Raw genomic sequence first — 57272 nt, 5'->3', positions numbered from 1 at the left:
GTCGGCGGTACCTGACCTTTCCAACTTCTACGTTCCGGTTCAGGGTTCCATCTATGGCGACGACCCGAACCCGGAAGTCACCAAGTTCAACGCAGCCTACAAGGCCAAGACCGGCGGCGACCCATCTTCCATGTATGTCTATCCAGGCTATGTCATGATCGACGTCTGGGCAAAGGCCGTCGAGCGCGCCAAGAGCATCGATGCCGATGCCGTTGTCGCGGAACTCGAAAAAATGAAGAACGAGCCGACCCTCTTCGGTTCGCGCACTTTCACCTCCGAACTGCACCACCAGAACCAGACCAAATACCTGGTCGCCGACACCGAGAAGGGCAAGCCAGCGATCATCGACAGTTGGACGATCTCCGAACCGATCCCGCTTGACGCGCTCTTGAAGTAGTCGTGGCGCCGGCTTGGTCCGGCCGTCCTTCCCAAGCAAAGAACCCGGCCCGCACGATGTGGGCCGGGTTCAACCTATCAGTCCATGACATGCGAACTTTTATGTCCGGGCCTTGCGATAGGAATCCTTGAGCGCAATTCGCGCGCCTGAAAAAACGAAGATGTCGCAGCCATCGACCTCGATCTTGTCTCCCGCGGCCGTTGTTCCCGTGAAGCGCCACGAAGACAGTCCGGTATCTCCGCTGACCACATGGTTGTCATTTGACCAGGCAGCGTCCGAAAAGGTTGAGAAGATAGCGGCATAGGCTGCCCGCACGGCCTCCCGCCCAGTGTGACGGCGACCGTTGGGGTCGGGTCCAGCCGAAGCATGGAAGGCGCAATCCTCCGCCATGCAGGCCATCAAGCCGTCGAGGTCATGGGCGTTCCACGCCGCCATGAACCGGCCTAGAAGCGCGGATCGCTGCAACGAAAGATCGCCTCCGGTCATGCCGGTCTGGTCCGCATCGCCGATCATTCCAGCCCTTCCTTCGCCACCGCGCCGACCAGCCGGTCCAGCGATCTCGACATGCGGGTCATGATTTCGGCGATGTCCTCTCCCGTCACGATCATCGGCGGGCAAAGCGCAAGCTGGTCGCCGATATTGCGGAAGATGAGACCTTCTTCGTGACCGATCACCGACGCTATCGCGCCCGCGCGTCCTACCTTTGCGAAAGGCCGCTTGGTCGCCTTGTCAGCAACCAGCTCGACCGCCCCGATCAGGCCGGTGCCGCGAGCCTCCCCGACAAGGGGATGATCGGCAAACGAGCGAATGCCCGCCTGGAAGAGCGCTTCCATGCGGGCCGCATTGCCCATCAAATCGCGCTCCTCGATGATGGCGAGATTTTCCAGCGCAACGGCTGTCGCGACCGGGTGGCCCGACGCCGTGAAGCCATGGCCGAAATTACCGATCGTCACGGTGTTGTCGGCAATCGCCTGATAGATCGCTTCAGAGAAAATGACGGCGGCAAGCGGCATGTAAGAGGAGGTGATCTGCTTGGAGACCGTCATGATATCAGGCGTGAAGCTGAATTTCTGGCAGCCAAAGGGCGTGCCGAGCCGCCCGAAACCACAGATCACCTCATCTGCTATCAGAATAATATCATTTGCCCGGCAGATTTTCTCCACGCCTTCCCAATACCCGACCGGCGGGGGCAGAACGCCGCCAGCTGCCATAAGCGGCTCCCCTATGAAGGCCGCGATCGTATCAGCCCCTTCTTCCGCGATCACCGCCTCCAGTTCGGCGAGCAGGCGCGCCGTGAAGGCGGCTTCGTCTTCGCCTTCCATGCCGAAACGATAGAAGTGCGGGCAGGTCAGGTGACGAACGGGAATCGCCGGCAGGTCGAAGTCGCGATGGTTGATCGGCAGGCCCGTCAGGCTGCCGGAGGCGACTGTGATGCCGTGATAACCCTTGGTCCGCGCCAGGAATTTCTTCTTCTTGGGTCGGCCGAGCGCATTGTTCATGAACCACACCATCTTGACGATGGTGTCGTTGGCTTCCGAGCCCGACGACGTGAAGAAGACACGCGTCAGGTTTTGCGGCGTCATCTCCACGAGTTTCTCCGCGAGCCGGATGGACGGCTCATGCGCCTTGGAGGAGAAGGTGTGATAGTAGGGCAGCTTCAGCATCTGCTGATAGGCGGCGTCGGCCAACCGCTTTTCCGAAAAGCCGACGGCCACCGACCATAGCCCGGCGAGCCCTTCGATATATTCCTTGCCGCGCTCGTCATACACACGGATGCCGTCGCCGCGGCTGATGATCAGCGGCCCGGTTTTTTCGTGCTGACGCAGGTTGGTGTAGGGATGCATGGTGGCGCCGATGTCGGCGGCGGCGAGAGAGTTGGAAAGCGCGTCCATGGAAGTCCTCAGCGGCTTGGGGAAGTGGTTCGGGGTTGTGAGTTCGAGATAGTTTTCGATCCCATGCGCGGAGCCTTCACGATACGGAAGAATGAATCATGGCAGGCTTTTGGAATGCGTGTCGATGATCCGCCGCATCAGCGCGGCGACGTCGCGCGCATTCGGCGGATCGGAGTGGATGCAGACGGTGTCGAAGTCGACCGGGCGGACCGTACCGTCTACCGCGACGAGTTCGCGTCGGGTAAGCGCCCCCATCATGCGGTGCTCGGCAAGTGTCAGGTCGATAGCCGACTGTACGCGCGGGATGATCAGGCTGCCGCCGGGAGCGTAGGTAAGATCGGGAAAGAACTCGCCCACGAAGGCAACGTCAAGCTCAACTGCCGCCGTCTCGTGACAGGTTCCCGCCATGCCGAAGAGCGGGACGCCGAACGGCTTGACCGCCGCGGCGATTGCCCGGGCGGTGTCCATGTCGCGCGCGGCCATGCCGTAGATAATGCCGTGCGGCTTGACGTGGCTGAGCCGCCCGCCCTCGGCGGCCAGTATCCCTTTCAGAGCACCGATCTGATAGAGAAAGGCGGCTGTCAGTTCCTCTGGCTGAAGTTTCATTTCCCGCCGACCGAACCCCTCCCGATCGGGAAGGGAAGGATGCGCGCCGACCTGCTTGCCGTGCGAGAGCGCTAGCCGCACGGTCTTCAGCATCGTCCACGGATCGGAGGCGTGGAAGCCGCAGGCGATATTGGCGCAATCGATATGAGGCATGATGCCGGCATCGTCGCCGAAACGCCAGTTGCCGTAGCTTTCCCCCATGTCGCAGTTCAGGGTGACCATGGTTTGCTTGCCTCAGCCCAGGGTGTTCGACGCCCAGCCGGGGGCGATGTGCGGGAAATCCGGCGGCGGTTCGCGCTCGTGCAGCAGTCGAAGCACGCGCGGAGGCGTCAGTGGCAGCTGCCGCACCGGCTTGCCGATGGCACGTGCCACTGCGCAGCCGATCGCCGCGCCAACGGCCAGGATTGGCACCTCGCCGGCGCCCTTGGTGCCGAGCGGGCCCATCGACGGTGCGCCCTCGTAGAGGTCGGCGGCGACCGCAATCACGTCCTGTGCCAGCGGCAGGCGATAGGTCTCGAAATCGTCCTGCGCGATGCGTCCGTCGGCGGTGATCGTCACCTCCTCATGCAACGCATAACCCAGCCCCTGCACCACGCCGCCTTGTATCTGGCCCAGGATGGCGCGCGGGTTGAGCGCGCGGCCGACATCCTGCACCACGCGATAGGCGAGCACCTCGACATGACCGGTGTCCGCATCAACCGCCACCTCGGCCTCGTGAACAACGAAGACGGGGATGTCGAGAGCGTCGATGAAATGCCCCATGGCGCAGCCGGACATTGCCGGGGCGTTCCTGGCGGTAAAGGCTCCGCTTCCTGTGATCGGGCCGGTGGTGGCCTGCGCATGGGCGACGATAGCGGGGATCGACATTCCGGAACCAGGACGTCCCGTGATCTCCACACGCCCCTCGCGCAGCACCAAGTCTTCCGGTCGGGTCTGGAGCATCTCGCCGGCGGTCCGCAGCAACTTCTCACGCACTTCCGCGCAGGCGGCCACGCTGGCCGCGCCGATGGATACAGTGGTTCGTCCCCCGCCAACGCCGACATCGAGACCGGCGGCATCCGTATCGGCTTCGCGCACGATCACCTGGTCGGGAGCGAGGCCAAGCTGCCCAGCCACGATCTGTGGCAAGGATTGCACCATCGTGCCCGATCCGATCTCCACACCCGACGTGACCAGCGTTGCGCTGCCGTCGGCGTTCAAATTCACCGTCGCCGCCGAGGGTCCGACGAAAACGAACCATGTGCCGACCGTGGTCGCAATTCCATAGAGCCTGCCGTCGGCCTTGGCTTGCGATGTGCCGGTGCTGGCGCGCAACGTCTCCATGCGATCGAGCATCGGACCCAGCACGTCGGCCTCGAAAACCTGGCCGGTGGCACCGAGATCGCCATCTCCCAGGACATTCTTCTTCCGAAACGCCATCGGGTCGAAGCCCAGCGCCTCGCAGATTTCGTCGGTATGTCGCTCCAACGCGAAGGTGTTGTAGACGCCGTTGCAGGCTCGGAACGCGCCGTTGGGTGGTGTGTTGGTGTATACGGCGCGGCTGACGAGCCGCGTTGCGCCAACCCTGTAATTGCCGCCCAGCGTGTGCGCCGTCATCGTCGTCAAGAAAACCTGCTCGCCTCCATACGCACCGCAGTCCATCAGCACGACCGCCTCGCGCCCGGCGATGTATCCTTCGGCGGTGACAGCGGACCGAATGCGGATTTCCGCATTCTCACGGCAGAGGCAGGTTGCCATCTCTTCCTGCCGGGTATTTTCCAGCACCACGGTGCGCCCGGTCATCCGCGCCAGAAGTGCCGTGATCGGCTCGATGGACGCATCGAATTTCAGGCCGAATCCGCCACCGACAGGCGGTACGGTGACCCGCACACGCCCGGGCGGAAGCTGCATGACCCTTCCGGTGACGTTGCGCACTGTCCAAGGCACCTGTGTCGAGGTCTGGATGTGAGCACGGCCGTCCTCCCAGGAGCCAATGGCAACACGCGGCTCGAAGGGCACATGGCTCTGCCGGCCGACGGTGAAACTGCTTTCGACAATGCGTATATCGGGACGGGCGAAGGCAGCGTCGACGTCGCCGCGACTGGATTTTGCCTCCCATGCGATGTTGCCTGAACGTGCACCGCCTTCCGTGATCACCTCATAGCCGCGCCAGCCCTCGTGGACGAGACGGGCGGCGGGCTGGAGCGCCTCGGCCATGGTAAACACCGGTGCCAGCGGTTCGACCTCCAGCACGATGGCGGCAAGTGCCGCCCGCGCCTGCTTCTCCGTCTCGGCGGCGATGACGGCGATTGGCTCGCCGTGATAGCGGATCGTGTCGATGGCCAGGAGCGGATGGTCGGCAATGCCGATGCCGTAGAGCCCTGGCGCATCGGCGCCGGTCGCCACCGCGCGCACGCCAGGACAGCGAAGTGCCGCCGAAACGTCGAGCTTGCGGATACGCCCCGCGGGAACGGTCGACCGCAGCAGCACGGCATGCAACATGTCGGGGCGAGTCCGGTCGTTGGTGTATTTCGTCCGCCCTCGCAGCTTGTCCTGTGCATCGCGGCGCGGAAGATTCATCACCGTGGCCGCCAGCTCAGACATGGATGCCTCCCACCAACTGGCCTGCCTTTCGCGCCTGGTCGAGGCAGTCGGCCACGGCGTCGACGATCCGCTCATATCCCGTGCAGCGGCATATGTTGCCGACCATCGCGGCCTTGATTTCGGGGCGGCTCGCATGCGGATTGTCACGCACGAACGCCGAAAGGCTCATGACCATTCCCGGGAAACACATGCCGCATTGCACGGCATCGGCCGCCTCGAAATTGGCCTGGAGCGGGTGCAGCACCTGGTTTCCCGAACTCAATCCCTCGATGGTCGTCACCGCGCATCCCTGGACGAGTCCAACCGGCTTCAAGCAGGACGGCACCGCTTCGTCGTCGACATGCACCGTGCACGCGCCGCAAAAGCCTTCGCGGCACACAGCCTTGGTCCCCGTCAGGAACCGTTCCTGTCTCAGGATGTCGACGAGCGGCGTCATCGGATCTCCATCAAAGCGGCAGTCCTCGCCATTCAGCTGGAATGTCACAACCATGCCAGGCCCTCGGTCTTGAGAAGTGCGGCAACAGCGCGCCTGACCAGTGTCGGAAGAACCTGGCGCCGGTACCAACCCTCCGCTTCCTTGCCGTCGCGGCCCTGAAAATCATTGTGTTCCAGTGCAAGCTCGGCGGCGCGCTTCGGATCGAGCGCGGGCGCCGGGCCAGCCGCCATCGCCTGTTCGAGCGCCGTCCAGCGCCGCGCTACCGGCTCCACCGAGCCGACGGCGATGCGACATTTGTCTTTGTCCACCGCGAAGGAGACGATAGCGACCGGATAGTCGCCGGCTTGCCGGAGCGGCAGGCGGATGTGAGCACTTGCGATCAGGTCGCGGCGCAGATGAATTCTCGTCACCATCGCTTCGGTCAGCAGCGCAGGCCTGTCTTTGAGGAAATCCGAAATACCGAGGAGTCTTGAGCCTTCGAACGTCTGCAACTCCACCGTCGCCTCACAGGCGAGAAGCGCAGGGGCGAGATCGGCGGCGGCAAAGCCGAGGGCACAGAGGTTGCCGCCCACGGTGGCGACCCTTCGGATGCCGGGATTGGCCGCACCCTCGGCCGCGGCAACCAGACCTTCGAAGCCCGCTACCGCACGCAGCGCGCGGCCAAGCACCGTGTGGGTAACAGCCGCGCCGATCACGATATGGTCGGGCTCGATTTCTACCTTGGACAAGGCCGGTATTCGGTGGAGTGCGACCACCGCCTCGGGAAGGTCGACCCCGCGCCGCGGGTCACGCATCATCCAGGTGCCGCCGGCAAGCACCGTCGCGCCTTGCCGGCGTGCGGCCAATGCCTCTTCAATCGTGCTGGCCGCGGTGAACAATCGTTCCACGCTTGCTGCCATCTGTCATACCCCTCGGAAGCAGCCAACTTTCGCGACGCTGCAACATAGTTGCTCCAGCTTCAGGCTCCTGTGAAATAGTAATTCTTTGAATATGGTATCGAAAAAACAGATAACTGCGGCATCCCGCGAGCGCCCGCAAGGTTTGCGGCGCGCTCGTTAGCGCTCAGACCCAGTGGGCGACGGTCCGTTTCTCAAAGCTTTCACGGAACTGGACGGTGGTTTTGGGAAGCAGTTCGCCAGTCTCCCAATCGAGGATCACGGCATAGTGCCGAACCGCATCGAGCGCATCGATCTCGCCCGAGCGGTATTTGCGCGCGACCTCCTCGGGATCCATGCGTGCCCTATCCTTCCGTTTCGCTCGGATGTCGGCGCGGCAGGCTTCGGTCGCCGTCTCGTCGATTTCGTATTGGCACAGGTCGCGGTCGAGTTCGCGGATCACCACGCCGTAGTCGGTCCTGGCACGCTCCAGAGAAACGTAGTCGTCGATCACGTCCTCCATCACCTTGCGAGGCTCGCGCTCCAGTGGATCGCCGAAACCACCGCCGCCGGCCGTCGGACGCGCGAACTGGTCGCCTGTGTGGACGGAGTAATCTGAGAACACGGAGCCGAGCCAGATCTCGGTCTCTTCTCCGGCGCGCTTCATGGTCAAGCCGTGGGGCATCGACGGCAGCCCCCCTTCGACGCCCCAGACGACGGCGCGTTCGCGGTCGCAAATATAGGACATGACGGCATTTTCGGCGTCAAGCAACAACGAGGTCTTCTGCACGCCGACACCACCGCGCCATTTGCCGGGACCGGCTGAATCCTGCTTGATCTGGAACTCGATCGTTCGAGTGGGATTCACGCGCTCGTTGCCTTCGTTCGGTTGCGACATCAGGCCCGTTCCGAAGCAGGCGGTGGTGACATCGGCGCCATCCTTGCCGTTGCGCCCGCCCCAGCCGCCAGGCAGCCATTCGTAGAACATGAAGATCGGCTTTTCGGGTTTGCGTGCGTCCCGCCCCCCTGCCAGCAGATATTCGAGGTTGAAGGCGCAGGCGATGGCGCGTTGGGGCATGATCTTCGACCACATCTCGAAGATCGCGTTCATGATCTTTTCGAATGGCATGAGGAACCCGGTCACCGCCACCGGCCATTCCGCGCTGACGATGCTGTTCTTCGGCGCGGTCACCTCGATCATCCGGTAAAACCCGCTGTTGAGTGGAAGGTCCGGGAAGAAGGTCTTCATACCGGCGACCACGGCCGAGAAGGTCGCGCCCGGCGCGGAATTGTACATCGAGGCGATGGTCGAATGGCTTCCCGTAAAATCGTAGTGGATCGTGTCACCCTTGATCGTCATCTTGATGCGGATCGGGATCATTCCCTCGCCAGCGCCGAGATCGCGATCGATGTAGTCGACCGTCTCCCAGGTGCCGTCGGGCAGCTCCGCGAGACGCTTTCTCACGGCGCGTTCGACGTAGTCCTGAACCTCCTCCATACCGCGCATGACCTGGCGTCGCCCGTACTTCTTGACCAGCCGCAACAGTTCTCGCTCGGCCGCCTGCGTCGCCTGCGCCTGGGAATGGATGTCGCCAATGATCGATGCCGGATCGCGTGTGTTGGCCGCGATCATGTTGGCGACGTCGGAGCAGAAGCGGCCGCGCTGGAAAAGGCGCAACGGCGTGATCCGCAGGCCTTCGCGGAACATGTCGCGGGCGGTGACGTCGAAGGAACCCGGCACGGAGCCGCCGAGGTCCGACCAGTGGCCGTTCGACTGGGAGAAGCCGATCAGTTTGTCTTCGTCGAAGATCGGACGGACGAGCCGAACATCGCTGAAATGCGTACCGCCGGCATAAGGATCATTGATTGCGTAGACGTCACCGGGTGCCATATCGCCTTCAAAGACCCGGATCACCTCCTTGCACGTGTTGTGCAGTGTGCCGACATGGACCGCGATATCGTAGTTGCCCTGGGCGACGGAGTTGCCATCGGCGTCGTGCAGGGCGTTTGAAAAGTCCCGGTTGTAGATGACGAAGGAATAGCAGGTGCGAAGCATCTGTTCGGCCATCTGGTCGACGGTGGTGATGAAGGAGTTCTTCAGCACCTCGAACGTTACCGGATCGAGGCCAGGGTTCGTTTCAATCAGCTTTGTCATGTCTCAGCCTTTCGTCACGATGAGAATGTTCAGGAAGCCGTCGACGGTCGCGCTCATTCCCGGCGGAACCACGGTGGTGGAATCGAACTGTTCGACAATGGCAGGCCCTGTGAAAGCAGCACCGGCGCTGAGCTGATCACGTTCATACACGGCTGCATCGTGAGATACGCCGTCGAACCAGACGCCGCGGCGGCCGAGGGGCTCGGGCACATGAGGCACTACTTCGTGCCGCGGTATCTCGGCTTTCGGAACGATGCCGATCGCCTTGACCGCGATGCGGAAGATCGACACCGGCGCCTCTTCGCGGCGGTAGTTGAACTCTCGTTCGTGCTCGTTGTGGAACGCCTCGATCAGCGAGCAGATGCTCTCGATTTGCGCCGGTGCCGACACCGCAAGTGAGCGCCACTGGCCCTGGTACATCATCTCGACCGTGCGCTGCAGCGCCATGTCTTCCTGCGCCACGCCCTCATGGGCCAGGCGTTCGACAGCCTGTTTTTCCATGAGAACAAACGCCGTCTGCATCTCGGCGGGCGAGACAGTCGAAGCATCGGCCATGAAGCTTTCGGAGAAATCGTGCTGCACGTCGACGAGAAGGCAACCGAGCGCGGAGGTGACGCCGGGATTGGGCGGTACGATCACGGTTGGAATCGAAAGCTCCTTGGCCACGGCCGCTCCGTGCAAAGCGCCCGCACCGCCGAATGCGACGAGTGCAAAATCGCGCGGGTCATAGCCTCGGCTGATGGAAAGAAGCCGGACGGCGTTGCCCATGTTGGCGTTGGCGACGGCGATGATCGCCTCGGCCGCTTGATGGAGTTCCATGCCGAAGGGTGCCGCCACCGTCTCCTGCACCGCCTGGGCGGCCAGAGCGGGGTCGAGAGTGATCTTGCCGCCTGCAAGGCTGGTTCCGAGACGGCCGAGCACGACATTGGCATCGGTGTTGGTGGCGGTGCGGTTGCCATTCTTGTAGCAGGCCGGACCTGGAAAGGCGCCGGCGGACTGCGGTCCGTTGCGCAAGCTGCCGCCTTCGTCCTGCCATGCCAGCGACCCGCCGCCCGCACCGATGGTCAGCACTTCGATGGAAGGAAAGCGGATCGGATATCCGAATTCAATGTACCAGTCTTTTGTGATGCGCGACTCCCCGTTCCATGCGAGCGAGACGTCGGTGCTGGTGCCGCCCATGTCGAAGCCGATCGAGTTCGGGAAGCCACAGAGATTTCCGATGAAACGGCTCGCGATCGCGCCGGCAGCGATGCCAGATCCTGCGAGTCGGGCTGAAAAATCCTTGACGCTCGCGGGTGTCATGACGCCGCCACCGCTGTGCAGCAAAAGGAGATCTCGCTTGTATCCGGCCGCGGCAAGCTTTTCTCCAAGACGGGACACGTAATCGACGACGACCGGAGCGCAGACGGCGTTCGCCATTGTGGTGGAAAAACGTTCGTGCTCGAAGATTTCCGGCATGACCTCCGAGGAGATCGAGACCGGCACATCCGGCATTGCCTCCTTCAGGATCTCACGCATGCGGCGCTCGTTGGCGCCGTTGACATAGGAGTTCATGAAGCAGACGGCGATGGACTTGACCTGCCGTTTCTTGAGAATGTCGGCGGCACGGCGCGCAGCCTCTTCGTCCAGCGCTTCCAGGATCGCGCCCTCGGCACTGACTCGTTCCCGGACGGTCAGGCGGTCGCGGCGCGGGATATAGGGCTTGGCGACATCTTTATAGGTGTCCCAGAGATCTTCCTTGTTGGCGCGACGGATCTCGACAACGTCACGGAAACCCTCGGTGCAGACCATTGCGGTGCGTGGCAGGCGGCGGGTGATCAACGCATTGGTGGCGACCGTCGTACCATGAGAAAACATCGTCACCTGCGAAAGATCGATGCGGCCCTGGTCCACGCCATTCATGATGGCTTGCATGGGATCGTCAGGCGTGGAGGCGGTCTTTTCGATGCGGATCGCGCCGCTGTCTTCGTCCATGATGCAGATGTCGGTGAAGGTCCCTCCGACATCGACGGCAACTCTAATTCGGCTCATGACAGTTCCTTCGCAAGGTCTTTGCGGGCAAAGCCCCGCCTTCGCCGCCCCTCGCCGGGGCGACGTTGCAATAAATGGTGGAATGGCCCGGATTCGTCGGGTCTAGTGGCGCGCTCTCGAGGCCGAAGGGCGGCCTGCCCGGTTCGCCGCTTCGCGACGGGTATCGGTCGGTGCGCAGCCGAACCGCGTCCGGTAGTGCTTGCAGAACTGAGACTGGTCAGCGAAACCCCAGCGGTAAGCGATCTCGGCAACGCTGCTGGTGTTGGTCACCGACATCAGCTCCTCGGCGCAAAGTTCAAGCCGGGCGTCGCGGATGAAGCCGTTGATCGACTGGTTGCTGTCCTGAAAAAGAACCTGCAGGTAACGCAGGGAGATGCCGCAGGCATCAGCCACCGCCTGCGGGCCGAGGCCGAAATTCTTCAGGTTGTCACGAATATACTGCTCGGCGCGATGCAAATGTCCGGCCCGGATCGACGAGATGCTGCTGTCCAGCACGCGATCGTCGCTCACGATCGACAGACACAGCATTTCCAGGATGTGCCTGCCCATCATCTCACGAGCGGCTTCAGTGATCTCATCGACATGGCCGATCGTGGTGCGCACCGTGTCGAGGAAGAGCGCGGCGATGCCTTGGGTCGCATCGAAACTGAGCGCACTGAGCCGTTCGGCGGATCCGATCCGCGCCCGAACACTCGATGACGGCACCTTCAGGACCCACAGCGCGTTTGGCTTGCCATGCCAGAATTCGTAAGGCGCATCTCCCCTTTCAACGAGGAAGCCCCCCGGACCGCAATTGACGGTTCTCGACCCTTGCGAGAAATTCACCTCCGACATCTCCGGGATGGTGATGAGCAGGCCGGCGTCACGCTCGTTGAGGAAGTGGCGGCGATGGCGACGATAGCTTACGGCATCGCAGCGCATTTTAGACACGCTGACGAGCCCGAGGGAGAAGGTTTCCAGCGTACCTGAAAATTCGCGACGGTTCCGATACTCGGTGTCGAGCGGAAAATAGGCTTCGGTAACAGCGGCTTGCCAGGCATCACCACCTGCGGGACCGCCGATCGTATCGACGACGTATTTCATTCCCCGACCTTTCTGGTTGGCCCGGTTATCCCGGTGTTTTTCCGAAGATTACAGGAATCTGCCAGCGCGTATTGGTCAAAAACGAATAAACTTATGTGGCCGTTTGGTGGTTGGCTTGCGTTCCCATGCCTGCGCGAGGTTCGAGTTCCCTTGAAGCAGTCACTGTTTCATGAAACGGTGACTGCTCCAACTCTTTGTTTTGACGCAATCCCGGACGAAAAACCGTTCACACTTTTCCTGGAATTGCTCTGGCCTGTTGCTGTCGATCGAGCGGCCGCTAACATTTGCTTGCAAGCGCGCGGCTTCGTGGGCGTGCGCGCAATTTATCGAAGCGGCATCGCCACCGGCCGCATCGGCGTTCCCGTGGCGCCGCGCAGCTTGATGCAGGCACCAAAAAAGGCAAACTCATAGACCTTTTCCGCCGCCAGCTCCTCCAGCTGGGCCATTTCCAAAATAGGGACGCCGGCTTCGGCCAGGAGATAGGTGTGAACGGGGAAGAAATTCTCCGGATGTGCCGAAGGTGTCTGTTCCAGCGTCAGATTGTCGGCACCGATCATGATCACGCCGTGCTTGGCGAGATACTCGGCGCCTTCGCGATTAAGCCCCGGCGTGTTGCTGGCGAACGCCTTGTCGGGCCACAGCAGCATTTGGCCCGTACGAAGCAGGACGACATCACCAGGCTTGATCGACAGGCCCTGCTTCTTCAGGCAGCCCTCGATATCGGCCCTGCCGATCGGATGGCTCGGCGGCAACGTATCGACGCCGTGCAGAGCCGCGACATCCAGCAGAATGCCACGTGCAAAAATCGGCGGATATTTTTCCGGTCCGCATTTTTGCCAGGCGCGGCTGCCGAGATGGTCCCGCGCGGTAAAGCCGTTGAATATCTCACCATTGTAGCCGAAATGGTTGAAGGTATCGATGTGGGTCCCGCAATGGGTGTACATCGATATCGCATCGCCGGAATAACCGACGAGCTTGTTGGCTTCGGGGGTAACGCCCATGGCGTTGGCAACGATCTCACCCTGCGGCGTGTGCGTCATCCAGATCTGATATGGCTGATCGCCGGCACCAAACCAGCCGGGCATGCCGATGAAATGATCCACCGACAGATCGAACACCTTGGATGGATCGGTGCGGCTCATGATGGCCGAGCGGGACTCGGCATCGATGAGGTTCAGCATGCCGATCTCGTCGTCGCTGCCGTAGGGGCTCTTGGTGACCTTATGGAATTCGGCGTTGTAGGCAATAATTCTGCTCTTCATCGCCTCGTCGACGTAACACGCCATGCACATTGCCGTTCTCCTTGTTCTTCAGGTGGAAAACCCGACCAAAGGCTTGCCTATTCATCTGGACGGCAGCGCTATTCGCCGCGAATGACCGCTTCGGCACAAAGTGCCGCCGACAGCAGTTGCTCATCGCGCGCCGGCAGCGCCGACAGCAGGAAGCCGACAGGCATGCCGGCCTCGCCCATGCCGCAAGGTATGGAAACGCCGCACCAGTCCAGGAAATTGCCGAGCAGCGTATTGCGTAGCGTGCGCATATTGGTTTTGACGAATAGCTCGTCATCGGTTTTCAACGGCTCCATCGGCGGGGCCACGTGCGCGACGGTCGGGAAGGCGATCAGCGCTCCGGCATCCACGAGTCCAGCGACCTCCCCGATCAGCCGGGTGCGCGAAGTGATGATTTTCAGATAGTCGACAAGGGTAATCTTCGCGCCGAGCCGCGTGCGGGTCACCACGCGCGGATCCATGTCGGCTGCCTCAGGGCCGGCAAGCCGTTGCTGATGCAGGGCATAGGCTTCCGCCGTCACCAGCGCGCCATGCTTGGCCGTCAGGTCCAGAATCTCATCGAACGCGGGAATGGCAAACCGCACGATTTTGACGCCTGCCTTGGCAAGGCGGGCGGTTGCGGCCTCGAACGCGTCCGACACGCCGGACTGGACATCGTCGAACACCACATTCTGCGGGATCACGATGGTCAGTCCCTGGAGGGTGCCTCGGCCTATCGAGGGTGCCGACAAGCCGCGCATGGCGGCATCGATCCAGACGGCATCCTGTACCGTGCGGCAGAGCGGCCCCAGCGCATCAAGGCTCAGCGCCAGCGGAAAGACGCCACGCATCGAGTAGCGCCCGCGGGTGGCCTTGTATCCGACAATCCCGTTGAAAGCGGCCGGGATGCGCACGGAGCCGCCGGTGTCGGTTCCGATCGAGACCGGAACCAGACCGGCCGCGACAGCAACGCCAGAGCCCGACGAGGAGCCGCCCGGAATGCGCGGCACATCCGTACTTCTGGGGTTTTTCGGTGTGCCGTAATGGGGATTGATACCGAGCCCCGAAAACGCAAACTCGCTCATGTTGACGCGGCCGATGGCAACCATGCCCGCGGCTTTCAAATGCGAAACCACATCGGCATCGTCGAGGGCCGGCGCAGTATGGGCAAGAACCTTGGAGCCCGCCGTCGTCGCCAGACCGGTGATGTCGAACAGGTCCTTCCAGGCAACCGGAATGCCATCGAGAAGGCCAAGTGAACGGCCATCCCTGATCCGGCGTGAGGCAGCACCCGCCTCGCTCATTGCCCGGTCGCGCAACAGGCTGATGAAAACAGCCGGATCGGCATGAGCGGCAATTGCGTCGAACGTCGCCTCGGCCACTTCGACCGGGTCCACCGCACCGGACTGGATCATCACCGAGAGTTGGGCAACAGACAGGGAATTGAGTTTTTGTGTAATGACCATGCTTCCTTTTTTGAGGCGCGCTCAGGCCGCGACAAATTGCATCCAGCGGCGCACGAGATAATTGTGTTCGTCCATGGTGGTGTTCCAGACGGCAATGGAATTGGCACGCTGCCAGTAGGAGCCGCCGCTTCTGACCGCTCCCGCCTTGACCCGAAGCAATCCATCCGGTCCCGGAAGATCGTTCGCCGCCGGCAGCCCCTGGTACCAGTAGTCCCACTCGGCGGGCGTCATGTGTGCCCGGGATCGTTCCGGCGTCGACATGTAGTAGCCCTGGCGCGCGACCACGGCGCCCGGCCATCCTGACAGCCACCAGTTCAGATATTCGTAGGCCGCGTCCAGCATGCGTCCGTTCAGCCGCTTGGACAGGCATAGCCCGCCATGCCACGCGCGGTAGCCTTCCACCGGATTTGCCAGCTCCACGGGAACGCCGCGCAGATCCAGCTTGCTGATGCCGAGCGACCACATGCTTTCGATCACGGCGTCGCCGCAGGTCATCAGGTCTGCGGCATCTTCGGCAGACCTCCAGAACCCCTTGAAAAATCCGGATTTCTTGCGTGCCTCCAGAATATCCATCAGCTTGTCGATCTCCTCGACCGACATGTTGCCGAGATTTTTGAATGTCATCAGGCCCGCCGCCTGGGCTGCCAGCGCCGCGTCGAAAATGCCGATCGCCGGCTCGTTGACCAGCGCCGCGTGTCCGTGAAACTCCTCGTTGAGCAGCGCTGCCCACGAGTTCATTCGCGCGGAGTTTTTCCTTACGACCTCGGGACTGTAGGCGAAGCTGTCGAAATTGTGGGTCGTCGGCAGCATGGAAATCCAGCGCGACGGCTTTTCGTCCAAGGCAAGGTTCGGTTGTACGAAAAGCTTGGTGACCGGCGCATCGCCCTGGCCGATCCGCGCGTTCGGACCGATGCGCCCCGTCTTGGTCAGATCGGTGATTTCATCCCAAAGACCGATGCGGTCGATATCGATCGGCTGCACCGCGCGCCAGTACCAGACGATATCGAGATTGTGAAAACACTGGTCGTAAATATCATAGGTGTCCGGCTCCAGCGCCGCCTTGTGCTGCGCCGTCATGAAATCCTGATTGTCGAATTCGATGTCCATGCCGAGATCGCGCTCGGCGCCGAGCCGCAGTTCCTCCAGCAGGGAAATGGCGGTGCCGAGAATGCGAAGCTTCGGCCGACCCTCTGTGTGAACCGCTGGCGACGAAAGCGCCGATGGCTTGTGATGCTTGGTCATGGCCTCTACGCGGTCTCGGTGATGTTGGCTGCGGGTTGTGGCAGCCCGAGCCGATTGAAGGCTGAAAAGGAGCGTCGGATCAAATCGGCATCCAGTCCGTCAACAATGAAAACGATGCGGGAGCGGCGATCATCGGATGGCCATCCCGTCATGTGAACAGGGGGATGGACGAGATGCTGGACGCCGTGAATGGCGACGGGGTTGTCCTCTCCCTCGATGTTGAGGATGCCCTTGACCCGCAGAACCTTGTCGCCGTGCCTGTTGAGCAGCATGGTCAACCACAGTCCGAAAGCGGTCCAGTCGATACGCGCGTCGATGGTCATGACGAAGGAATGCACCGGCTTTTGATGGGCGCTGCCGGCTTCGCCAATGACGGACACCGGCTCCTCGCAATAAAAGCCGCTCCTTGCAGGCGCGCCCTCACCCGAACCCGATGCCCCGCTCAACAGACGATCGATATCGAAGTGATCGCCATGCGCATCGACAAAGGGAGCATCCGGATTGATCCGGCGCACGCGCTGCATAAGCCGGGCAATCGCCGGCTCGTCGGTCAGGTCGGTCTTGGTCAAAACGATCGCATCGGCGATTGCCGCCTGCCGCACCGATTCGCCATGGGTTTCGAGCTGTGCCAGGCCATTGACTGCATCAAGCGTGGTGATCACATTCGCCGCCTTGAAATGATGGCGCAGCACAGGATCGGATTTGAGGGTGGACAAAACCGGGAACGGATCGGCAAGCCCGGTGCTCTCCATGATCAGCCGCCGGAAGGGCGGCACGATGCCGCGCTCGCGCTTGGACTGCAGGTCGCGCATCGCCTGCGCCAGTTCGCCCCGGATGGTGCAGCACACGCAGCCTGATTGCAGCAGCACCATGGTGTCATCGATCCGCTCCAGCAGATGATGGTCAAGACCGACTTCACCGAACTCGTTGATCAGCACCGCTGTATCGGACAGGGCCGGATCCTGCAGCAGACGGTGCAGCAGCGTAGTCTTGCCGGAACCCAGAAACCCGGTCAGCAGATTGACCGGCGTGAAGGCGGGGAAGGCATCAGGCATCGCCGCCGCCCTCCAGCCTCTCGATCAGAGCATCAGACAGCGGATCGCAGACGCGGCCGGATATCTTTTCCGCCAGCGGCCACAGATGTCCAAGATCCTCGACCATCTCCGTCTTGCCCGTGCGGGTCGACAGAAGGAACGAGCTGCCCTGCCAGTCCGACAGGGTCATGCCGAACTCGGTGAGAATACGGCTGGCGATACGGACGCGCTTCGCCCTCTCCCGGCGGCGGTCGACACGCTCGGTGTTGCGCGTGAACACGCCCGGACGTGCAACCGCATCGGTCCAATGCTCATTGCTTCCGAGAATTCCGCACAGCGAACACATGACAAAGACCTCAGGACGGACAAGGCGCTGGCACTATCGGCCTTATTTCCGACGCGGAAAGCGCTTGGCGAAATCATCGGCGATCTCGTTCATCGTAACGAATTTGACGCCGGGATGACTGCTTATATGGGCATAGAGCCGTTCCAGCATCATCAGGACCTGTGGCCTGCCGGCGACATCGGGATGGATGGTGATCGGGAAGACCGCGTAGTCCATTTCGCGATAGACCCAGTCGAACTGCGCCTTCCACATGTCCTCGATATCGCGCGGATTGACGAAGCCATGACTGTTGGGTGACTTCTTGATGAACATCATCGGCGGCAGATCGTCGAGATACCAGGATGCCGGGATTTCGATCAGGTCCGTTTCATGGCCGCGCTTCAGCGGCACCATCCAGTCGGCGGGCTTTTTGGAATAGTCGATCTTGGTCCAGCTGTCGCCGACACGCACGTAATACGGTGTGAAATCATTGTGCATCAGCGAGTGATCGTACTTGATGCCGCGCTCCAGCAGCAGTTCGTTGGTGACGGTGGAAAACTCCCACCATGGCGCCACATAGCCGGTCGGGCGTTTGCCGGACAGTTTCGTCACCAGTTCGATGCACTTGTCGAGGACCTCGATCTCCTGTTCGCGTGTCATCGCGATCGGGTTTTCGTGGGTGTAGCCGTGGATACCGATTTCATGGCCTGCGTCCGCCACGGCCTGCATCTGTTCCGGGAACGTCTCGATCGAGTGACCGGGAATGAACCATGTGGTCTTGATGCCGAACCGTTCGAACAGTTTTAAAAGGCGCATGCTGCCGACTTCGCCGGCAAACAGGCCGCGTGAAATATCGTCTGGCGAATCCTCGCCGCCATAAGACCCGAGCCAACCGGCCACTGCATCGACATCGATGCCAAAGCTGCACAGAATTTCCTTAGCCACGTCATTTTCTCCTTGAGGTTTTCCGGTCCATTTTATGGGCTCGATGGTCTTTCAGGTCGCCGGGATGACTGTTGCCTGACCCGGGTTCCAGGCAAGCAGGATGTCCGACCCCTCGGGAAAGACGCCAGGCGGATACTTGTCGATATGGGCCTCGAGCGCGATCGCCCGCCCATCCGGCAACTCGACCGAAAGATGGGAAATGTGGCCGACGACATCGAAGCGGCTGACTTTGGCGTCGATGACATTGCCGCCAGACTGCCTGGAGATCGCAGCGCGGGTGACGCTGCTCAATGTATGAACTTCCATGGCTTCGGCCGGAATGACGACATTGACCGCGGCGCCAGGGCTCATGTCGCCATTGGCGCTGCCGGCAAGCGTTCCAAGTGGCGTGTCGACTATGGTGCGCCCGTCTTCAATGCCCCTGACCGCGCCAGTGAAGATCGTGTTGCGGCCGATAAACCGGGCAACAAACGGGGTGTTGGGACGCGTATAGAGCTGATGCGGCGGGCTGATCTGTTCGACCCGGCCCTGGTTCATCACCACGACGCGATCGGAGAGCGCCAGGGCTTCCGACTGCGCATGCGTCACGAACACGAAGGTGATGCCAAGCGTCCTTTGCAGCAGCTTCAACTCGTTCTGGATGGCTTTGCGCAGATTGGCATCGAGCGCGCCCAGCGGCTCGTCCAGAAGAAGAATATCCGGCTCGACCACCAGGCCGCGGGCGAGCGCGATGCGCTGGCGCTGGCCGCCGGAAAGCCTGTCGGTTTTTTTCTCGGCAATATCGTCCAGACCAAGCTTCGAAAGCATGCGATCGACCTTGGCGTCACGCTCGGCCTTCGCCATCCCCTTGACCTCGAGGCCATAGCCGACATTGCGGCGGACCGTCATGTGCGGGAACAAGGCGTAGTTCTGAAAGATCATTGATGTCGGGCGGTCGGCAGGCCGCATGTCGTTGATGCGAACGCCCTTGACCATCATGTCGCCGGAGGAAATGCTCTCGAACCCGGCGATCATTCGCAGAGTCGTTGTCTTGCCGCAGCCCGACGGGCCGAGGAAAGCGATGAACTCGCCCTTGCTGACGGACAGGTTGAAGTCGATCACGGCTGGCGTGCCGCTGTCGTAAACCTTGCCAATCCTGTACAGTTCGAGATCGTAAATCATCGCACTCGCTTCGCAAAAAAGGGGTGGGGCGGGCAAGCAAGGCTGATCGCCCGCCCCGTCAGATATCAGGCGCTCAGGAACTCATCCCACTTCTGCACCAGGTGATCATATTCTTCCGGCCATTGGTGCCAGTAGGCGACGTTGGCCGCGCGCGTTTCGAGTGAACCGCCGTCACGCAGATCGCCTTCCTTGATGCCGCGCTCCGTGGCGCCGACCCAAGGCTTGCCTTCATACCAGAAGGCATATTTTTCCGGCGACATGACCTCTTTGATGTTGGTCGTCGGCGAATAATAGCCCTGCTCGGAAACAATGATGCCCGGAGGACCCGACAGCCAGTAGTCGGCGTAAGCTTCGACGGCAGCCTTGTTCGGCGTGCCCTTCAGCATGGTGTTGCCGATCGACCAGCCGCGATAGCCTTCCTTGGGAATGGCGTATTTGCACGCCTTGCCCTGTGCCTTGACAGCCATGACGGCCGGCTGCCAGGCGTCGCACACGACGATTTCGCCGGAGGCGAGGAAGTTGACGAGTTCGCCGAAATCGCCCCAAAGTGCGCGGAACTGGCCGTCCTTCTTCTTGGAAATCAGGAATTTCGCAGCTTCGTCGATCTCGGCCGCCGATGCATTGCCCGGGTTCTTCACATCCGAGAGGCCAAGCGTGTTCATCGCCATCACGGCTTGGCCGAAAGCGGTCAATGGGTCGGTGTTGAGGCCGGACTTGCCCTTCCACTTGGAATCGAAAATCGCCGTCCAGCTGTTTGCTTCTTCCTCGGAAACGATGTCGGGATTGTAGCCAACGGAATCGAAGTTGAAGACCGAAGGCACCATCCACAACGCCGTCTGTGTGTCGTCGGTCCAGATCTGTCCGACGATCTGCGCCGAGGCAGGCCACTTCGGATCGGGCTTCTTGAAGATGTCACGGATGTTCGACCAGTTCTTCAGCGCCGACGTCGCGATCGGATCGGCATTGTCGGTCATGACGACGGACGGCAGACGCTCGCCAATGGTTTCCCAGACGTCATAGTCCTTGGAGCCGGACAGGATCTTGGTCTGCGCATCCGGGAAGGTTGCCGCCGTGCCCGAGGTCGAGCCGACGCCGCTTGCCTTTTTGAAGTCGGCCAGGATGCGTTCCTGAACGGTCACCGAAAGACCGATGGTGCGCAGCTGCTCGGACGCAAGTGCTGTGCTTTGCGCATAAGCGGCGCTTGAAGACAGGAAATGCGTACCGCCTCCCATCGCAAGCGCCATGGCGCCCGCGGAACGCTTCAACAGTGAACGACGATTGATTTCTGACGAAACTGACATTGCTTTGTCTCCAGTTGTTCTTGTGTTCCCCGGAGCGTCCCCTTGTGGACACCCTGATCCGTTGCTCTGGCGAATAATTCCGAAAGGCCGTTGAGGATTTTCGGAGGACGTCGTGTGCTAGTACCGGCCCACAAGGAGGCCGCCGTCCACGACCAGCGTCTGACCGGTCATGTATCTCGCGCCGTGTGATGCAAGGAACGTGATCACGTCTGCGATTTCCTCGGGTTCGCCGATGCGCCCCATTGGAATGAAGGTGCCGGCGGCTTCGGCGCCCGCCGCGCCCAGCGAATTTTCCTCCGACAGCAACTGGGCGGTGCGGATGTAGCCAGGCGCCATGCCGTTGACGCGGATGCCGTCACGGGCGAGTTCCACGGCAAGGGCGCGCACCAGGCCGACGACGCCGGCCTTGGCGGCGGAATAGTGCACATGCTCGTCCCAGCCGTAGGACGTCCCCATGATCGAGGAGAGCGCGACGATGGCGCCGGATCTTCGTGCCTTCATTGCGGGGACCGCAGCACGCGCAACGCGGAAGATACCCTTCAGATCGATATCGAACGTCAGGTCCCACTTGTCGTCGTCAAGCGTTTCGAGCGGCGCCCTGTGGGCGATACCGGCATTGGCAACGACTACGTCGATCCGGCCCAGACGCGCCTCCACATTGGCGACCAGCGCATCGACGGCGGACGTCGAACGCACGTCCAGCGCATGGAATTCAGCCGAACCACCAGCCATCCGGATGGCCTCGACCGTGTCGTTGCCCTCGCGCTCCAGCACATCGGTGACGACGACATGGTCGCCAAGTGCCGCGAAGGCCTTGGCTGTCGCATGCCCGATGCCGATGCCAGCGCCGGTGATGAGAACAACACGGGAAGAGAGCAGCGTGTCAGTCATGATCGTCATGTCCTCGCTCACAGCATCACGTCGCCGGAATTCGGACCGAGCGTCTGTCCGACAAACAGGCTGGCCTGCGGCGACGCAAGAAAGGCAACGGTTGCCGCCACCTCCTCAGGCTCGCCGAAACGGCCAAGCGGCAGCTCGGATGCCTTGCGGGTGCGCCATTCCTGCGACAGTTCCCGAACAAGCGGTGTGTTGATGGGCCCAGGCGCAACCGCATTGACGCGCACGCCGCGGCTCGACACCTCACGGGCCAGCGACTTGGTCATGCCAATGATCGCGGATTTGGCGGCCGCGTAATGCGAAAGCTCGATACCCCCGACCTGGCCAAGCTGCGACGCGACATTGATGACGGCGCCCTTGCCGGCCTTCAGCATCGCCGGCAGAACCATCTTCGTCATCAGGAAGGTTCCGCGGACATGCACCGCAAACATCCGGTCGAAATCCGCTATTTCGAGATTTTCAAACAGCGACTGATGCACGATGCCGGCATTGTTGATCAGCAGGTCGGTGTCGCCGAAGGCCGCCACGGCCGCCGCATGGATGGCCCTTGCGTCCACTTCGGATGAGACGTCGCCGGCGGCAGCGACAGCCTTTGCGCCAGAGACGGCAATCTCCGAAACCACCGCTTGGGCGCGCCCGAGATCGAGGTCGTTGACCAGTACGGCGTAGCCATCGGCGGCGAGCCGGATGGCTATTGCCCTGCCAATCCCGGAACCGGCGCCGGTTACGATTGTGCTCGCTGTCTCGCCGGGCATCATGCCTCCTCCTGGATGGCGACCCGGCGGGCACGGCGGATCGACAGCATCATCAGCGCCGCATAGGTCCCGAGCAGTGCGAAGGAGAACAGCGTCGTCAGCACACCGAACGCAAAGACGTTCGGATGGACCTCCACCGAGAACGTTCCGTAGATTGCGAGTGGCAACGTCAGGTCACGGCCCGACGCAAACAGGGTGCGCGAAAACTCGTCGTAGGACAGCGTAAAGGCGAACAGCATGGCCGAGAGGACGCCCGGAAAGATCAGCGGAAACGTCACTTTGCGGAACGTTTTCACCGGCGACACGCCAAGCGACCAGGAGGCCTCCTCGACGTTCTGGTCGAAGCGGTTGAGGATTGCCAGCATCACCAGGAACGCGAAGGGATAGGTGTAGACGACGTGTAGCACGAAGGTCGTCCCCCACCAGTGCCGGTCGATACCCAGTGCATTGGCGATCAGCGCCATGCCGAGCCCGACCAGCACACCGGGCACCATCATGCCGAGCACGATCAGGTAGAAAGCAAAACCGGAGCCGGTGAATTTCTTGCGGAATGCCTGTGCCGAGGTGACCCCGAGAACGGTCGAGACGATCATCGTCATCACCGCCAGGACGAGCGAGCGTACGAGCGCCTCCTCGATCGGCAACGGCGCGATGCGCGTCGGCGGCGTCATGCCAAACAGATGCTTGTACCAATAGACCGACCATTCGATGATCGGAAATTGCGGACCGCCTTCCGGTCCTGTCTGGAAGGACAGGATCGCGAGAACCACCATCGGACCGTAAAGGAACACGAGGAACAGTGTCGTGTAGATGCCAAGAACCAGCTTCGTGCCGCTTGCCTGCATGATCAGAGCTCCTTCCTGAGATCGACCACACGCAGCAGCGCAGCCACGACGATGCCCATCAGGATGGTCAGGATCACACCCGCGACCGCCGCGAAGGCCCATTTCAGCGACCCGACCTGCGTCACGATGATGTTGCCCAGGAGATTGACCTTGCGGCCGGACAAGGCCGCGGACGTCGCGAATTCGCCAAGCACCATCACGGACACGAAGATCGCGCCGACCACGACGCCTGGCATCGACAACGGCAGGATGATGGTGCGGAAAATCCGCCAGAAGCCGGCACCGAGGTCCTGCGCGGCTTCAATGACGCTTTGGTCGATGCGGCCCATCATGAAGGCGATCGGCCCGACCATGAACACGCAATAGATCTGCGTCATGCCGATAATGACCGACAGCTCGGAAAACAGCAGCACCTCGATCGGCTTGTTGATGAGCCCGACACCCTGAAGAATGAGGTTGATTGCGCCCTCCTTGCCGAGCATCGGACGCCAGGCAAGAACGCGGATCAGAAACGACGTCCAGAACGGAATGACACAGAGCACCAAGAGCACCGTCTGCACGGTCTTGTTGCGCACGAACAGCCCGACGAAGAGGGCAGCCGGATAACCGACGATCAGGGTTGCCGCCAGGACGATGAGCCAGATGCGAATTGTCGTCCAAAGCGCGCTGAGATAGGTGTCGCTGGAGAAAAACATCACCCAGCTCTTGATCGTCAGCGTCGGCGTGATCGCAAATGTGGTCTGCGTCCAGAACGAGACGTAAACCATCATCAGAATTGGCACGACGAGAAAAAGAACCATCCAGATCACGCCAGGCGCAAGCAGCCACAACGTCCTGTCGGGCATTTTCCTTGCGGGCCGGTCGGCGGACGCCGGTTCAGCCGTGGCGGCAGTCATCGCCATCGTTCACAATCTCCATTCCGCAGGCAGACACAGGACCCAAGCGCGTTTCATGCATAGACAAGTGCATTCTGGCGTTTCCAGACGAGGGCGTAGCGGCCGTGCGGCACACAGGTCTGTGGCGCGGCCTGGCTGAGATGGGACTCGACCTCGATCACGCGCCCGTCATCGAGCGAGAAAAACGAATTGATGGCCGCGCCCGAATACTCGTCGGCGATGAACGTGCCCTCGATGCGGACTTCCTCCGCTGTAACAGGGGCCGCGAGCGGCCTGACGGAGATCCGATCGTAACGGATGGCATAGGCTGGTTGACCGCGCACATCGGCCTTCTGCCCCTGCAACGGAAACCTTCCCACCGGACTGATGAAATCGTCCTTCGAGAGCTGTCCCTCGAAAAGATTGTAGCAATTGAGAAATCGTGCCACGGTCGCGGACCGCGGCCGGTTGTAGACGGTGTCGGCGTCGTCAGCCTGCGCGATGCGTCCGCGATCCAGCACGAGTACGGTGTCACCCATTGCCAGTGCCTCGGTTTCGCTGCCGGTCACATGCAGAAACGTTACGCCGCAGCGCTCGCGAATCGCCCGCAGCTCGGCGCGCATGCGCGTGCGCAAATTGGCATCGAGCGCGCCAAGCGGCTCGTCCAGCAGGACCAGCGACGGCTCGGTTATCAATGTTCGGGCCAGCGCCACGCGCTGACGCTGGCCGCCTGAAATCTGCGCGACGCCTCGGTCTTCAAGACCGGTCAGACCGACCAGAGCGACGATATCCTTGACCCTGGCGCGAACGACGGCCGAATCCGTGATTGGATTCAATTCCCGGTTCTCCAGACCGAAAGCTATGTTACCCGCGACGGACAGGTGCGGGAACAGAGCGAAATTCTGGAACACGAAGCCGATGTTGCGGCGATGCGGCGGAACCGCTTCGACGCGTTCGCCCTTGAAAAGGATGCTGCCGCTATCGGGAGCCTCGAAGCCGGCAATCACGCGTAACAGGATTGTCTTGCCCGATCCACTCGGACCGAGAAGCGAGATGTAGGCATTGTCCGGCAGCGAGATATCGATGCCGTCGAGCGCCCGCAGCGCGCCGTACGCCTTTGTCACCTGAGAGAGCTGCAAAACTGCCGCCACGATTTCCCTGCCGGTTTCTCGCAAGTAAACTGTCGCTTACGTCACCGCGTGGTGACGCGGAAACGTTTCCGCGAACGGGCAAGCCGATAGCGGTTGCGCGCATGATCTGCGCGCATTGAAGCAATCCGTTTCTTGTGGTTGTGCTCATCCACCTCGTGATGCTTCTTCCGGCATCCGCTTCAAAATTTATGACATAAATGATTTTTGTATTCAATAGGCTTTTTAGCATTTCGCTATTTTGAGCGCATCGCGTCAAATGGCTCACCGGCGCTGGCGCTTGCATCGACATTTCACAAACGGCTTTCCCTTATCGAAATGATCAATAGGCTTGTAACGGAGCAACAATTTATGCCCAGGCAATGCGAAAACGCTGCCTGTTTGGTGCAAACAGAGCCTAAATTTACGGCACGAACCTCACTCTCAAGCGCAGATTCGCTGACTGCCATGGGTTCAAAGCAAGCGCCATGCCAACTATACGCGCGCCGAAAATTTTGGCGTTGCCGCTCTGGCTTTTCAGATTTTGTATGCAAAAGTCATTATTTGTCGATGTGAAACGTTCGCAAAATAGCGTACACACAGGCATCCAATTTCCTGTTCTCATCAGGGTCAAAGACGGAGAACGCCTCTCGCCATGACACGCAGCAATGCAGGCCAGAACACGCAGCGGCGCTACGAAATTGCAGAAGATGTGCTGCGCAACAATATTAAGGACGGGTTGCTTCCTCGCGGGCTGGTTCTTCTTGAAGGACCGATCGCGGAAATCCTTCAGATCTCTCGGGCTCCCGTTCAGCGCGCACTTCTACGCCTCGAAGCCGAAGGCCTTGTCCATCGCTTCAAGGGCAGAGGTTTTCTTGTCGGCCCGCAAGGTCGCGATGTCGTGCCCAACCGCACCGACATAAAGTCGCTCGGCCTTGTCGTTCTGCAGCATGCCGATGAAGCGCTTCAGAGCCGCTCGTCCTGGGAGCGCATCTACAACACGGTCGAAGCCGACGTCGCCGGCTGCGTCGTTTTCGGCAAGTATCGGATCATCGAGATAGAAATCGCCAATCACTTCAATGTCAGCCGTACGGTGGTGCGAGACGTCCTCAGCCGCCTGCAGGAACGTGGCCTCGTGCGCAAGAACCAGAGTTCCCATTGGATGGCCGGCCCCCTCACCGCCCAGACGATCAAGGATCACTTTGCGCTCCGCCGCATGCTGGAGCCGTCGTCGCTGCTGGCGGGTGCGCCGCTCATCGACCGCGACAGACTGACAAAGCTCTTCAGCCAGCTTGTGACCCTTGAGGAACTGGATACCACCGATCACCTGAAGAACATCGAGGAGCTTCAAACGCGGCTGATCGAAACCTGCATACTGACCACGGAGAACGAGCAATTGCGCGAGCTCATTCGCAACAACCTGCTTCCCGTCGGCGCGTCCGAGCGGCTGCTGCGCAAGCTCGGGCTTCCCGGTGATCCGACGGTCATCACCGAACTGCGCCTGATTGTGGAGCTTCTCATCCGCGGTGCGGTGACAGCAGCCGCCGCGATGCTGGAAACGCATCTCGACGCGGCGATGAAACGCATGATTGCCCAGATGAAAATCGTCGCGATCATTCCAGGCCCGAGTGTGACCGCCGGTTATCTGACGCGGGTCGAGTAGCCGGACTTTAACTATCTTCATGTTCACGGCGCTGAACAGCGTACCGATCACCTCATATCCTTGGTGCTCGTCTGTTCGACGGTTGGCGCGAATGCGATCCAACCGCGGCGCGGTCTCAAAAGCCAACCAGATCGCCGCCCTTCAATCCCAGTATAGCGCGGGCCTCCGCCGGGGTGGCGATCTCGTGGCCAAGTTCGGTCAGGATGGCGCGGATCTTGCGTACCTGTTCGGCGTTCGAGCCCGCAAGCTTGCCGCGGCCGATATAAAGCGAGTCTTCCAGCCCGACCCGCACCGAACCGCCGAGCATGGCGGCCTGGGTGGCGAATGGCATCTGGAAGCGGCCGGCGGCCAGCACCGACCAGCGATAGTCCGAACCGAACAGCTTGTCGGCCTTGTGCTTCATGAAGGTGAGATTGTCCATGTCGGGGCCGATGCCGCCGAGAATGCCGAAGATCATCTGGACGAAGAAAGGCGGCTTCACCAGGCCGCGATCGACGAAATGCGCCAGACTGTAGAGATGGCCGACATCGTAGCATTCATGCTCGAACCTGGTGCCGTGGCCGTCTCCGAGCAATTTCAGGATGCGCTCGATGTCGCGAAACGTGTTGCGAAAGATGAAGTCGTCAGTGCCGCGCAGATACGGTTCCTCCCACTCATACTTCCACGACGAATAGCGGTCGGCGAGCGGGTAGATGCCGAAATTCATCGAGCCCATGTTGAGCGAGCACATTTCCGGCTTGGCCAAGAGGGGAGCGGCCAGCCGCTGCTCGACGCTCATGTTGAGGCCGCCGCCGGTGGTGACGTTGATGACCGCGTCGGTCGCCTGCTTGATGCGCGGCAGGAACTGCATGAACACCGCCGGGTCCGGCGTTGGACGGCCGTCCTTCGGATCGCGTGCGTGCAGATGCAGGATCGAGGCACCTGCCTCGGCCGCTTCGATCGACTGGCGGGCAATGTCGTCCGGCGTGAAAGGCAGCGCATCCGACATGGTCGGCGTGTGGATGCCGCCGGTGACGGCACAGGTGATGATGACTTTCTTCGACAGGTCGGCCACGGGCTGGTCCTTTCCTTGCACGGGAAGCGATGATTGTTCTACTGGTCCTGAAAGGCCACGCGCCGGCGTGTGGGCACCAGCGAGAGGCCGGTCTTCTCGGCGAGGATGCCCCATAGCCCTTTCGGGGCTTTCAGCATGACGAGGATGGCGACCGCGCCGAGGATCAACAGGTAGGTGGTTCCGAGATCGGACAGGGTCTCGCGCAGCAGGAAGAACAGGATCGTGCCGACGATCGGGCCTTCGATGGTGCCGATGCCGCCAATGACAGCGATGAAGATGACATAGGCCGTCCAGTCGTTGACACTGAAGGCGGCATCCGGCGAAATGCGTAGCTTCTGCAGGAAGATGAAGGCGCCCGTCATCGAGGTCAGTCCGGCGACTGCGACATAGACGAAAAGCTTACTGCGCCAGATGTCGATGCCGAGGCTTTCAGAGGCGATCTCGCTGTCGCGAAGCGCCGTCAGCGCCAACCCCATGCGCGAGCGCAGCAGCAGGATGATGAAGGCCAACGCCGCGAGGGCGAGCGCCAGTGCCGTCCAGTAGACCAGCATTTCGCGCACGTCGCGGTTGGCCGCGATGCCGGTGACGACGCTCGCGGTGAGGCTGGTTCCAGAGCCGCCGCCGAGCACCGAGAGCTGGGCGAAACCGAGACGGAAGACTTCGGCCAGGGCCCAGGTGCCGATGGCAAAATAGGCGCCCTGCAGGCGAAACAGCAGCGGTGCGAGTGGAATGGCGATCAGTGCGCCCAGCACACCGGCAAGCAGGATCGCCAGCAACGGATGGACGCCAAGGAACATGGCGAGCGCAAACAGCGCATAGCCGCCGAAGCCGACATAGGCCTGCTGGCCGACAGAGACCAGGCCGGTATAGCCGGCAAGCAGGTTCCACAGGCTGGCCAGCGCGATGAAGGAATAGATCTCGCCAAGCAGCCGGATGTTGGCGCGACCCGCCCACCAGGGTGCCGCGACAAGGCCGACAAGAAGGACAAGGGCTGCAATCGCGGTCATCCGGCTGGTCGCGGTGGAGCGCTCGATCGAGAAACTGGCGCGCATCAGTCCATCCTCGGGAACAGGCCTTTCGGCCGCAGCGCAAGCACCAGGAAGAAGACGAGATGGCCGGCAAGGATCTGCCAGCCCGGCGAGATCTGCGCACCGATCCCCTGCGCGACGCCAAGCACGATGCCGCCGGCGAGCGTGCCCCACAGATTGCCGAGCCCGCCGATGATGACAGCCTCGAAACCAAACAGCAGCCGCGTCGGGCCGGATGACGGGTCGAAATTGGTGCGGATGGCGAGGAAGATGCCGGCGATCGCCACCACCCCGGCCGACAGCGCCATCGCCATGCCGAAGATATGGCGGCGGTCGATCATCATCAGTTGCACGATCTCGGCGTCATCGGAGGTCGCGCGGAAGGCTCGGCCGAGACTGGTCCGGTAGAAAATCCATTCGAGACCGAAAATGAGCAGCACCGACACCGCGAACATGAAGAGCGGCAGGATGCCCAGGCTCAGGCCCGGCAGCACCTGGATGCTGGCCGTTTCCAGCGAACCGGCGGCCAACCGCCGACTGTCGGCCGTAAAAGTCGCCAGCAAGCCGTTCTGCAGGATGACCGAGATGCCGAAGGTGACGAGCAGCGGCGACAAGAGATCCTTGCCGATCGTCGGGTTGAGCAGCAGGCGCTGCAGGCCGTAGCCGATCGCCGCCATCAGCGGCACGACGATAATGGCCGACGCCAGTGGGTGCAGGCCGGTCGCGTGCACCACGACCAGGGCGATATAGGCAGCGAGCACGATCAGATCGCCATGGGCAATGTTGACCAGCCGCATGACGCCGAAGATCAGCGACAGGCCGGCGGCGAACAGTGCATAGAGCCCGCCGAGCAGAACGCCCTGGACGATGGCGTTGACCCAGTCCATCAGCGATGCATCCCGAAATAGGCGGCGGTGATCGCCGCGCGGTCATGCTCCGCGGGCAGGCCCGCAAGCGATACCTTGCCCTCTTGCAGGCAGACGAATGTCTTGGCGACGCCAAGCGCACGCGAGACGTCCTGCTCGACCAGGATGATCGAGACGCCGGTGGCGGCAATTGGGGGCAAGGCGGCGTAGATATCCTTGATGACCACCGGTGCCAGCCCAAGCGAGATTTCGTCGAACAGGATGATGTCGGGATTGGCCATCAAGGCACGGCCGATGGCGACCATCTGCTGCTGGCCGCCCGACAGCGCCGTACCGGGTCTGCGCCGCCGCTCGCCAAGGATCGGAAACAGCTGGTAGACCGCGTCGAGCGTCCAGCGGCCGGGTTTGGCGCGCTCGCCGCCGATCACCAGATTCTCCTCGACGCTGAGCGAGCGGAACAAGCGGCGCCCTTCCGGCACCAGGGCGATGCCGCGCCGCGCGATACGGTCAGGCCGTTCGCCGCCGATCGGCTCGCCGCGCAGCAGCACCATGTCCGGGCTGCAGGGCACCAGCCCGGTGATCGCCTTGAGCAGAGTCGATTTTCCGGCTCCGTTGGCGCCGATAAGTGCCAGCACCTCACCGGCCCCAAGCTCGAGGTCAACACCGAACAAGGCCTGGAAATCGCCATAGAAGGCCCTGAGCCCACATATGGCGAGCAATGCTTCAGCCATGCACGGCCTCCGCGTCCAGACCCATGTAGATTTCGGCGACCTGCGGGCTGGCCATGACGGTGCGCGGGTCACCGTCGGCGATCTTCCGGCCGAAGTCGATCACCGCGATGCGGTCGACCACGGCAAGCAGGGCGTTGACGACATGCTCGATCCAGATGATCGAGACGCCAGCGGCGCGCACCTGCCGGATCGCCTCGACAAGGTCCAGGCATTCCGGTTCGGTCAGCCCACCGGCAATCTCGTCGAGCAGAAGCAGCTTGGGATCGCTTGCCAGGGCGCGGGCCATTTCCAGGCGCTTGCGTTCCAACAACGTCAACTGGCCGGCCAGCACATTCGCCTTGCGCCGGAGACCGGTAAGTTCGAGCACCTCTACCGCCCTCGCCTCGCTGTCGCGCTCCGATGCCTTGCGGCCGAAGGCAGCACCCACCAGGATGTTCTCGTAGGTCGTCATCCCGGCAAAGGGATGCGGAATCTGAAAGGAACGGGCAATGCCGCGGTGGCAGCGCCGGCGTGCCGGCATGCGGGTGACATCGGTGCCGTCGAAGTCGATCGTGCCGGCGTCGGCCAGCACGGTGCCGGCGATCAGGTTGAACAGGGTGGTCTTGCCCGCGCCGTTGGGGCCGATGATGCCCAGGGCTTCGCCCTTGGCAACCGACAGCGTGACATTGTCCGTAACCTGCAGGGCTCCGTAGCGCTTGCTGACGCCGTTGACAGCCAGGATGGGCAAAGCGAGTTTCCTTCAAATGAGTGCGGCAGCGACCGAGCCGGAGCACGGCCGCTGCCCGAAGCTTACAGAAGGACGAGTTCGCCGCCGACCGCAATTTCCGGCGCCTGGGCGTTGGTGGTGATCACCAGTTCCAGCTTGTCATCCCTGCGCTGCCATTGGCCCGCGACGAGCGGTGTCTTGGAGACGTTCTTCACCGGCCCCTTCGACCAGTCGATCGTGCCGACGATGGTCTTCAGGCTGGTGGCGCGGATCGCCTCGACGATCGCGGCCGCGTCCTCCAGATCGGCCGCGCGCTTGACCACGTCCGCCACCACTTCGAACAGCGCATGGCGAAAGCCGATCGGCTGCGTCCACGGCTTGCCTGTCGCGGCGGTGTAGCCATTGGCAAGGGCTTTCGAGGTCATGCCGTCGAGCGATGAGACGAAGGGATGGTTGGGCGACCACCATATCTCGGAGGACAAGCCGTTGCCGCGCTCGCCCCAGCGCCGCCACGGCCGAGGGGAACAGCAGAGCCTTGCCGACGGTGACGATCTTTGGCTTGAGACCTTGCTGGCCAGCCTGCGCCCAGAAGGTGCCGAAGTCCGGCGGGATCATCACGCCGGTGATGATTTCGGCATTGGCGGCCTTGAAGGCCGATATCTGTGCCGAGAAATCGTCGCTCAGCGGTTGGTAGCGGCCCGGATCGGTGAGCGCGAAACCGCCTGCCGCGAGCGGTTTGGGGAAGCCGAGCTCGGCGTCGCCCCAGGCATTGCCATCGGCATCGTTGGGGAACAGCCCGCCGACTTTCTTCTCGACGCCGGGATGGTTCCACAGCGCGGTAAAATTGGCGATGACGTCTTCCAGCCCCCAGAAGAAATGATAGGTCGACTCGAAGCCCTTGTCCGGCTTGCCGCCGCGGCCGAAGAAGTAGGGCTGCCAGGGGCAATCCGTGGTGATGCATGGCTTGCCGTTGATCTCGGCCTGGTCGGAAACCGGATTGGTCGTGTCGGGCGTCGCGGCGCCCAGCAGGATGTCGACCTCGTCCTTGAGGATCAACTGCGAAGCGACCTCGGCGGCGCGGTTCGGGTTCGACTGACTGTCGCGGACGATGATTTCGACCGCCCACGACTTGCCATTGTTCTGCAGTCCGCCGGCGAAGGCCTTGTTGATGCCGCCGACGATGTAATCGTCGGCTTCCGCGAAACCGGCAAGCGGTCCGGTCTTCGGGCTGACATAGCCGACCTTGATGGTCGGCGTGTCGGCATAGGCGCGCGTCATGCTGAGGATTGCCGGTGCGGCAAGCGCCGTCCCGGCCGCAGTCTTCAAAAAGTTGCGGCGCGTGACCTTATGCTCCGCGCCGGCTGCTTTCATCGTCTTCACCATGGTCTCCTCCCGAGCCTGTTGGCGTTGATGCGAAATTTCTCAGATAGGAAAATACCGTGCCCCGCAGCCCGCCGGCCTGTTCGTCGGTCCAGTTGCGAAACCCTTCGCCCGACTTCATGCCGAGCCTGCCCGACGCGACGAGATCGCTAAGGTAAGGCGACGGCTCAGGCGAGCGGTTCAAATGCTGGAGAACCACATTGTGGATGTCGAGCGTCAGATCGGTGCCGACGAGATCGGCATTCTCGAGCGGACCGAGCACCGCGAGCCGCCGGCCGAAACTGGCCTTGACGACCGTGTCGACGGTCTCTGCATCGGCGATGCCCTCCGCAACGATGGCGATTGCCTCGCGCCACAGCGCGTGCTGAAGCCGGTTGCCGACAAAGCCTGGAACATCCTTCCTCACATGCACCGGTGTTTTGCCTACCGACGACAAGAGGGCGATCATCGCGGCGATCGCCTCGGGTGATGTATCGGGGGATCCCACCACTTCGACCAGCGGCACCAGGAAGGGCGGATTCCACCAATGTGTACCGAGAATACGCGCGCGTGTTTCCAGCCCTTCGGCGATCTGGCCGATCGGAATGACCGATGTGTTAGAGGCAAGCAGCGCCGATTTCGGCGCCAGCCGAACCAACTCGGCAAAGATCGAGCGTTTCAGCTCAAGCTTTTCCGGCGCCGCCTCGATGACGATATCGGCAACGGCGACGGCCTCGGCGAGATCGGCGTGGCCGGACACGTTGCGTTCCGAGCCGATCCCGAAACCCAGGTCAGCGAGGTTTTTCGCGATGCGCGACTGCAGCGTATCAAGAGCCATCGCTTGCGCGTCGAAGACGCGTACGCGATGGCCGGCCCTTGCAAAGACCTGAGCGATGCCATGGCCCATGAGGCCGGCGCCGACGATCGCGATGGTTTGCTTGGCTCGGGTCATGCCTCAGCCTGCCGTATAGCCGCCATCGGCGTAAAGGGTGTGGCCGGTGTAGAAATCCGACGCCTTCGAGACCAGAAACAGCAGAGGCCCGGCCAGGTCCTGGGGCTCGCCGAGGCGGCCCTTGGGCACGCGCGCCAGAAACCCTTTGCGGACAGTTTGGGCGTTTTCCGTATCCTCGAACATCCACGCTGTCAGCGGCGAGCGGAAGACGGTCGGCGCGATGGCGTTGACTGTGATGCCGGTCGCCCCCCACTCGCAGCCGAGCGCCCTGGTGATGCCGTCGACGGCGGCCTTCGACGCGCAATAGGCGGTGTATCCGGCGGGATGGCCGAGCAGGCCGCGCGCCGAGGACATCAGCACCATCTTGCCGCCCTCGCCTTGCGCCAGCATCTGCTTGCCGGCGGCGCGCGCCATCAGCCAGGATTGCGTGACGTTGGCATCCATCACGTCCAGGAACCGGGCCGGCGCCATCTCGGTGATTTTCGCGACGTCGTTCTTGCCTGACGCAACGACGAGAATGTCGACTCGGCCGAAACGTTCGACCGTCTTCGATATGATCGCCTCGCAGGCGGCCTCATCGGACGGGCGAGCATTGATCGCTTCGACCTCGGCGCCGAGTTCACGACACGCTGCCGCCGTGTCCTCCAGGGCCTTTGCGCTGCCCGCAACAATGGCGAGTTTTGCTCCCGCTCCGGCAAGGACCTGCGAGGCCAGTGCGCCGAAGGCGCCGGATGCGCCCGTGATGATTGCAACCTTGCCGGCAATGTCGAACAGCGACAGTGGTTTCTTTAGAAAGTCGCTCATGGCTTCCCACCTCTGGTCTTCAGGTCGCTCATGGCTTCGCATTCCTGGTCTTCAGGTCGCTCATGGCTTCGCATTCCTGGTCTTCAGGTCGCTCATGGCTTCGCTCCGGGCGGATAGGGAATGACGACCAGCATCGTGCAGACATGGTTCGTGCGATTGACGATCTCGCGCACTTCGCCTGGTGCGATGGTGCAGGAATCATATTTCTGCAGGACCGTCTCGACGCCATTAGCGATCACCGTCATTTGCCCCTCGAGGACGACGTAGACTTTTTCGAACGGCGTCGAGTCCGGCCCTGCTCCACCCCACGGAAGGAATTGCGACAGGCCGACCCACTGGTTCTCCGGGCCGCCTGCCTCGAAGCCCTGGAGACGAAGCCCAACAACGTCGCGATGGTTGGGCGCCAAGTAGGGCTTTGCGTCGGCAAAGCGTTTGGCAAGCATCAGAACGCCTCGCCGGGCTCGATGCGGTATTTCTGGCCTTTGTCGATCATCGCCACCAGGCGGATAATGCAGCCATCGCCGCGGTCCCAGTTGATCGGGAAGAAGGCGAAGGTGCAGCGCTTGCCGGTGACGGCATCGAGATCGCCGCCGACATTCTCGATGCCGAGGATGCCCGCCTTGAATATCTTCTGGTGCACCGGCTCCCATTCGGGGAAGGCATCTTTCCAGTCGATGCCGCCCGACCACTGCTTGTACTCCTCCGCCAGATGCGGCAGCAGCGGACCGTTGCGCTGCGGCCCGATGGCGGTGGCCAGCGGATGGTCATTGGCCTGGGTGTCGTGCCCCACCACCTTGACGCCCTTCTCGATCATCCAGTCGGCGGCCGAGGGCACGAAGCCCGGGCAGTAGGGGAAATAATCGCCGTCTTCGTAGACCTTGTGCCAGCCGGTGTTGATGATCAGCACGTCGCCCTTGCGGATTGCCTTGCCGCAGGCCTTTTCGAGGTCGTCTGCGGTGATCTGTTCCCACTTCTTCTTCGGCAGCGACACGACGATGCCGGAGCCGAAGAAATGCGGCAGCGGCACTTCGTCGATGAAGGGGGTGCCCTGCACGACATGCGCCGGCGCGTCGATATGCGTCGTCACATGCATGGTCGTGGTGATGGTCTGCGACAGCACGCCGGACTTGGCCATGTAGTGCATGCGCTCGATGCGGACGTCGCGGAAATAGGGCCAGTTCGGGCACTGGTAGCCGAAACGATGCGACAGATTGTAGAATTCGATGCCCATCGGATTGTCCAGATTGCTCTGGAATTCGATGCCGCGAACCGTGATCGTCATGACAAAATCCTCCATCCCCCACCGAGGCAGGGCCAGGTCTGCAGATTGAAATATGGAAAGCTCCTCCCGAGTTTCCTGTACTGCAATTTGATACATATGTACCGTATTGCAGTCAAGCTGTATCATGATACGGTTTACAAAACCCACAATGAGGCTGGCGCGCCCAGGGTTTCCGTGGCAAACGCCAGACTGCGGAGAGTTGGAGCAGGACGATGTCGGAAGCCGATACAGCCGAGGCGAGGAACGGCATTCAAGTCATCGCGCGCGCGGCATCGGTGCTGCGGGCGCTGAAGGGTTCGCAGACCGGGATGAGCCTCGGCCAGATCGCCGAACGGGTCGACCTGCCGAGATCGACCGTGCAGCGCATCGTCGGCGCGCTTCAAGCCGAGCGGCTGGTGATCGCTTCGAGCGCCGGCTCAGGCATAAGGCTTGGGCCCGAGTTGCATTCGCTCGCAGAATCCGCCCACTACAACATCGCGGAAACCATCCGGCCGCTGCTTCAGGACCTGTCGCGCGATACCGAGGAGACCGTCGACCTGTCGATCCTGCGTGGCAACATCCTGATCTTCATCGACCAGATCGCTGGCACGCAAAGGTTGCGCGCGGTTTCCTCAGTCGGGGAAACGTTCCCGCTGACGACAACCGCGAACGGCAAGGCCTGCCTGGCGCTGATGGATGACGACGCGTTGGAGCGCTTCGCGCGCGGCGAATGGGCGCGCGCGGGCATCAAGCGCGACATGCGTGGCTTCATCGAAGAAATTGCGCAAGTCCGCCAGCACGGTGTCGCCTTCGACCGCGATGAACATACATCAGGCATTTCGGCGGTCGGTATCGCCTTCAAGGACTGGAAGGGGGACTTCTACGGCGTGTCGATCCCGACGCCGTCGACGCGCTTCAAACAAGGCGAGGCCGGCCTCACGGCGGCTATCCTGAAACTGCGCCACGACATAGAAGCGCTGACCGGGGGATGATTTGTGCGCTGGGGCCGCCCCGAGCCCGCCGTGACCAATTCCGATCATACCGTCACGCCGCCGCGACAAGCCAAGCCGCTTCACACTTTTCCTGGAATTGCTCGGGTGCCCGGTTGCCGGAGCCTTTGCCGACGAGACCTGACCGCCTCCAGCAGCTCGCGCTCGCTGGTGCGAGCATTTCGAAAAATGGACACAACCATCACCGCCAAGATTTCGGCGTCCGGGTCCAAAGGGTCGAGCTTCTCATCCGAGCAGACCTGTTCGAACACGCGTTCGCAAATAGCCAGATCGTGAGGGCTCAGGCAGGTGCGATTGAAACGTCGACGCAGCATCTGTGCGAACCTTTCAGGGCCCGCCCCTTACTTGCGGCGGGCTTTGCTGATGAACCGCTGACGCGATGCAATTCTCAAGCGAAAATATCGTCCACAGTGTATTGGAATCAGTTACCTGTTGCCTGATGATTCCTCTGTTAGAAGTCCCAAAATCACCGCACACTCGCGAGCTCTATACTGCCCAGCAATCATAAGCTGGTAGTAATCTCGCCGTTTGTTTTCCGGGACGTGAAAACCGCGCCGAAATTCCGCCGCCTCTTTCGGAGTTCGAGTGCATCCGAGCTTACTGGCGGTGACTTTCAGACTCGCCAGTGAGCATCCGATCCTTTCCGCAATAACCTTCAACGGCTCGTTGTTACCGTATCCATCAAGAATTATCTTGCGCCGAGCTTCGCTGTTGAGTTTTGTGTTCATTTCGCGGCTTCCTCAACTCCTAGTTCACGATGCCAGATTCTATATGCATCGAATTGAAGAGTGTCGTTAGCTTCGCATCCATAAACTTATCTCGGAATGCATTTCTTACTGCAATCCAGCGGATCGCCGTTTCGGTCGACTCGAGTTCCGCCAGTCTTGCCAGATGGCTGAAATACACCACATGATTGAGAGGGGCATGGGCATACCCGATTCGGATATGGCACCACGCGATGGATACTAAGAGGCAAGACGAGGCCCCAGCGAGGCAGCCGCGGGACCGTGATAGGCGTCGCTGGCCGCGCGAAGGTCAACCCCACGATGAGGCCGCTCCATCGCTCGTGCCAGTGCTCGAACCTCTGGCCTTTTCAACGCTCGAACTGGCGCCACGCGATCAATTCGCCGCTTGGCAACTGCATATGGCGCCGCTTGTCGATGTCAGATTGCCGGATGACAAATCGCCGGACGATGGCTTTCCCGCCTCCCACACAGCTTGGAATCTCGGTGGAATGCTGATCGTTCAGCAGCGCGCGCCGGCACATAGCTACATCCGTTCGGCCGCCAAGCTCCGATCCAGTTCAATCGATCATTGGTATATCGTCTTGCCACGCACTGGCCGGTCGTGGACGGAGGTCGATCGCCGCGTTGCGGAGACCCAGTCAGGCAAATTGGAGATCAGATCGCTTGGCTACCCGTTTCGGGGGAGGGTAACGGACTCGGAAAGTCTCTTCCTCTATCTGCCGCGCGATTTGTTCTCTGATGCGGCATCAACCCTCGACGCAAAGAACAATTCAATTCTGTCCGGCAACTTTGCCGACCTCTTGGCCGACTACGTCAATAGCGTCGAAGCAAGACTGCGCAGTCTCACGGCTGAAGATCTGCCCCGCATCGTACACGCAACCCGCAGCATGATCATTGCCTGCCTCGCGCCTCCGGCGGACCATGCTGCGGCCGCCGAACAATTGGCGAGCGTCGGGCTGATGGAGCGAGCGCGTCGATACGTCCAAAACAATCTGGATGCGGCTCACTTGACGCCGGATTCAATGTGCAGGGCTCTCGGCGTATCACGCTCCCGTCTCTATCAATTGTTCGAACCGAGCGGGGGTGTTCTCCACTACATACAAAGTCGCCGACTTCTGGCAGCCCATGTTGCGCTCAGCGACCCGGCGGACAGTCGGCGAATTGTTGATATTGCTGAGACCTTCGGGTTTAGTTCAGCGGCTAATTTCAGCCGGGCATTCAGCAAGGAATTCGGTTACAGCCCCCGAGAAGGCCGCAGTACCATGATGTTGCCGCGCCCCGCCCACTCTGTTTCGCTTGCTGAACGCGAGAAGACCTCTTCCTTTGAAGGTTGGCTCAAAGCGCTCGGAAGCTGAGTGCAGGACCGGCGATGATCGAGATTGAGCGGGCTCAACACAGGGCCGAGCCACGCCGTGTCATGGGCCAGAATATTTCGTGTCCCGTCCACCACGCCGTCAATCATATAGCCAATTCCCGCCAATTTTCGATTTAGAGACTGCCTCAAAAAGAAGTGGGTGATTTCAATAGGTTGTGATTCCGTCGGATTTGCAAAGATTCGATGGAGCTCACGATGGCCTGGACTGAAATCACCCGTCGGCACTATGCCCGGCGCGCGACCCGTTATGCAAGCGATCTGACGGATCGTGAATGGAGCCTGGTGCAGCCCTTTCTGCCAGCGGCGCGACGTGTCGGGCGTCCCCGCACCACAGATTTGCGAGAGGTGTTGAACGCGCTGCTCTACATCGCCTCGACGGGTTGCCAGTGGCGTATGCTGCCGAAGGATTTCCCGCCCTGTTCAACCGTTCAGCGTTATTTCTACGAATGGAGAGCAACGGGTCTGTGGAGCCGGATCAACCATCATCTCGTGATGGAAGCACGCGAGTTGGAAGGCAAAGAGGCCAGCCCGACGGCAGGCGTCATAGACAGCCAGAGCGTGAAAACCACCGAAAGCGGCGGCATTCGGGGTTATGATGCCGGAAAAAAGATCAAGGGACGCAAACGTCACATCCTTGTCGACACGCTCGGCCTGATGGTCGGTCTCATGGTCCATACCGCTGACATTCAGGACAGGGACGGTGCTCCGGACCTCTTGAAATCCATCCGCCAAAGATGGCCTTGGCTGCTGCATGTCTTTGCCGATGGCGGCTACGCGGGTGACAAGCTGAAAAGGCGACTGCGGAAAATCGGGCACTGGACACTGGAAATCATCAAGCGATCCGACAAGGCAAAGGGCTTCGAGGTTCTACCGCGCAGATGGGTCGTTGAACGGACCTTCGCATGGCTCGGCAGATGCAGAAGGCTGGCGAAGGACTTCGAGAAATCCGTCGCTTCCGCCGAGGCGTGGATCATGATCGCCCACATACGCCTCATCACGCGCCGTCTCTCAAGATATTGCTATCATTGACCTCTTTTCGAGTCCGACTCTTAGTAACCAACTGGACTGTTCATCGTTGTCGCCGCCAACCGCAGCGGAGCATACATTGCAACTACGCCGCGTCGGCACTTGTTAAGACTGCAAGTGGAAAGTTTGCCAAGTCTGGCGGTTATGCTATTTCTACATTTGGGGGACGTGGATTCGCACCGAGGTGGTTCTTGCACCCAGAGGCATCAGGCGTCGGCTCGGAGAGTGAGGGGCCTTCCTCAAGCGATGCTCCGCGTCCGGGCGAAGCGCTTCTTGCTGACCTTTTGGCGAACACGACCGAACTCTTGTCGTTCTATGACCGCGACTTCTGTCTCACACACTACGCAACCAAGCTAAAAGGCGTATACGGAGGCGTGGTGGCGACGGGCGCCGCCATCTGGGCGATCTACCCGAGCTTCCTCGATGCGAGGTGCCGCGACGAATTTCTTCGGGTGTTCCAGGGCGGCTCTCCGGCAAGCATCGACTTGCCGCCATCATCGGGCGAAGCGCCCCGGTCCGTTTTCGTCTTCGGCACCGCAAATGGTGTGGGGATCATCGAATCAAGGAAGCATGGCGGGCGAAGCGCGGCGGAGGAGCAGGAGCATGGAATTCTGCTCCATCTGGCGACGCATGACGTGCTGACTGGACTGCAGAATCGGCGGCGATTCGGCGAGCAGTTGCAGCAGGCCCTGGCGACCCTCGGTGAACCAAAGCCGAAAGCCGCCCTGCTGCAGATCGACCTTGACGATTTCAAATCGGTCAACGATACGCTCGGCCATGGAGCGGGCGATACGCTTCTTCAGCTGGCTGCGGGCCGTATCCGCGACGCGCTGCAGGACGGCGAATCCGCGTACCGGTATGCCGGCGATGAGTTCGCTGTCATCCAATTGGGAAGGGAGCAGCCAGCAGAGGCTGAGCGCCTCGCCGGGTCGCTGGTCGACGCCTTCAAGATCCCCTTCGTCATCAACGGCATCCCCGTCTTCGTCGGCTCGAGCATCGGAATTGCTTTCGGGCCGGAACACGGGACCGATGGCGAGCAGTTGATGAAAGCCGCTGACATTGCTCTTTACGCAGCCAAGACAGATGGACGCGGTTGCGCTCGAACATTCAACCGCTCGATGCTGCTCTTACTCGAGCAACGCGAGAATCTGAGGCGCAGCCTTCGAACCGCGCTGGAGCGGGGCGAGCTTTATCTGGAGTATCAGCCGCTCATTCGCCCTCCCGCGTCGGTGATCGGTTTCGAAGCGCTGTTGCGGTGGCGGCACCCCGAGGTCGGAATCATTCCTCCCGGCGTGTTCATACCGATCGCCGAAGCCGACGGCCTGATGGATCAGATTGGACGATGGGTGCTCGAGGAAGCCTGTCGCCAGGCATTGACCTGGCCTTCCTCGCTGACAGTCGCAGTCAACCTCTCGCCGGCTCAGTTCCTTAGCGGCACGCTGACAGACACGGTCGCTCAGATCATCGATGCAGTTGGAATCCGGGCAGACAGACTTGAACTTGAGATAACGGAGACGGTTCTTCTTGAGAAGACGATCGACAATATCGACACGTTAAATACTCTGAATGTCTTAGGAATACGAATTTCGCTCGACGATTTCGGAACATACTATTCGTCGTTGAGTTACCTCAAGAACTTTCCATTCGACACATTGAAGATAGACCAATACTTCATTGCAGACCTAGACACCGACCTCAAGAGCCAGACGATCGTGCGATCGATCATAAGTCTGGCGCACGGCCTGGGAATAAGCGTCACCGCCGAGGGGGTCGAGACGTCGGTACAGGCACGGTGGCTGATCAAGGAGAACTGCGATTGCCTGCAGGGCAATTTCCTGGGTCGGCCGCTCGGAGCCGAGGCGACCAGCGATTTCATCAGGCGGTCCCCGCTGAGAGTGGTACGCGCGATGGAGGCAAATCGGGCGGTCTAGCGCCTTGCACTCTTTGTTAACGGTGAAATGGAGATTTGTAGAAACGATCGAGGCAGATACCGCACAATTCTTCGAGTCGGTGCGAGACTGACTCATGATGGGCGCGGTGAAATTTTCCATCTCGGAGGTCATGGCTCAACCAGGGCTCATATCGACGAAACAAGGGAATATGCCGATGGGACCTGTTCAACATGACCTGGCTGGCGAGCCGACGTTTGAGCCCATGATCCAGGTCGACATGGAAATCAAGGCTTTCGTCTCCGCTTGGAGACACTGCGACTATGTCTCGACATACATGGCGCGGATGATCAGTCAAAATAGATCAGACTCGGTCCGGCATTCAAATCTCTTTTCCTCTGCCTTTAACGAACTGCTGGAAGTCGCCTTTCGCACGCGCCTTGCCGACGGCGAATTGGCGTGCAGGGTGTCTCGCCATGGCGCCACGGATAGGATCGAGCTGACATTCCCTTGCCTGCCAGGGGAGCGCCAATTCTACCAAGAGGCCCTGTCGCAAGTCGCAGCATTCGAGGCCAAGGAGCGATACCTTAACTCGGTGTCTGGGGATCTTGCGCCCAGCCGGGAGATGGTCCTCCTGGAACTGGCTGTCGACTACAACGCGACACTCTGGGTCGAGGAAGCCGACGGCGATGCAATCAAGCTTGTCGTGGATCTTCCGCTTGAGGGCCAGTAAAATTGGGCCCGTACGACCTTCTCCCGCGCTTCAAGGCGCAATACGACGCGAACAACCAGGAGTTCTCCATATCGGGGGTGGTCCGGCCTCAGGCGATCGATGAGCTTGGCCCCAGCATAGCATTGCTTCGCGATGCGATCGGTCGTGTGCGCGGCGTTCTCTATGTCAATGTCAGACGCCTGACGCAGATGAACAGCGCTGCGTTTCACGCCTTTTCGAGGATCATCATCGATGCCTGCCGCGCTCGCCCTGATCTCAAATTCGTCGTCATCACGTCAAGCGTCGTCGGATGGAGTTCGCGAAAATTCCGTCGCTTGAGCGGAATCGAACCGAACATCACGGTCGAGGAGTATGACAGTCAATTCTATCCGGGGCAGGGCTTCCTCGAGGAAGGCGCGTTCGTTCCGATCCTGCGCACGCAAACAAAGATGACCTGGCGCCACGAGCGCGCAATCTTGCCGCGACACGGCATGAGGCCCGGGATCGTCATGGCCGACATCTGTTGTGGGATCGGAGATTTCGCCGTGCTCGTGCAGAAGGAGTTCCAGCCGTCGCGGATCGTCGCCCTCGACCACTCCATGTCAAGCCTCAGCTATGCTCGACGCGTGATGAAGGAGTTCGATATCCGGGGCATCGAGTATACCTATGGCGATGCATCGGAGATGCTGCTCGAAGAGGCGCAGTTCGACCTGGTCACCTGCCGGCATTCCCTTCAAATCTTCAATCGGCCTGAACTCATCCTCAAAGAGCTCTACCGCATATGCAAGCCGGGCGGGCGGGTCTACATTACCAACGAGAAGAATTCGCATTGCCTCGGCGAGCCTCGCGCCGAAAGCATTCGTTGGACCTACAACGAGGTGGCGAAGCTGTTCAGGCATTTCGAGATGGACGTCGAGCTCGGGCCCAAGAGTCGGCGATACCTGGTCGAAGCCGGGTTCGAAGATATACGTGTAGAGTCCTTCATGGTCACTAACCTTGACGGCGATCCACAGGACTTCGCCGATGTCATTGTGGCCTGGGCGGATGTCTATGCGGGCGAGATGGCGACCCGACGCGGCGACGGACCGGAGTTCATCGCACGGTTCCGGCAGGGCTTCCAGGACCACATTTTCGCTGCACTCCACCCCAAGGGTTACGCGGGTTGGCCGATCTGGGTCGCATCGGGGCAACGGCCACAATGAAAGCCGACAATGAGCCCACACCGCGCTTCGGCCTGCGCTCCTTTCGAGCGAAATTCGTATTGGTCGTTGGCGGCGCCGTCCTGTTCGACCTCCTGCTGAGCGGCGGTCTGGCGCTTTGGAACGTTCAAAAGCTGTCGCGCGATGCCACATCCGAAGTCGGTGAGGGCCTGACGACCGCAAACCAGGAATACATTCGTTCCTATGCGCAATCGACGGCGTTGAGCGTCGACCTGTTGCTCGATCGGGTTCATGGCGACGTCAAGGCGCTGGCCGGCGTGCTGCAGGCCCAGATCGACGATCCGAGTAGGCAGCAACAGGTCGGAGCGACGCTTTCGCATCAGGCGCCCGGCTCCGTGAAGATCGTCTACGACGCGCAGGGCAATTGGGCGCAGAATCTGCCGGGCGCGCCTTCCGTGGTGAGCGTCTGGGGCTACCTGCTGGGTGCCGACCATACCCCGCTACCGGGCGTTCAGAAGGAGATAGAAGACAGTACCGTGATCGATCTCGTCGCGCCGACCCTCATGGCCAGCGGGTCGTCCAAATTGCAGATGTACTATATTGGTCCAAAAGAACGGCCGATCTTCAGGACGGTTCCGTATACGGACCAGGCGCAGACCTTCGACAAGCTCTATCCGGGCCACAACAAGGCGGAGTTCTGGGAATTCTTCTTTCCGGGTATCTATGGTTCATGGCAGCAATGGGCCAAGGATCCTGCCTCCCGTCCGGTTCCTGACGACATTACCCAGACAGCGCCTTACACGGATGCGATCACGGGAAAGCTGATCGTCAGCTTTTTCCATCCGCTGTGGACGCTTGATCGCACCGGTATCGCCGGCACGGCGGGAGCAGACATTACGCTCGATCAGCTGGCGGAAGTCGTCGAAAGGGTGAAGATCGCTCGAACCGGATTCGGCTTTCTCACGATGTCGACTGGCAATGTGGTGGCGATCAATCCGTCTGGCCAGGCGATCATCGGCCTGACTTCATCGAGCGATGCCGGCACGCAGGGCGTCACCGGCTTGGAAAGGTCTCTGCGGGGAAGTACGCAGCCGGCTATCGCGTCGCTGCCTCTCGACCAGAACAATGACGGTGTCATCCAGCACATCATGCTCGACAACAAGGGCGAACACGTTCCCTACATCGTTGTCCTCAAGAGATTGAAGCCGACCAATCTGTGGAGTTCGGGACCGATTAAGTCCGAAACGATGTCGGTCGGGATCGTCGTTCCCGAACGGGAGATCTATGCGTCCCTGTTCGCCGCGCAGGAGAGTATTTCGCGCGCAACCAATCGCATCCTGCTGTTTCAGGTCGGTGCGATCATCGTTTCGCTTCTGATTGTCTTTGCGGCCGTGCTCGGAATTTCGAAGCGGATCACAGCGGGCCTGAGGGCGCTTGCCAGTGCCGCCCAGAAGCTCCAGTCCAAAGATTATTCAGTGCGCGTGAGCATTCCAACGCGCGACGAGGTTGGAGCGGCAGGGATTGCCTTCAACCGGATGGCTGAGGAGATCAGCTTTCACACTGAAAACCTCGAGCAACTCGTCGACGAACGAACCAAGGAGTTGGGGGACGCCAATCAGGAGATTTCCGCACTCAACGAAAAGTTGCGGGACGAGAACGTCCGCCTCGGTGCCGAACTCGCGGTTGCCAGACACATCCAGATGATGGTCCTGCCGAAACCAATCGAACTCGAAGCGATTCCGGGGCTGGAGATCGCAGCGTATATGCGGCCGGCAGACGAGGTCGGCGGCGACTACTACGACGTTCTGCAGAACGGTTCACGGGTCAAGGTCGGCATTGGCGACGTGACCGGTCATGGTCTCGAAAGCGGCGTGCTGATGCTGATGGTCCAATCCGTCGCACGCGCGCTGCAGGAGACCAACGAAGCGGATCCGCACCAGTTTCTGGATCGGTTGAACAGAGCGATCTACAAGAACATTGAGCGGACGAACACCGACAAGCATCTCTCGCTGGCCTTCCTTGACTTTGAGGATGGACGGGTAACGCTATCCGGCCAACATGAGGACGTCCTTGTCGTCCGTGCGGGCGGGGAAGTCGAACGTATCGACACGCTTGATCTGGGTCTGCCGGTTGGTCTGGAGAGTGACATCTCGCCGTTCATTGACACGTATGACATCAAGTTCGGGACCGGCGACGTGATCGTGCTGCACACCGACGGTGTGACCGAGGCGGAAGACCAGGACAGAAGGCTGTTCGGGTTCGAGCGCCTTTGCCAGAGCGCACGAAAACGTCAAGGCGGGAGCGCAGAGGAAATCAAAACCGGAATCGTCGAGGATCTGATGGCCCATATCGGAATCCAGAAGATCCATGACGACATCACCCTCGTGATCATAAGGCACACATAGAAATGACCACGCTGTTCGGCACATCTGAGCTTGCTATCGGGACGATGGAAGGTGTCAGTCGTGTGCGGCTGTTCGACGGACCACTCGACTTGAGTTGGCGTCATTGTGCCACGACCTCGGACTTCTTCGCCGATCTTTTTGCGTTGCGCTTTCAGGCGTCCCGCAATGACTACAGGGAAGTGCACCATAGCATCGGATATCTGGTCAACGAGCTCATCGAAAATGCCGTCAAGTTTCGCGCACAAGGTGAGATCGTGATCGAGGCATCGATGGATTCGGAGCACTTCAAGCTCAAGGTGTTGAATGACGTCGATGGTGATGACGTGTCCGAGTTCCAAAGTCTCCTGGCGAACATCACGGTTGGCGACCCCAAGGACCTGCTGATACAGCGAATCGAAGCGAATGCCGCGAACCCCGACATGGCAGGCTCCGGACTCGGATTGCTGACGTTGATGAGCGACTATGGCGCACGCATGGCTTGGATATTCAGCACCGCCGACGAAAGCGATCGGATTTGCCTGGAGACATATGCCTCCATTCCGATCTCGCAAACTCACAACTAGCTGAGGCGAAGCCAGTCTATGGAAATCAAAACAGACGACTACCGCGTGTGGCTTGAAGGAAGCGATATTTTTTTCGACGGTGTCATGCGGCTTGCCAGTTCCGAAGCCGGCGCGCCTATCATGGCCCTGGCGACCAGTGTTCTTGCCTCAAATCCCTCTTCCATGACGCTCAACTTAAAAGACCTTCACTTTCTCAACTCTTCTGGCATCAACCTGCTGGCGAAATTTACCATCGAGGTGCGCAAGCATCCCGATGTTCGGTTCGTCGTGCGTGGAACGCCCGACATACCCTGGCAATCGAAATCCTTGCCGAATCTGAAGAAGCTGCATCCCGCCCTGGTGCTTTTGATGGACTAAGGTCGCCCGAAATCAGCCTACGGACTGCGTACTACAAGAGTGCCGCACCGAGTGAGATATGTACTCCATGACAAGTATTTGGATGCGAAGGTAACGACAATTCGGCCTGGTGCGCAGATGCTGGCAATGGCTCGGCGGGGGCTCGGCACAGGCGGCAGGCGTCCATGTTGGGGGGATGTCGGGCTGCCTGTGCCGATTGGCCGCCGTTGCGCGATCAAAGGTGGCGTCATTGAGTAAGCGTGCCAAGGCGACCGGCCGCCGGCTGGAGTTCATTCCGCCGCAGATCCCGACTTGCGTCGAGGAGCCGCCCGGAGATGAGGGATGGGTTCACGAGGTCAATCTTGACGGCTACCGAACGCAGATCATCATCGATAAAGGCGGCGTGCGCCTCTACAGCAAGAACGGCCGTGACTGGACCACCAAATATTGGCCCATCGCGCTGGCTGTCGAGCTGCCATGCCGGGCCGCCATTATCGACGGCGATGTCATTGTGCCAGACGAGGAGGGCGCCCACGATTGCCCTTCGCTGGAAGCCGCGATCTGGAACGAACCGAGCCGGCTCGCGTTCGTCGCGTTCGACATCCTCCATCTCGACGGTCGCAATCTAGTCTCCTTGCCCCTCCTGCAGCGCAAGCAGGCGCTACGGCAACTGGTTGAGCACGGCCTCGGCAAGATCCAGTACAGCGAGCATTTCGAGAGCAGTGCGCCAGCGATCTTTCGCGCCATCGAGAAGGTGGGGCTCAAGAGCATCATCTCGAAGCGCGCCGACAGCAGCTACACGAGCGGACCGTCGAACACATGGTTGAAGGCCAAATACTTCGAGGAGGCCGATTTCTGAGCATCGACGACGCTTCTGGCGCAACCGCGGCCTCGGGCAGTCCTCGGGCAGAGGTCGTGCGCGACAAGCAGCCAGTTCAAACCTACCCCGCTTTCTGCTTGAATAGTTTCGACATCCCATTGGAGCACCACCCATCTCAAACGATCCTTTCGCCCCCTTGCGGCAACGCTTCCTTATCCGGTGCGCCGATCAGCTCGGGCAGCTGAAGGCCATCGCATGTGAGGGCGGCCCTTTGCCCCAGGGAGCGGGCGATCCGCTGGTCAGGATAGCGCACTCGCTGGCGGGTGCTGCCGGAACGTTCGGCTTTCCGGGTATCAGCGCACGAGCGTCGGAGCTGGAGACGCTGCTGATCGAGCAGCCGCACGCCGCCCGGGCCGCGCTCGACACGCTTATCGCGGAGATCGAGCGCACTCTGGAATGACGCGGCCGGCCGGCCTCATTTCTTGGCGCCGGTCAGGCCGGATCTAGTCATCTCGCCCCACCCCTGGTTGCCGCGCAAATATTGCCACCAGCCCTTCACGCGCCAGAAATTGTTGAGCTGGCGGTAGCCGAAATTCTCGATCACGGCGACGGCCGTGAGCACGGCGAGGTCCCTGGCGCGCGGAAAACGCTGCAACTCAGCCTCTTCGAGAACCAGGGAACACACGCTGACGCAGACGCCGTAGGTGAAGATGAGCGAGGTGAAAGCCAGCAGATACTCGGTCGACAGGATGCCGATTAGCCAGAATGCCGGGATCAGGATGTAGCCCAGCACCTCCGCAACCGGCCCTAGCACGTCGACAACCAATATGTGGCCGAAGCCCAGGAAGCCGACGCGGCCATAGCGCGGATTGAACAGCATGGAGCGGTAACGGAAGAAGCATTCGAGCGCGCCGCGCTGCCAGCGCGTTCGCTGCCTGGCAAGCACGCTCAGCGTCTCCGGCGCCTCGGTCCAGCACACCGGCTCCGGAATGAACTGGATGCGGTATTTGCGCCCGGCATCTCTCATGTGGCGGTGCAGCTTGATGACGAGATCGAGGTCCTCGCCCATCGAGCCCTTGGTGAAGCCCCCCACCGCCACCACCTCCGTGCGGCGGAACATGCCGAAGGCGCCGGACACCAGCATCAGCGTGTTGATGCGGCTCCAGGCCAGCCGGGCCATGAGAAAGGCCCTTAGATATTCGACGACCTGGAGCAACGGCAGCAAGCGGTTGGACAGGTGGATCTCGCGCACCCTGCCGGCTTCGATCCTCGATCCGTTGGCGATGCGGATCGTGCCGCCGACGGCGATGGTGCGCTCGGGGTCGTCGATGAAGGGCTGGGCGGCGCGCATCAGCGCATCGGGCTCGAGGATGGAATCGCCGTCGATCACGCAGAAAAGCGGCGCGCGGCAGACATTGATGCCGGCATTCTGGGCATCGGCCTTGCCGCCGTTTTCCTTGTCGACCACGAACAGCCGCTCGGTCATCGGCGAGGAATAGAGGCCGCGGATCGGCTCGTGCGCCAGCGCCTCCTCATAAGGCCGGCGGAATTTCACCAGCTTGAAGGCCTCGATCAGGCGCTGCAGCGTTTGATCCTTGGAACCGTCGTTGATGACGATCACCTCGAAATTCGGATACTCGAGCGCCAGCATCGAATGGACGCTCTCGACCACGTTCACTTCCTCATTATAGGCGGGTACGAGGAGCGCGATCGGCGGCGCGACGTCGCCATAGCGGTGCCACAGCAGCGCCGAGCGCGCGACCGGCGGGCGCCTGGAAAGCGCGTAGGCCGCAATAATGAGCTGCAACAGATAGATCGTGGTCTGCGCCAGCCCTGCCCCGATGATGAACCAGGACAGAATGGAGGCGGCCAGAACGATCTCGTGGCTCCAGTCGGACATCATGCGGCCGGCCCCTCGGCAAGGATGAGCGAGGCGGTGCGCTGGCTGCGCGAGACCTCGCTCGCAGCGATGTCACGCAGCAGCCGTTCTCCCGGCTGGCCAAACGAGCGCAGCGCGTTGGCGGCGGCATAGCGCACTGTCCATGCCTCATCGTCCATCAGCGCAGAGAGCGGCGCGGCGAGCCCGGCGAGCCCGAGGCGCCCGGCGGCATCAGCGGCGGCGGCGCGCACGTCCCAGTCGCCGTTGGCCATCGCGCTCGCCAGGATGGCAGGCGCCTCGGCGTGCCCGGTGAGGCCCAGCGCGCGTAGCGCCGCGGCGGCGACCTCGGGCGATTGATCGCCGGTGGCGCGGGCGAAGAAATCGGCGAAATGGAACCCGGCGGCATGAGCCAGCGCGTCGATCGCGGCGGCCCGGATGAAGGGTATCGCGTCGGTGCGCGCGGCATGATCCCTGAGCTCCTCGAAGCGCGCCGGCGGAAAGCGCCTGAACAGCTCGATCAGGCGCCGCGAGCGCTGTCCCGCCACGCCGACCTTGCCCAGCGCGATATCGAGCGGCGGCAGGCTGCCGAGATCGCAAAGCGCGATGGCGGCGGCGATCCTCACCTCGCGCGAACGGTCACGGTCGAGCGCCGAAAGCAGGCTCGCCACCGCGTTTTCCGAACGCAGCGCCGCAAGCATCTCGGCCGCGTGCATGCGCTCGGCGCTGTTGCCGTTTTCCAGCTGCTTGCCGACAAGCGCCGGCAGGCCGCATTCGTCGAAGGCGGCAAGGACGTCGTCATACTCCTCGCCGCGAAGCAGCGAAATGAACTCGAAGCCGGCATTGATCGCCACGCCCGCCGGCACCGCGAGCAACACCACCTTCAAGGCCTCGCGGTCCCGGTTTTCCGTGAAGGCGATCAGTGCCGTGTGAAGCTGGCGCCGCTGATCGATCTGTGCCCTGCCTCGGCGTTCCTGCAGCACCCGCCGCGCGATCAGGAACAGCATGATCACCAGGGAAAGGGCGCTGAGCAAAATGGAAAGATCCCAGATGTACCACATGATCAGAACCGCGCGGTCAGGCCGAGCCCGAATGTGCTTCGGTCGAATGTCGGGCGTTGCTCATGTGCGATACTGGCGCGGAGCGTCAGCGGATCGTTGACGTCCCAGGAGATGCCGCCGAAGACGGTGCGCGTCGGCACCAGCGTGCCGTCGGAGATTTCGGGGGCGTCCGCATAGCCGCCGAAGAGGTTGAAGCGCTGCGTCATCGCAAGGTCGGCCCTAAGCACATAGCCGTCCGCGCGCGTGCCGATATCGTCGGCCGCATGCACCCAGCGGGCGGAAAGCCCCAGCCGGCCGTCGAAGATATAGGCCTGCACCCAGGGCGAGACACTGGTGACGTTTGTGTTGGTGAAATTGTCGTAGCGGGTGTCGATGTTGAGCGACAAGGGGCCGAACGCCTTCGCCGCCGCCATAACCTGCAAGGACGCGCCGGCGCCGATCGAATAGCGCGCCAGGAAATCGGCGTCCGGCGTCACCGCGGCGAGCGCATAGGCGGAGAAGGCAGGCGAGAAGGCCTCGTCGATGCGGCCCTCGATCTGAACGTCGGTGCGGCCGAAGCGGGTTGCCACGCGGGTGCGGCCCGAAATCGTCGTGCGCGGCGACAGCCGATAAGCAAGGCCAGCCGAGCTGTCGGTCCAGTCTCCCAGCCCGTTGGTGAGATCGCTCACCTCGGTGCCGAGGTCGAGCCGCCATTTGCGCGGGGGTGGCACGGCCAGTCTTTTCTCGATGTCGGAAGAGCCGGGCTCGATGGCGAGCGCCTCTCTGTAGGCCTGCCGCGCTGCATCGTCGTCGCCTTGGGCGCGGCGCACATCGCCGATCCCCACCAGCGCCTCGGCATTGCGCGGATCGATCGCAAGCACGCGCTGGAACGACTGCCCGGCCCGCGTGTAGTCGGCCTCGAGCAGGGCGATCTTGGCATCGAGGTCGAGCGCCTCCACATCGTCCGGCGACGAGGCCAACACGTCATCGACCAGCGCGCGGGCGCCCGGCACGTCGCCCTGCCAAATCGCCAGGCGGATCTTGCCGATCCGCGCGTCGAGAAGGCCGGGCTTTATGGCCAGCGCCCGGTCGAAGAAATGCCCGGCTTCGTCGAACCGCTGGCTGGAGCCCACGATAAGGCCAAGGGCGACCAAGATGTCGGTGTTCTTCGGCGCCAGCCCAAGCGCGCGGCGATAGACCTTCTCCGCTTCGGGCAGCTTTCCCGTTGTTCGCAACCGCCGACCTTGCTCCATCAGGCCGGCAACGGGATCGTGCCGCCGGAGGGGTGGTTTCGCCCTCGGCGGCGGGGCCGCCACCGACGCCTTCCTCGCTTCACTGCCGGCGGCCTCTATGGCCTTGCGGATGTTCTCTACAAGCGCGGCGACGTCGGCGTTGCCGGGCTGGGCGCGCGCCACCGATTCGGCGAGCGGCAGCGCGGCACCCAGATTGCCCGAACGGAACTCGATCTCGGCCAGGCCGAAGCTGGCATCTTGATAGGTCGGAGCAAGGGAAAGCGCCTTGGAAAAGGCGTCGCGCGCCGCCGCCAGATCGTTGCGGCCGAGCTCGGCGAAGCCGAGCTGAACCAGGGCATCGGCGTTGTCGGGTTTGAGCGCGAGTGCGCGCCGAAGCAGATCCACCGCCTCGTCGAAATGCCGGGCCTGCCTGGCTTTCACGGCGGACGCGTAGAGCTCATCGACCGTCTGCGCAAGCACCGCACCAGGAGTGGCCGCGATGGCCAGGATCAGGCATGCGGCAAGCGCTGTGCGCCGGCTGCGCCTCATCAGCGTTTCCCATTCTTGCGCGCGATCAAACGCGCCAGCCGGGCCAGCAGTTCCTCGGGGATGAATGGCTTTACCAGATAGTCGTCAGCGCCCTTCTCGAGGGCCGAGACGATGTCCCTTTCGGCCTTGCGGGCGGTCAGCATCACCACCGGCGTGTCTGACAGGGCCGGGTCGCTCTTGAGGCGAGCCAGCACCTCCAGGCCGTCGGCCTTGGGCATCATCGCGTCGAGCACGATGATGTCGGGTCCCTCCTGTTCCGCCTTCGCCAGTGCCTCGGCACCGTCCACTGCCGTGATGACCTCGTATCCCTTCGCCCTCAGCCTGAATTCCATCAGTTCAAGCAACAAGGGGTCATCATCGCAGATCAGAACTCTTGCCTTCGCTCCATTCACCAGTGCTGCTCCGGTTCACGCCTCGTGCCCCCCGGAGTGATCAACCCATGAACCGACATCCGCCAATGCGGTCCATGCAAACAAGGCCGGTGCGGGTCTCCCGCGCCGGCCGATGCCGCGCAATCATAAATAAAACCGATTCGCGACGGCCGTATTTCGATACAATCAGTAGATGAATATTGGGGTATGGTATAGGTGCCCTAAACGGCAAACGGAGCTTGCTGACAGGCTTCTTGCCGCTGCCTTCGACCCAGCGGCTACGCGCGCCCGGGATGCTCCGAGAGCAGCTTCCTGACTTCGCCGGCGAGGGCCAGCGGATCGAAGGGTTTGGCGATGACGCCGATCGCTCCCATGGCGAGATAGCGCTCGACCTGATGCGTCTGGGTGCGCGCGGTGATAAAGGCCACGGGTATCGACGCCGTCAGCGGTGAAGCAGCCAGGCGCTTCAGCGTCTCCGGCCCGTCCATGTCCGGCATCATCACGTCGAGCAAGATGAGGTCGGGATGCCATGCGGCGGCATCGGTCAGCGCCGCGGCGCCCGAAGAGCAGGACCGCACCTCGAATTCCGGCTCGAGCTCCAGCGACATCTGAGCGATTTCGCGGATATCGTCCTCGTCATCCACGTAGAGGATTCTTGCCGGCATGATCGTCACTCCTTGGCACGGGCGGCGGGTCTGGTGCCATCTCGCGATGAGGCCAACATGGTTCTGACCAGCTTTGCCACATCGATCTCCGACGCCCTGGTCTTGGTCATCATCGCTTGCACCCGATCGCCGAGTTTCTGGTCCGGTTCGGCCGCCGAGAACACGATGACTCCGGTCTCCAGCGGCAGATCGGCGAGCAGGTCCAGTCCCGATCCGTCTGGAAGCACTATGTCGAGGATGACCAGGTCGAAGTGACGCTTCGCAACCGCCCGCCGTGCCTCCTGCAGCGTTTTCGCCGAGATGATCGAGACGTCGGAGCCCAGCCCCGCCGACATCACGGCTAGCACACCCCCTCGTCGTCTTCGACATGGAGGATCTTCGGCCTCTGCTCATTCCTGCTGGCGACGATCTTGGCAAGAGCGGCGTGAAGCCGCCCCGAATCCACCGGCTTCTCCAACCAGTCGACAATGCCGACGGCGGTGCCGTTCAGTGAGCGCCTGGCCTCATCGGCGACGGCGGAGATGACGATGACCGCAATGTCGGAATTCACTGGTGACGCCCTGATGTCATGGAAGAGCTTGATACCCGATTCTTCTGCCAGCTTGATGTCGAGTGTCAGTGCCGCATAATCGCGGGACTGCAGCAGCGCCTTCGCGGTGGCGATGTCCGGGGCCACGTCGCTGGAAAAGCCTTCCGAGTCCAGGAGTGCCGCAATCACCGTGGCGATGTCGGTCTCGTCTTCGCAGATCAGAACCCGTAGGCGGCCATCGGGCTCCCGCGGCGGGCGCGGTGGCGGATACGGCCTCGGGTGGAGCCTGCGGGCTTCGGCAAGGTCGACGTGGAACGAGGTTCCTTTCTCTTCCTCGGTTTCGAAGGAAACGGCGCCGCCCAGCTTCTCCACGATGGCCTTGACGATGCTGAGGCCGAGGCCGGTGCCGCCTTTCTTGCGGGTGCTGGACGCGTCGGCCTGTTCGAACTTGCCGAATATACGGCTACGAAACGCCTCGGGGATACCCGTCCCCTGATCGATCACCGAGATGCGCAACATGTCGCGATCGCGACGCTGTAGCTTCACCATCACGGTGCCGTCGGCGTGCGAGAACTTGATCGCGTTCGACAGAAGGTTGGCCATCACCTGGTGCAGGCGGTCCGGATCGATGTTGGCTTCGGCGCGCGGTGCATCGTCGACCAGGACGATACGTATCCGGCTCTCGGCCATGTAATTGGAACTAGCGGCAATGGCCTGCTCCATGATCGGGCGCACAGGCATCTGCTTGATCTTGAAGGCGATCACACCTGACTCGATCTTCTCCATGTCGAGGATGTCGTTGATGAGAAGAACCAGTCTCTCGCTATTGGTGTGGGCGATATTGACGAGGTTGGCGGCCTTCGGCGGCAATTCACCCGCCACGCCCGCCGCGATCAGGCCCAGCGAGCCGCGGATGGATGTAAGAGGGGTGCGCAGCTCATGACTGACCGTCGAAATGAAATCGTTCTTGAGTTGAGCGTTTCGCTTCTGCTCGGTAATCTCGCGATTGTAGGTGATGACACCGGTGATCTTGCCGGCCTCGTCGCGAAACGGCGCCTTGAGCGTGTAAAGCCAACCCTGTTTGCCATCCGGAAAGACCGCCGGCTGTTCGATGCGCAATGTCTGCCCGGCCTTCAGTGCGCCCACCTCGTCGTGCCTGAAGCGCTCGGCCACGTCCTTCGAATAGAAATCGAAATCGGTCTTGCCGATGAGCTCCTCGACTGAAGCGGCCCCCAGCATTTCAGCGGTGGCGGGATTGGCGGCGATGAAGCGGCCGTCCACATCCTTTATGTTCAGGCAGTCCGGCAGTTCACGAACCATGGCCCGATAGATCATGTTGGACATGGAGAGATCGCGCCGCCGCTGTTGCCGGTCGAGCAGGATGCCGATCACCATGGTACTGAGGAAGCGGAACAGGAGGGACGGGAACGTGCTCTGCTGGATCAGGCCTGTGATGACTTGCGGGGGTATGACCAGGAGTGTGATCAGCCCGGCGAGTGCAACTGACACGCCGAAGCCGAATATGTCGAGCATCGTGCGCGACCGGGCCGCGACAATGTGGTGCCATGCCAGGCCGACGACGGCGGTGATCAGGATGCCCATGACGCCGACATTGGCCCCCTGCCCGCCAAGATAGAGGCGATAGGCAATGGAGCCGGTCGTGGCAACGATCATTGCCGGCCATCCGCCGAAGAACGCCGCGGCGCCGATAAAAGCGGCGCGCAGATCGACCACGAAGCCGGAGACAGACAAGGCGGTCGCCATTGAAATGACCGCCCCCACGCACATGACCGCGCCGAGAAGCAGCGACTGTATCCGCGGCGAGAGACGCCCGGTGAAATCGGCGACAAGGTCCCAGGCGACGACCAGGACGGAGACCAGGGCAAGATTGGCGAGGAGTGATTGCCAGATCTCGGTCATGATTTTCCGACTCCTTTTTTCCGATGAATATCGGCTAAAGAAGCTGCGCACCAGTCCGCAGGGCCGGACCGGTGGCACCCCGAGCAAAGGCGACATGGGCAGCCACATGGCAGGCGTCTTGGTACAGCGCGCTTATCGAGCATCAAGTCGAAGCCTGATCTTCGGCACGGGCATCGCCGCGTACTGACGATGGCCCCGACGTGCTCGGCCGCGCCGCCGTGACGGTTGATACGTCCAAGCCCCCTACGGGCTCACGGACTACTACAGCCGGCACCTTTTTTCTGGACGCCCCGCTCCGCTGAATGCCGAGAGGGGCTCCTCCGCACGACGGCTGGATCGGCACCTCGTCTTCGAGCATTTTTGATGCCTGCTGCCGAATCAGGAGCGGCCCAATTGCACATCGTTGCCGCCGATTACCGCACGTGTCGTTGCAAGGTCTTTCGAAACCGGCAGGGCCGAGCTACGTGTGACGAGCGCCATCAACGAGACGGAGAAAATTGACGAAGAGGCCCAAAGTCGTTTCGCTCAGCCCTCAAATTTGTCCGCTAAGTAGCACAATAGGTAACACAAATGAGTAGAAGGAAGCGAAAATTGACAGCTAAAAAATTTGAAATTTATGCAGCAAAATCAATTATTTACCGAGAAATTTATGGTACCGTTGGCTAGCGCCGCTAGAGTGACGCGAGGTGGGGCAGCCGCGACGGTACGGGTCCTGGGTCAACTACCCGAGAGTTTGACTGGCGAGTGCATAGGTCACCGGTGCAACGGCGTCGCCGACGGCAAAATCGTTGAGGCGTTTGCCCATGGACATAGTGAGCACCGTGTCGAAAACCGGCATTCCGCTGTGCGACAGAAAGGCGGCGAACTCGCCAGTGTCCATGTGGGTGTCGATCCGCAGGAAAGACCCCGAATGGTCGGCCACGTGCGGCCGGACGATCGCCACGGCGTCGGCGTCGCTTTCCGCCACGACCGGTCCCACGACATGGCCCCGCCCGAACGGCCGACAAAGCGCGAACGCGTTCAGCTTGTCACCCTTGAAAAGACCATAGCCGACCGAATGCGCGAAAAGCTTTTCAATGAGCGCCGCCCGCCTCACGCCAAATCCTGCCGCGTCGAGCGCGATTGCCGCGGGAATATCCCTTGCGTCCAAAGTCCGGACATCGCCTCGCGCATTTGCCGGCCCAGCCATCGTCTGCATCCGGGCGATGCCCTGGCATTGATAAACGGTCTTCTCCGGCTGGAAGTCGAGCGAGAGATAGAGCCGCCTTGCCGCGCGCGTTGCATTGAGGCGCAGATCGCGACCGACCACCTTGTCGAAGACCCGC

Annotated in this window: 54 protein-coding genes and 1 pseudogene (2 of these 55 only partly in view); 13 read left to right on the top strand and 42 right to left on the bottom strand. The window is 61.5% G+C overall.

What is annotated here, in order from left to right:
• Positions 1-397 carry the 3' end of an ABC transporter substrate-binding protein gene (locus ACVILI_RS10400; protein ID WP_038644746.1) on the top strand. Its footprint begins 800 nt before the window's first position, so 397 of the gene's 1197 nt are visible here — the last part of the coding sequence; its start codon lies beyond the left edge, outside the window; it ends in the stop codon at positions 395-397.
• A 99-nt stretch (positions 398-496) separates the two neighbouring features.
• Here ACVILI_RS10400 and ACVILI_RS10395 read toward each other — a convergent pair whose 3' ends face one another.
• From ACVILI_RS10395 to ACVILI_RS10290, 22 genes are all read right to left on the bottom strand, one after another.
• Positions 497-910, bottom strand: a complete 414-nt coding sequence (locus tag ACVILI_RS10395) for a nuclear transport factor 2 family protein (RefSeq protein ID WP_019860203.1) — start codon at positions 908-910, stop codon at positions 497-499.
• Positions 907-2289 carry an aspartate aminotransferase family protein gene (locus ACVILI_RS10390; protein ID WP_019860204.1) on the bottom strand — a complete coding sequence of 461 codons (1383 nt, stop codon included), beginning with the start codon at positions 2287-2289 and terminating at the stop codon, positions 907-909. Before ACVILI_RS10390 ends, ACVILI_RS10395 begins: the two co-directional genes overlap by 4 nt.
• Positions 2290-2385: 96 nt before the next feature.
• Complete coding sequence (locus tag ACVILI_RS10385; RefSeq protein WP_020628982.1) at positions 2386-3117, bottom strand: LamB/YcsF family protein; 732 nt, start codon at positions 3115-3117, stop codon at positions 2386-2388.
• A gap of 12 nt (positions 3118-3129) precedes the next feature.
• Positions 3130-5478, bottom strand: a complete 2349-nt coding sequence (locus tag ACVILI_RS10380; RefSeq protein WP_019860207.1) for a xanthine dehydrogenase family protein molybdopterin-binding subunit — start codon at positions 5476-5478, stop codon at positions 3130-3132.
• Positions 5471-5968 (bottom strand): (2Fe-2S)-binding protein, encoded by a 498-nt coding sequence (locus ACVILI_RS10375; protein ID WP_019860208.1) that lies wholly within the window; start codon positions 5966-5968, stop codon positions 5471-5473. Before ACVILI_RS10375 ends, ACVILI_RS10380 begins: the two co-directional genes overlap by 8 nt.
• The gene (locus ACVILI_RS10370; RefSeq protein ID WP_038644744.1) at positions 5959-6813 is read right to left on the bottom strand and encodes an FAD binding domain-containing protein; all 855 of its coding nucleotides are present in this window, start codon (positions 6811-6813) and stop codon (positions 5959-5961) included. The genes ACVILI_RS10375 and ACVILI_RS10370 overlap by 10 nt, the downstream gene beginning before the upstream one ends.
• Positions 6814-6976: 163 nt before the next feature.
• Positions 6977-8944 (bottom strand): hydantoinase B/oxoprolinase family protein, encoded by a 1968-nt coding sequence (locus ACVILI_RS10365; protein ID WP_038644742.1) that lies wholly within the window; start codon positions 8942-8944, stop codon positions 6977-6979.
• 3 nt (positions 8945-8947) lie between these two features.
• Positions 8948-10975, bottom strand: a complete 2028-nt coding sequence (locus tag ACVILI_RS10360; RefSeq protein ID WP_038644740.1) for a hydantoinase/oxoprolinase family protein — start codon at positions 10973-10975, stop codon at positions 8948-8950.
• A gap of 102 nt (positions 10976-11077) precedes the next feature.
• Entirely contained in the window at positions 11078-12058 is a 981-nt protein-coding gene (locus ACVILI_RS10355; protein ID WP_457102431.1) for an AraC-like ligand-binding domain-containing protein, read from the bottom strand.
• Between the two features lie 323 nt (positions 12059-12381).
• A complete protein-coding gene (locus tag ACVILI_RS10350) occupies positions 12382-13350 on the bottom strand; it encodes a cyclase family protein (RefSeq protein WP_038644738.1) in 969 nt (322 codons plus the stop codon).
• Positions 13351-13418: 68 nt separating this feature from the next.
• Positions 13419-14792 carry an amidase gene (locus ACVILI_RS10345; RefSeq protein ID WP_276315418.1) on the bottom strand — a complete coding sequence of 458 codons (1374 nt, stop codon included), beginning with the start codon at positions 14790-14792 and terminating at the stop codon, positions 13419-13421.
• 21 nt (positions 14793-14813) lie between these two features.
• On the bottom strand, positions 14814-16034 hold the full coding sequence (locus ACVILI_RS10340) for an ABC transporter substrate-binding protein (protein WP_038652146.1): 1221 nt from the start codon (positions 16032-16034) through the stop codon (positions 14814-14816).
• 5 nt (positions 16035-16039) lie between these two features.
• Complete coding sequence (locus tag ACVILI_RS10335; protein WP_240564814.1) at positions 16040-17089, bottom strand: CobW family GTP-binding protein; 1050 nt, start codon at positions 17087-17089, stop codon at positions 16040-16042.
• Positions 17082-17414: a hypothetical protein gene (locus ACVILI_RS10330; protein ID WP_038644736.1), complete on the bottom strand. Its 333-nt coding sequence runs from the start codon at positions 17412-17414 to the stop codon at positions 17082-17084. Before ACVILI_RS10330 ends, ACVILI_RS10335 begins: the two co-directional genes overlap by 8 nt.
• 42 nt (positions 17415-17456) lie before the next feature.
• Positions 17457-18338 carry a polysaccharide deacetylase family protein gene (locus ACVILI_RS10325; RefSeq protein WP_019860221.1) on the bottom strand — a complete coding sequence of 294 codons (882 nt, stop codon included), beginning with the start codon at positions 18336-18338 and terminating at the stop codon, positions 17457-17459.
• A gap of 51 nt (positions 18339-18389) precedes the next feature.
• The gene (locus tag ACVILI_RS10320) at positions 18390-19499 is read right to left on the bottom strand and encodes an ABC transporter ATP-binding protein (RefSeq protein ID WP_019860222.1); all 1110 of its coding nucleotides are present in this window, start codon (positions 19497-19499) and stop codon (positions 18390-18392) included.
• A gap of 65 nt (positions 19500-19564) precedes the next feature.
• On the bottom strand, positions 19565-20800 hold the full coding sequence (locus ACVILI_RS10315; protein WP_027047212.1) for an ABC transporter substrate-binding protein: 1236 nt from the start codon (positions 20798-20800) through the stop codon (positions 19565-19567).
• A 117-nt stretch (positions 20801-20917) separates the two neighbouring features.
• Positions 20918-21691: an SDR family NAD(P)-dependent oxidoreductase gene (locus tag ACVILI_RS10310; RefSeq protein WP_038652143.1), complete on the bottom strand. Its 774-nt coding sequence runs from the start codon at positions 21689-21691 to the stop codon at positions 20918-20920.
• Between the two features lie 17 nt (positions 21692-21708).
• Complete coding sequence (locus tag ACVILI_RS10305) at positions 21709-22455, bottom strand: SDR family NAD(P)-dependent oxidoreductase (RefSeq protein ID WP_148307344.1); 747 nt, start codon at positions 22453-22455, stop codon at positions 21709-21711.
• Positions 22452-23297 carry an ABC transporter permease gene (locus ACVILI_RS10300; RefSeq protein WP_019860226.1) on the bottom strand — a complete coding sequence of 282 codons (846 nt, stop codon included), beginning with the start codon at positions 23295-23297 and terminating at the stop codon, positions 22452-22454. The genes ACVILI_RS10305 and ACVILI_RS10300 overlap by 4 nt, the downstream gene beginning before the upstream one ends.
• Positions 23298-23299: 2 nt before the next feature.
• Complete coding sequence (locus ACVILI_RS10295) at positions 23300-24199, bottom strand: ABC transporter permease (protein ID WP_019860227.1); 900 nt, start codon at positions 24197-24199, stop codon at positions 23300-23302.
• A 47-nt stretch (positions 24200-24246) separates the two neighbouring features.
• Positions 24247-25323, bottom strand: coding sequence for an ABC transporter ATP-binding protein (locus tag ACVILI_RS10290; RefSeq protein ID WP_038644734.1), 1077 nt, complete (start codon positions 25321-25323; stop codon positions 24247-24249).
• A 631-nt stretch (positions 25324-25954) separates the two neighbouring features.
• On the opposite strand from ACVILI_RS10290, the gene ACVILI_RS10285 reads away from it, so the two are divergent.
• The gene (locus ACVILI_RS10285; protein ID WP_019860229.1) at positions 25955-26962 is read left to right on the top strand and encodes a GntR family transcriptional regulator; all 1008 of its coding nucleotides are present in this window, start codon (positions 25955-25957) and stop codon (positions 26960-26962) included.
• Between the two features lie 115 nt (positions 26963-27077).
• Here ACVILI_RS10285 and ACVILI_RS10280 read toward each other — a convergent pair whose 3' ends face one another.
• The 10 genes and pseudogenes from ACVILI_RS10280 to ACVILI_RS10235 all read right to left on the bottom strand — a co-directional run bounded on the left by ACVILI_RS10280 (position 27078) and on the right by ACVILI_RS10235 (position 35744).
• Entirely contained in the window at positions 27078-28007 is a 930-nt protein-coding gene (locus ACVILI_RS10280; protein WP_276315424.1) for a BKACE family enzyme, read from the bottom strand.
• 47 nt (positions 28008-28054) lie between these two features.
• On the bottom strand, positions 28055-29068 hold the full coding sequence (locus ACVILI_RS10275) for a branched-chain amino acid ABC transporter permease (protein ID WP_038644731.1): 1014 nt from the start codon (positions 29066-29068) through the stop codon (positions 28055-28057).
• Positions 29068-29931, bottom strand: a complete 864-nt coding sequence (locus tag ACVILI_RS10270; protein WP_457102430.1) for a branched-chain amino acid ABC transporter permease — start codon at positions 29929-29931, stop codon at positions 29068-29070. Before ACVILI_RS10270 ends, ACVILI_RS10275 begins: the two co-directional genes overlap by 1 nt.
• Positions 29931-30641: an ABC transporter ATP-binding protein gene (locus tag ACVILI_RS10265; RefSeq protein WP_038644727.1), complete on the bottom strand. Its 711-nt coding sequence runs from the start codon at positions 30639-30641 to the stop codon at positions 29931-29933. Before ACVILI_RS10265 ends, ACVILI_RS10270 begins: the two co-directional genes overlap by 1 nt.
• The gene (locus ACVILI_RS10260; RefSeq protein WP_038644725.1) at positions 30634-31368 is read right to left on the bottom strand and encodes an ABC transporter ATP-binding protein; all 735 of its coding nucleotides are present in this window, start codon (positions 31366-31368) and stop codon (positions 30634-30636) included. The genes ACVILI_RS10265 and ACVILI_RS10260 overlap by 8 nt, the downstream gene beginning before the upstream one ends.
• Positions 31369-31430: 62 nt before the next feature.
• Positions 31431-32730, bottom strand: a pseudogene (locus tag ACVILI_RS10255) (ABC transporter substrate-binding protein).
• Entirely contained in the window at positions 32693-33658 is a 966-nt protein-coding gene (locus ACVILI_RS10250) for a 3-hydroxyacyl-CoA dehydrogenase family protein (RefSeq protein WP_038644723.1), read from the bottom strand. The pseudogene ACVILI_RS10255 and the gene ACVILI_RS10250 overlap by 38 nt, the downstream one beginning before the upstream one ends.
• 3 nt (positions 33659-33661) lie before the next feature.
• Positions 33662-34462, bottom strand: coding sequence for an SDR family NAD(P)-dependent oxidoreductase (locus tag ACVILI_RS10245; RefSeq protein WP_019860239.1), 801 nt, complete (start codon positions 34460-34462; stop codon positions 33662-33664).
• A 92-nt stretch (positions 34463-34554) separates the two neighbouring features.
• Complete coding sequence (locus ACVILI_RS10240; RefSeq protein WP_019860240.1) at positions 34555-34905, bottom strand: cupin domain-containing protein; 351 nt, start codon at positions 34903-34905, stop codon at positions 34555-34557.
• A complete protein-coding gene (locus tag ACVILI_RS10235; RefSeq protein ID WP_032921299.1) occupies positions 34905-35744 on the bottom strand; it encodes a cyclase family protein in 840 nt (279 codons plus the stop codon). The genes ACVILI_RS10240 and ACVILI_RS10235 overlap by 1 nt, the downstream gene beginning before the upstream one ends.
• Before the next feature lie 212 nt (positions 35745-35956).
• Between ACVILI_RS10235 and ACVILI_RS10230 the strand changes: the two genes are divergently transcribed.
• Positions 35957-36715 carry an IclR family transcriptional regulator gene (locus tag ACVILI_RS10230; protein WP_019860243.1) on the top strand — a complete coding sequence of 253 codons (759 nt, stop codon included), beginning with the start codon at positions 35957-35959 and terminating at the stop codon, positions 36713-36715.
• Between the two features lie 80 nt (positions 36716-36795).
• Here ACVILI_RS10230 and ACVILI_RS10225 read toward each other — a convergent pair whose 3' ends face one another.
• Positions 36796-37047: a hypothetical protein gene (locus ACVILI_RS10225; RefSeq protein ID WP_027047219.1), complete on the bottom strand. Its 252-nt coding sequence runs from the start codon at positions 37045-37047 to the stop codon at positions 36796-36798.
• Between the two features lie 111 nt (positions 37048-37158).
• Positions 37159-37461, bottom strand: coding sequence for a hypothetical protein (locus ACVILI_RS10220; RefSeq protein ID WP_069091344.1), 303 nt, complete (start codon positions 37459-37461; stop codon positions 37159-37161).
• 230 nt (positions 37462-37691) lie between these two features.
• On the opposite strand from ACVILI_RS10220, the gene ACVILI_RS10215 reads away from it, so the two are divergent.
• From ACVILI_RS10215 to ACVILI_RS10170, 10 genes are all read left to right on the top strand, one after another.
• Entirely contained in the window at positions 37692-38834 is a 1143-nt protein-coding gene (locus ACVILI_RS10215; protein ID WP_019860244.1) for a helix-turn-helix domain-containing protein, read from the top strand.
• Between the two features lie 215 nt (positions 38835-39049).
• Complete coding sequence (locus tag ACVILI_RS10210; RefSeq protein ID WP_457102429.1) at positions 39050-39883, top strand: IS5 family transposase; 834 nt, start codon at positions 39050-39052, stop codon at positions 39881-39883.
• A 188-nt stretch (positions 39884-40071) separates the two neighbouring features.
• Complete coding sequence (locus tag ACVILI_RS10205) at positions 40072-41811, top strand: putative bifunctional diguanylate cyclase/phosphodiesterase (RefSeq protein WP_020628984.1); 1740 nt, start codon at positions 40072-40074, stop codon at positions 41809-41811.
• A 175-nt stretch (positions 41812-41986) separates the two neighbouring features.
• Positions 41987-42502, top strand: coding sequence for a hypothetical protein (locus ACVILI_RS10200; protein WP_027047220.1), 516 nt, complete (start codon positions 41987-41989; stop codon positions 42500-42502).
• Positions 42503-42504: 2 nt separating this feature from the next.
• Positions 42505-43683, top strand: coding sequence for a class I SAM-dependent methyltransferase (locus ACVILI_RS10195; RefSeq protein ID WP_038644719.1), 1179 nt, complete (start codon positions 42505-42507; stop codon positions 43681-43683).
• Positions 43680-46046 (top strand): SpoIIE family protein phosphatase, encoded by a 2367-nt coding sequence (locus ACVILI_RS10190; RefSeq protein WP_441939506.1) that lies wholly within the window; start codon positions 43680-43682, stop codon positions 46044-46046. The genes ACVILI_RS10195 and ACVILI_RS10190 overlap by 4 nt, the downstream gene beginning before the upstream one ends.
• A gap of 2 nt (positions 46047-46048) precedes the next feature.
• Positions 46049-46609 carry a slr1658 superfamily regulator gene (locus ACVILI_RS10185; RefSeq protein WP_019860250.1) on the top strand — a complete coding sequence of 187 codons (561 nt, stop codon included), beginning with the start codon at positions 46049-46051 and terminating at the stop codon, positions 46607-46609.
• 18 nt (positions 46610-46627) lie between these two features.
• Complete coding sequence (locus tag ACVILI_RS10180) at positions 46628-46966, top strand: slr1659 superfamily regulator (RefSeq protein WP_019860251.1); 339 nt, start codon at positions 46628-46630, stop codon at positions 46964-46966.
• 175 nt (positions 46967-47141) lie between these two features.
• Positions 47142-47804, top strand: a complete 663-nt coding sequence (locus ACVILI_RS10175; protein ID WP_240564815.1) for an ATP-dependent DNA ligase — start codon at positions 47142-47144, stop codon at positions 47802-47804.
• Between the two features lie 157 nt (positions 47805-47961).
• Positions 47962-48225: an Hpt domain-containing protein gene (locus ACVILI_RS10170; protein WP_240564816.1), complete on the top strand. Its 264-nt coding sequence runs from the start codon at positions 47962-47964 to the stop codon at positions 48223-48225.
• Positions 48226-48240: 15 nt separating this feature from the next.
• Here ACVILI_RS10170 and ACVILI_RS10165 read toward each other — a convergent pair whose 3' ends face one another.
• The 8 genes from ACVILI_RS10165 to ACVILI_RS10130 form a co-directional block, all read right to left on the bottom strand.
• Positions 48241-49668, bottom strand: coding sequence for a glycosyltransferase family 2 protein (locus ACVILI_RS10165; protein ID WP_038644713.1), 1428 nt, complete (start codon positions 49666-49668; stop codon positions 48241-48243).
• Positions 49665-50702 (bottom strand): HEAT repeat domain-containing protein, encoded by a 1038-nt coding sequence (locus tag ACVILI_RS10160; protein WP_019860254.1) that lies wholly within the window; start codon positions 50700-50702, stop codon positions 49665-49667. Before ACVILI_RS10160 ends, ACVILI_RS10165 begins: the two co-directional genes overlap by 4 nt.
• Before the next feature lie 2 nt (positions 50703-50704).
• The gene (locus ACVILI_RS10155; RefSeq protein ID WP_457102428.1) at positions 50705-52462 is read right to left on the bottom strand and encodes a YaiO family outer membrane beta-barrel protein; all 1758 of its coding nucleotides are present in this window, start codon (positions 52460-52462) and stop codon (positions 50705-50707) included.
• A complete protein-coding gene (locus ACVILI_RS10150) occupies positions 52462-52854 on the bottom strand; it encodes a response regulator transcription factor (RefSeq protein ID WP_019860258.1) in 393 nt (130 codons plus the stop codon). The genes ACVILI_RS10155 and ACVILI_RS10150 overlap by 1 nt, the downstream gene beginning before the upstream one ends.
• 257 nt (positions 52855-53111) lie before the next feature.
• Positions 53112-53498 (bottom strand): response regulator, encoded by a 387-nt coding sequence (locus ACVILI_RS10145; RefSeq protein ID WP_080643975.1) that lies wholly within the window; start codon positions 53496-53498, stop codon positions 53112-53114.
• A 5-nt stretch (positions 53499-53503) separates the two neighbouring features.
• On the bottom strand, positions 53504-53833 hold the full coding sequence (locus ACVILI_RS10140; protein WP_457102427.1) for a response regulator: 330 nt from the start codon (positions 53831-53833) through the stop codon (positions 53504-53506).
• A gap of 5 nt (positions 53834-53838) precedes the next feature.
• On the bottom strand, positions 53839-55947 hold the full coding sequence (locus tag ACVILI_RS10135; protein ID WP_457102426.1) for a hybrid sensor histidine kinase/response regulator: 2109 nt from the start codon (positions 55945-55947) through the stop codon (positions 53839-53841).
• 721 nt (positions 55948-56668) lie between these two features.
• Positions 56669-57272, bottom strand: the 3' portion of a protein-coding gene (locus ACVILI_RS10130; protein ID WP_019860264.1) for a GNAT family N-acetyltransferase. Its footprint extends 299 nt past the window's final position; the window shows 604 of its 903 coding nt (coding positions 300-903); the start codon falls outside the window, past its right edge; the stop codon is at positions 56669-56671.

The sequence above is a fragment of the Mesorhizobium sp. USDA 4775 genome, assembly GCF_054062655.1.
The sequence above is the reverse complement of the archived record's forward strand: the minus strand, read 5'-3'. Positions and strand labels throughout refer to the sequence as shown.

What these genes read in the sequence shown, in the direction of transcription:
- ACVILI_RS10395 (WP_019860203.1), bottom strand. Translation starts at nt 910, where the DNA reads ATGATCGGCGATGCGGACCAGACCGGCATGACCGGAGGCGATCTTTCG.
- ACVILI_RS10390 (WP_019860204.1), bottom strand. Translation starts at nt 2,289, where the DNA reads ATGGACGCGCTTTCCAACTCTCTCGCCGCCGCCGACATCGGCGCCACC.
- ACVILI_RS10385 (WP_020628982.1), bottom strand. Translation starts at nt 3,117, where the DNA reads ATGGTCACCCTGAACTGCGACATGGGGGAAAGCTACGGCAACTGGCGT.
- ACVILI_RS10380 (WP_019860207.1), bottom strand. Translation starts at nt 5,478, where the DNA reads ATGTCTGAGCTGGCGGCCACGGTGATGAATCTTCCGCGCCGCGATGCA.
- ACVILI_RS10375 (WP_019860208.1), bottom strand. Translation starts at nt 5,968, where the DNA reads ATGGTTGTGACATTCCAGCTGAATGGCGAGGACTGCCGCTTTGATGGA.
- ACVILI_RS10370 (WP_038644744.1), bottom strand. Translation starts at nt 6,813, where the DNA reads ATGGCAGCAAGCGTGGAACGATTGTTCACCGCGGCCAGCACGATTGAA.
- ACVILI_RS10365 (WP_038644742.1), bottom strand. Translation starts at nt 8,944, where the DNA reads ATGACAAAGCTGATTGAAACGAACCCTGGCCTCGATCCGGTAACGTTC.
- ACVILI_RS10360 (WP_038644740.1), bottom strand. Translation starts at nt 10,975, where the DNA reads ATGAGCCGAATTAGAGTTGCCGTCGATGTCGGAGGGACCTTCACCGAC.
- ACVILI_RS10355 (WP_457102431.1), bottom strand. Translation starts at nt 12,058, where the DNA reads ATGAAATACGTCGTCGATACGATCGGCGGTCCCGCAGGTGGTGATGCC.
- ACVILI_RS10350 (WP_038644738.1), bottom strand. Translation starts at nt 13,350, where the DNA reads ATGTGCATGGCGTGTTACGTCGACGAGGCGATGAAGAGCAGAATTATT.
- ACVILI_RS10345 (WP_276315418.1), bottom strand. Translation starts at nt 14,792, where the DNA reads ATGGTCATTACACAAAAACTCAATTCCCTGTCTGTTGCCCAACTCTCG.
- ACVILI_RS10340 (WP_038652146.1), bottom strand. Translation starts at nt 16,034, where the DNA reads ATGACCAAGCATCACAAGCCATCGGCGCTTTCGTCGCCAGCGGTTCAC.
- ACVILI_RS10335 (WP_240564814.1), bottom strand. Translation starts at nt 17,089, where the DNA reads ATGCCTGATGCCTTCCCCGCCTTCACGCCGGTCAATCTGCTGACCGGG.
- ACVILI_RS10330 (WP_038644736.1), bottom strand. Translation starts at nt 17,414, where the DNA reads ATGTGTTCGCTGTGCGGAATTCTCGGAAGCAATGAGCATTGGACCGAT.
- ACVILI_RS10320 (WP_019860222.1), bottom strand. Translation starts at nt 19,499, where the DNA reads ATGATTTACGATCTCGAACTGTACAGGATTGGCAAGGTTTACGACAGC.
- ACVILI_RS10315 (WP_027047212.1), bottom strand. Translation starts at nt 20,800, where the DNA reads ATGTCAGTTTCGTCAGAAATCAATCGTCGTTCACTGTTGAAGCGTTCC.
- ACVILI_RS10310 (WP_038652143.1), bottom strand. Translation starts at nt 21,691, where the DNA reads ATGACTGACACGCTGCTCTCTTCCCGTGTTGTTCTCATCACCGGCGCT.
- ACVILI_RS10305 (WP_148307344.1), bottom strand. Translation starts at nt 22,455, where the DNA reads ATGATGCCCGGCGAGACAGCGAGCACAATCGTAACCGGCGCCGGTTCC.
- ACVILI_RS10300 (WP_019860226.1), bottom strand. Translation starts at nt 23,297, where the DNA reads ATGCAGGCAAGCGGCACGAAGCTGGTTCTTGGCATCTACACGACACTG.
- ACVILI_RS10295 (WP_019860227.1), bottom strand. Translation starts at nt 24,199, where the DNA reads ATGGCGATGACTGCCGCCACGGCTGAACCGGCGTCCGCCGACCGGCCC.
- ACVILI_RS10285 (WP_019860229.1), top strand. Translation starts at nt 25,955, where the DNA reads ATGACACGCAGCAATGCAGGCCAGAACACGCAGCGGCGCTACGAAATT.
- ACVILI_RS10275 (WP_038644731.1), bottom strand. Translation starts at nt 29,068, where the DNA reads ATGCGCGCCAGTTTCTCGATCGAGCGCTCCACCGCGACCAGCCGGATG.
- ACVILI_RS10270 (WP_457102430.1), bottom strand. Translation starts at nt 29,931, where the DNA reads ATGGACTGGGTCAACGCCATCGTCCAGGGCGTTCTGCTCGGCGGGCTC.
- ACVILI_RS10265 (WP_038644727.1), bottom strand. Translation starts at nt 30,641, where the DNA reads ATGGCTGAAGCATTGCTCGCCATATGTGGGCTCAGGGCCTTCTATGGC.
- ACVILI_RS10250 (WP_038644723.1), bottom strand. Translation starts at nt 33,658, where the DNA reads ATGACCCGAGCCAAGCAAACCATCGCGATCGTCGGCGCCGGCCTCATG.
- ACVILI_RS10245 (WP_019860239.1), bottom strand. Translation starts at nt 34,462, where the DNA reads ATGAGCGACTTTCTAAAGAAACCACTGTCGCTGTTCGACATTGCCGGC.
- ACVILI_RS10240 (WP_019860240.1), bottom strand. Translation starts at nt 34,905, where the DNA reads ATGCTTGCCAAACGCTTTGCCGACGCAAAGCCCTACTTGGCGCCCAAC.
- ACVILI_RS10235 (WP_032921299.1), bottom strand. Translation starts at nt 35,744, where the DNA reads ATGACGATCACGGTTCGCGGCATCGAATTCCAGAGCAATCTGGACAAT.
- ACVILI_RS10230 (WP_019860243.1), top strand. Translation starts at nt 35,957, where the DNA reads ATGTCGGAAGCCGATACAGCCGAGGCGAGGAACGGCATTCAAGTCATC.
- ACVILI_RS10225 (WP_027047219.1), bottom strand. Translation starts at nt 37,047, where the DNA reads ATGCTGCGTCGACGTTTCAATCGCACCTGCCTGAGCCCTCACGATCTG.
- ACVILI_RS10220 (WP_069091344.1), bottom strand. Translation starts at nt 37,461, where the DNA reads ATGAACACAAAACTCAACAGCGAAGCTCGGCGCAAGATAATTCTTGAT.
- ACVILI_RS10215 (WP_019860244.1), top strand. Translation starts at nt 37,692, where the DNA reads ATGGATACTAAGAGGCAAGACGAGGCCCCAGCGAGGCAGCCGCGGGAC.
- ACVILI_RS10210 (WP_457102429.1), top strand. Translation starts at nt 39,050, where the DNA reads ATGGCCTGGACTGAAATCACCCGTCGGCACTATGCCCGGCGCGCGACC.
- ACVILI_RS10200 (WP_027047220.1), top strand. Translation starts at nt 41,987, where the DNA reads ATGGGACCTGTTCAACATGACCTGGCTGGCGAGCCGACGTTTGAGCCC.
- ACVILI_RS10190 (WP_441939506.1), top strand. Translation starts at nt 43,680, where the DNA reads ATGAAAGCCGACAATGAGCCCACACCGCGCTTCGGCCTGCGCTCCTTT.
- ACVILI_RS10185 (WP_019860250.1), top strand. Translation starts at nt 46,049, where the DNA reads ATGACCACGCTGTTCGGCACATCTGAGCTTGCTATCGGGACGATGGAA.
- ACVILI_RS10180 (WP_019860251.1), top strand. Translation starts at nt 46,628, where the DNA reads ATGGAAATCAAAACAGACGACTACCGCGTGTGGCTTGAAGGAAGCGAT.
- ACVILI_RS10175 (WP_240564815.1), top strand. Translation starts at nt 47,142, where the DNA reads ATGTCGGGCTGCCTGTGCCGATTGGCCGCCGTTGCGCGATCAAAGGTG.
- ACVILI_RS10165 (WP_038644713.1), bottom strand. Translation starts at nt 49,668, where the DNA reads ATGATGTCCGACTGGAGCCACGAGATCGTTCTGGCCGCCTCCATTCTG.
- ACVILI_RS10160 (WP_019860254.1), bottom strand. Translation starts at nt 50,702, where the DNA reads ATGTGGTACATCTGGGATCTTTCCATTTTGCTCAGCGCCCTTTCCCTG.
- ACVILI_RS10155 (WP_457102428.1), bottom strand. Translation starts at nt 52,462, where the DNA reads ATGAGGCGCAGCCGGCGCACAGCGCTTGCCGCATGCCTGATCCTGGCC.
- ACVILI_RS10145 (WP_080643975.1), bottom strand. Translation starts at nt 53,498, where the DNA reads ATGCCGGCAAGAATCCTCTACGTGGATGACGAGGACGATATCCGCGAA.
- ACVILI_RS10140 (WP_457102427.1), bottom strand. Translation starts at nt 53,833, where the DNA reads ATGTCGGCGGGGCTGGGCTCCGACGTCTCGATCATCTCGGCGAAAACG.
- ACVILI_RS10135 (WP_457102426.1), bottom strand. Translation starts at nt 55,947, where the DNA reads ATGACCGAGATCTGGCAATCACTCCTCGCCAATCTTGCCCTGGTCTCC.